We start from the raw sequence: 57671 nt of genomic DNA, 5'->3' as shown, positions 1-57671 counted from the left end.
TATTTTCATTTCCTGGTTCCCAATGCTTCTGTTGATTGGTGTCTGGATTTTCTTTATGCGCCAAATGCAAGGTGGCGGCGGCAAAGGGGCAATGTCATTCGGCAAAAGTAAAGCCCGCATGCTGACAGAAGATCAGATCAAAACAACATTTGCAGATGTTGCTGGGTGTGACGAAGCCAAAGAAGAAGTGGGCGAGATCGTTGAGTTCCTGCGTGAACCTGCTCGCTTCCAAAAACTTGGCGGTAAAATTCCTAAAGGCGTCCTGATGGTAGGTCCTCCAGGTACGGGTAAAACCTTACTTGCGAAAGCTATCGCAGGCGAAGCAAAAGTCCCATTCTTCACCATTTCGGGTTCCGACTTCGTCGAAATGTTTGTGGGTGTGGGTGCTTCGCGTGTTCGTGATATGTTCGAACAAGCGAAAAAAGCAGCGCCTTGTATCATCTTTATCGATGAAATCGATGCCGTGGGTCGCCAACGTGGTGCCGGTTTAGGTGGTGGTCACGATGAACGTGAGCAAACCTTGAACCAGATGCTAGTTGAGATGGACGGTTTCGAAGGCAACGAAGGGATTATTGTTATCGCGGCAACTAACCGTGCAGATGTTCTTGACCCTGCATTATTACGTCCAGGCCGTTTTGACCGTCAGGTCGTCGTTGGTTTACCAGACGTACGTGGCCGTGAACAAATCCTGAAAGTACATATGCGTCGTGTGCCTATCGACCCAAGCGTGGACACATTCATCCTTGCTCGTGCAACACCTGGTTTCTCGGGTGCTGAATTAGCAAACTTGGTTAACGAAGCTGCCCTGTTTGCCGCTCGCGCAAATATGCGTGTCGTCTCCATGGTTGAATTTGAAAAAGCGCGTGACAAAATTTGGATGGGTGCAGAGCGTCGTTCTCTGATGATGACCGAAGAGCAAAAAGAATCAACGGCTTACCACGAAGGTGGCCACATGATTATCGGTCACTTAATGCCAGAGCATGACCCTGTTCATAAAGTTACCATCGTTCCACGTGGTCAGGCATTGGGTGTGGCGTTCTTCTTACCTGAAGGTGATGAAGTTAGCCGTAGCCGCTTGAAACTCGAAGGGATGATTGCAACAGCGTATGCCGGTCGTATTGCTGAAGAACTGATTTATGGTCGTGAAAAAGTCACTACAGGTGCTTCTTCTGATATTCAGTTTGCAACCAATACAGCACGTAACATGGTTACGCAGTGGGGCTTCTCAGACCGTTTAGGCCCAATGCAATACTCGAAAGAAGAAGGTCCTGCATTCTTAGGTCGTTCTTCTGGTAATGGTTCTGGAATTTCTGATGAAACAGCGCGTATTGTCGATGAAGAAATCAAGAAAATCTTAGACCACTGTTACCAACTGGCTTACAAAACGCTGGAAGACAATATCGATATTCTGCATGCAACGAAAGATGCATTACTGAAATATGAAACCATCGATATGCCAATGATTGATGATTTAATGAATCGTCGTCCAGTACGTGAGCCAGCAGGTTGGGATGAAGACAAAAAAGTCAGCAATGTGACGGGAACATTTGGTAAAGGTCCATCAAATGTTGAGAAAACAGCTGAAAAACCTCAATCTGAAGAACCTCAGAACAGTGCTGAAGAGCCAAGTAATAATTCTGATGAATCAAATCCATCAGATAATAACGATAACAAGCCACAATAAGCTATCGTTAAAATAAATCATAAAGCCCCAGTTCGCTGGGGTTTTTTTCGTTAAGGAAAAATAAATATGCATATCAAAGCCAGAGGCCGCCTCCTTGACTTATCTACCCCACAAGTGATGGGGATTTTGAATGTCACTCCTGATTCATTTTCAGATGGTGGCACTCATAATCGTTATCATGATGCGTTAGAACATGTCGCTAATATGGTGCAAGAAGGCGCAACGATTATTGATATCGGTGGCGAATCAACGCGTCCCGGTGCCGCTGAGGTTTCAGTGAGTGAAGAGCTAGACCGTGTTGTGCCTGTTGTGGAAGCAATTGCTAAGCGGTTTGATGTGTGGATTTCTGTTGATACTTCAAAAGCGCAGGTAATGGCCGAAGCGGCGAAAGCCGGTATGCATATCATCAATGATATTCGTTCACTTCATGAACCCAACGCGTTAAGCGTGGCAGCGAAAACGGGCTTACCTGTGTGCATTATGCACATGCAAGGCCAGCCAAGAACCATGCAAGAAGCGCCAGATTATGAAAATGTGGTGTGCGAAGTTCAAGCCTATCTTGAAGGCGAAATTGCCCGCTGTGTGGCTGCGGGTATTGAGCGGCAGCAAATAATCCTTGATCCAGGCTTTGGATTTGGGAAGAACTTGTCGCATAATTACCAATTATTGGCAAACTTAGAACAATTTCATAATTTCGGACTACCGCTATTGGCAGGGATGTCACGTAAATCTATGATTGGACAATTATTGAATGTTCCACCGCAAGAACGTCTCGCGGGTAGCCTCTCTTGTGCAGTGATTGCAGCAATGCAAGGCGCTCATATTATTCGCGTCCATGATGTGAAAGAAACCGTACAAGCGATGCAAGTGGTGCAGATGACTCTGTCAGAAAAGGAAAAATAAGCGTATGAGCTCTCGTAAATATTTTGGTACTGATGGTATTCGTGGCAAAGTGGGTGACAGCCCAATTACTCCTGATTTTGTTTTAAAATTAGGTTGGGCTGCTGGGAAAGTGCTGGCTCGCCACGGTTCACGTAAGATTATCATTGGTAAAGATACGCGCATTTCTGGCTATATGTTGGAATCTTCCTTGGAAGCAGGCTTAGCAGCAGCAGGTTTATCTGCCTCTTTTACGGGCCCAATGCCAACCCCTGCGGTTGCTTATTTGACTCGTACCTTCCGTGCTGAAGCGGGCATCGTCATTTCGGCTTCCCATAACCCTTATTATGACAACGGCATCAAATTTTTCTCTATTGATGGCACAAAACTGCCAGATGAAGTGGAAGAAGCTATCGAAGCCGAAATGGAAAAGCCAATTACCTGCGTTGAATCCGCAGAGTTAGGCCGTGCAAACCGTATCGTGGATGCGGCAGGGCGTTATATCGAATTCTGTAAAGGCACATTCCCGAACGAACAAAGCCTTTCTAGCTTGAAAATTGTTATCGACTGCGCCAATGGTGCAACTTACCACATTGCCCCGAACGTATTTCGTGAGCTAGGTGCTGAAGTTATCACGATTGGTTGCGATCCTAACGGTATCAACATCAACGAAGAATGTGGCGCAACAGACGTTCGTCAGTTACAACAAAAAGTATTAGAAGAAAAAGCCCATGTTGGATTAGCGTTTGATGGTGACGGTGACCGTATCATCATGGTTGACCATCTTGGCGAAAAAGTCGATGGCGACCAAATTCTGTATATTATTGCCCGTGAAGCGCTGCGCCAAGGCCAATTAAAAGGCGGCGTTGTTGGTACGCTGATGAGTAATATGGGGTTAGAAATCGCCCTGAAACAGCTTGGGATCCCATTTGAACGTGCAAAAGTGGGTGACCGCTATGTACTGGAAAAATTACAGGAAAAAAGCTGGCGCATGGGGGCTGAAAATTCAGGCCACGTGATTTTGCTGGATAAAACGACCACAGGTGATGGGATTGTTGCAGGCTTACAAGTGCTGAGCGCAATGGTTCGTAACCACATGAGCCTTCACGACTTATGCAGCGGCATGAAATTACTGCCACAGGTGTTAGTCAATGTACGCTTTAAAGGTAAGCATGACCCTCTGCAAAGTGATGCTGTAGTTGCGGCCAATGAAGAAGTTGAAAAACAATTGGCAGGTAAAGGCCGCGTATTACTGAGAAAATCAGGAACTGAGCCATTAATTCGCGTCATGGTTGAAGGCGAAAATGAAGCTGATGTGACTGCGATGGCAAATCACATTGCTGATGCAGTAAAAGCAGCTGGTTAATTGCTGTTAAGTAAAAGTTGGGCAATATTTCGAATATTTGTTGTTTTTTTCTGCAAATAAACCAGTGAGGCTCAAAATAGACTTGCTTGTCGGCTCAGCTTTGGTTAGTATTCGCACCTGCTCAATCCTGTAAGGGATTCCCTTTATCGCAGTGAATGAGTGGGTGTGCAGTAATAGAGGTCATAGCAAATGCTATGCACCGCAACTGAATAGGTAACTCAAATGTACGTAGCTCTTTTAATTATCCTCTTGATAGCAGCTATCAGCCTGATTAGTCTGATTATGTTACAGCAAGGTAAAGGTGCTGACATGGGTGCATCATTCGGTGCGGGCGCTTCTGCAACACTGTTTGGTTCATCGGGTTCAGGTAACTTCATGACCCGTATGACTGGGATCTTGGCTGCGGTGTTTTTCATCATCAGTTTAATACTTGGCAATATGACTGCGAATAAGTATGGAACTGGTAGTGGTAGTAAGTGGGAAAACATTAGTGAACCTACTAAAGTCGAGCAACCAACAGACGTTCCGGCAGCACCAGCTACACCAACGAGCGATATTCCTCGTTAAGTGTTAGAGATTCCGAATGAAGGCAGTTATGCCATCATTAAGTAGTAAGCTCAGAAATGAGTGAGAAGTTAAAAATTTGAGGTTATTGATGTCGCATTGATAACCTCGCCTCAGTGCCGAGGTGGTGAAATTGGTATACACGCTACCTTGAGGTGGTAGTGCCTACAAAACGGGCGTACGGGTTCAAGTCCCGTCCTCGGCACCATTATTTTAGATTGCTTGTGATTTACAGGTTATCTGTGTAGAATATGTCACGTTTTCGAACGCGGGATGGAGCAGCTTGGTAGCTCGTCGGGCTCATAACCCGAAGGTCGTTGGTTCAAATCCAGCTCCCGCAACCATTTCTTATTTAGCATACCTTGTCAGTATCGAAGTCAATAGTAGTTATCCGATGATGCAGTTGTCACGTAGTTATCAGGTTTATTATCAAACCTAGCTCTCAAAATTTCTCATCGATTTCTCTAGACTTTACAGGTATAATAAGAACATGGTGAACCCGTGCACTACAGGGTCCAGTTACAAAAGCCCCGAATTTCGGGGTTTTTTGTTATTTGACAATCGAATTAACTGGGCTATATGCCCTTTTTTTATGTCTGGGGGTGGGCTTGTCCACATTAGAACAGAAATTAACAGAGATGATTTCAGCACCGGTGGAGGCGCTAGGCTTCGAATTCGTTGGCTTAGAGTTTATCCGTGGTCGCACATCGACACTGCGTGTCTTCATCGATAGTGAAGAAGGCATCACTGTTGATGATTGTGCTGATGTCAGCCATCAGGTAAGCGCAGTATTGGACGTCGAAGATCCAATCTCCGTGATTTATAACCTGGAAATATCGTCACCAGGGCTTGAACGTCCTTTATTCACCGTTGCTCACTATGAGCGCTTTATGGGTGAAGAGGTGGCTCTGACTTTACGTATAGCGATGCAGAACCGCCGTAGATGGCAAGGTATTATCAAGTCCGTAGACGGTGAAATGATTACGGTTACTGTAGATGGTAAGGATGAGGTGTTCGCCCTCGGCAACATCCAGAAAGCTAACTTGGTACCCCACTTTTAATAAAGTTCAATGAGGCAACTAGGATGAATAAAGAAATTCTGGCTGTTGTAGAAGCGGTTTCTAACGAAAAATCCCTCCCTCGTGAAAAAATCTTCGAGGCTCTGGAAACTGCATTAGCGACGGCAACCAAAAAGAAATACGAGCAAGAAATTGATGTCCGTGTTGAAATCGACCGCAAATCAGGTGATTTTGATACGTTCCGTCGTTGGTTAATTGTGGATGAAGTCACAATGCCAACGCGTGAAATCACATTAGAAGCAGCACAATTTGAAGATCCAGAACTGCAATTAGGCGGTTATGTTGAAGATCAAATTGAGTCTGTTGTGTTTGACCGTATTACGACGCAAACAGCAAAACAAGTTATCGTGCAAAAAGTACGTGAAGCAGAACGTGCGATGGTTGTTGACCAATTCCGTGAGCACCAAGGTGAAATTATCACTGCTCAAGTGAAGAAAGTTAACCGTGAAAACATCACGTTAGACTTAGGTAACAATGCGGAAGCGGTTATTCTGCGTGAAGATATGTTGCCACGCGAAAACTTCCGTCCAGGTGACCGCATTCGCGGAGTCCTGTATGATGTACGTCCTGAAGCTCGTGGTGCGCAACTTTTCGTTACGCGTTCTCGCCCTGAAATGCTGGTTGAATTATTCCGCATTGAAGTGCCAGAAATTGGCGAAGAAATTATTGAAATCAAAGCTGCTGCCCGTGACCCAGGTTCCCGTGCCAAAATCGCAGTAAAAACCAACGATAAGCGTATTGACCCTGTGGGTGCTTGTGTTGGTATGCGTGGTGCGCGAGTTCAAGCCGTTTCGAGCGAATTAGGCGGCGAGAGAATTGATATTGTGTTATGGGATGATAACCCAGCTCAATTCGTTATTAATGCAATGGCTCCGGCTGATGTTGCATCTATCGTGGTCGATGAAGACAATTGCACGATGGATGTTGCCGTTGAAAGCAGTAACTTAGCTCAAGCAATCGGGCGTAACGGACAAAACGTGCGTTTAGCTGCTCAGTTGCTGAAAATACACCGTGGTGATGACAAATGGGAACTGAATGTCATGACCGCAGAAGAGCTGCATGCAAAACATCAGGCAGAAGCGCACGCTTCTATTGAAACATTCACCAAGCATCTTGATATTGATGAAGAGTTCGCCACTACACTTGTAGAAGAAGGCTTCTCGACGTTAGAAGAACTGGCTTACGTGCCTATTAATGAACTTCTGGAAATTGACGGTCTTGATGAAGATACCGTTGAAGTTCTACGTGAAAGAGCGAAAGCGGCCCTCATCACCATTGAATTGGCTCAAAAAGAGAGCCTCGGTGATAATCAGCCAGCAGAAGAATTGTTGAATCTTGAAGGTATGGATCGTACTCTGGCCTATAATTTGGCAACTCGTGGTATCTGTACACTGGAAGATCTTGCTGAGCAGGGCATCGACGACCTGATTGATATCGAAGGTCTGGATAATGAGAAAGCAGGTACGCTCATTATGGCCGCACGTAATATTTGCTGGTTCGGTAACGATGCGTAAACACTGTAGCAGGAAGGAACGGCATGACAGAAACTGTAAAATCATTGGCAACGGAAATTCAAACCACCGCTGATCGCCTGGTACAGCAATTTGCTGAAGCAGGGATCACTAAAGGTGAGAATGACTCTGTTAGTCAGTCAGAAAAAGAAGCTTTACTGAACCACTTAAATCGCGAACAAGGCGGAGCAGCGGGTCAGCCAAGCAAATTGACACTACAGCGTAAAACTCGTAGTACGCTGAGCGTCCCCGTCACCGGTGGCAAAAGCAAATCGGTAAATGTTGAAGTCCGCAAAAAACGCACTTATGTGAACCGCGATGCTGAAGAAGCTAAAGCGGAAGAGCAGGCGCAGCGTGAAGCGGAAGAGCAGGCACAGCGCGAAGCTGAAGAACTGGCACAACGTGAAGCACAAGCTAAACGTTTAGCAGAAGATACTGCGAAACGTGAAGCGGATGAATTGGCAAAACGTGACGCCCAAGAGAAAGCAAAACGTGAAGCAGCAGATAAAGCGACGCGCGAAGTAGCGGAAAGAGAAAAAGTGAAACCAAGCGAAAATCCACAAAAAGCAGGCAAAGCACCAGAAAGCAATGCCGACAAACAACGCCGTGAAGCCGAAGCTGCGGAATTAAAACGCAAAGCGGAAGAAGAAACTCAGCGTAAAGTTGAAGCAGAAGCGCGCCGCGTTGCTGAAGAAGCCCGTAAAATGGCTGAAGAAAACGGCGAAAAATGGACTGCTGAAACGAAAACTGAAGAAGACAGCGATTATCATACAACGACTTCTACGCACGCTCGTGCCGCTGAAGATGAAAGTGATGAGAAAGAAGAAGGCCGTCGCTCACGTAACCGTACAGCAAAAGCACCTCGTCAGAAAAAAGGTAACAAACTGTCTGAAAAAGCTGACCGCGAAGAAGAGCGTGCAGCAGGTCGTTCAGGCCGTACAAAAGGTAAACAGCGTAAAGGTAGTTCTTTACAGCAAAGCTTTACTAAACCAGCCGCTGCCGTAAACCGCGATGTGGTTATCGGTGAAACCATTACTGTTGGCGAACTGGCTAACAAAATGGCGGTTAAAGGTTCTCAAGTCATCAAAACGATGATGAAGATGGGTGCAATGGCAACCATCAACCAAGTTATTGACCAAGAAACTGCACAACTAGTTGCAGAAGAAATGGGTCATAAAGTTATTCTGCGTCGTGAGAACGAGTTAGAAGAATCGGTAATGAATGACCGTGATACTGGCTCTGCGGCGCAAGAACCACGTGCACCTGTTGTTACCATTATGGGTCACGTCGACCACGGTAAAACCTCTTTACTTGACTACATTCGTTCAACGAAAGTAGCTTCAGGCGAAGCGGGTGGTATTACTCAGCACATCGGTGCTTACCACGTTCAAACTGACAAAGGTATGATTACCTTCCTAGACACCCCAGGTCACGCCGCGTTTACATCGATGCGTGCTCGTGGTGCTCAGGCAACGGATATCGTTGTTCTGGTTGTTGCAGCGGACGATGGCGTAATGCCACAAACTATCGAAGCTATCCAGCATGCGAAAGCAGCAGGTGTGCCGATTGTTGTTGCTGTGAACAAAATTGATAAACCAGAAGCGGATATTGACCGTGTTAGAAATGAACTGTCTCAGTACGGTGTTATTTCTGAAGAGTGGGGCGGTGATACGCAATTTATCGGTGTATCTGCGAAAGTGGGTTCTGGTATTGACGATTTACTTGATGCACTGTTACTGCAAGCTGAAGTTCTAGAACTGAAAGCGGTTTATACAGGCATGGCAAGCGGCGTAGTTGTTGAGTCTTACTTAGACAAAGGTCGTGGCCCAGTGGCAACTATCCTTGTTCAAGAAGGTACACTGAACAAAGGCGACATCGTACTGTGTGGATTTGAATATGGCCGTATTCGTGCAATGCGCAACGAACTCGGTAAAGAAGTTCAATCTGCCGGTCCATCAATGCCTGTTGAGATTTTAGGTCTGTCTAGTGTCCCTTCAGCGGGTGACGAAGCGACCGTTGTTCGTGACGAGAAAAAAGCCCGTGAAGTTGCCCTGTATCGTCAAGGTAAATTCCGTGATGTTAAATTAGCGCGTCAGCAGAAATCTAAACTGGAAAACATGTTCGCTAACATGGAAGAAGGTAAAGTATCTGAACTGAACATCGTACTGAAAACTGACGTTCAAGGTACCTGTGAAGCTATCACTGACTCTCTGATGAAACTGTCAACAGATGAAGTTAAAGTGAAAATCATCGGTTCTGGCGTTGGTGGTATCACCGAAACGGATGCAACACTGGCTGCGGCATCTAACGCGATTATCCTTGGCTTTAACGTCCGTGCAGATGCATCGGCTCGTCGTGTCATTGAAAGTGAAAGCGTTGATTTACGTTACTACTCGGTCATCTATAGCCTGATTGATGAAATCAAACAAGCGATGAGCGGTATGTTGGCACCTGAATACAAACAGCAAATCATTGGACTTGCAGAAGTTCGTGATGTGTTTAAATCACCGAAATTCGGTGCAGTTGCTGGTTGTATGGTTACTGAAGGTACCATCAAACGTAACAACCCAATCCGTGTCCTGCGTGATAACGTCGTTATCTACGAAGGTGAGTTAGAATCACTGCGTCGCTTTAAAGATGACGTCAGCGAAGTTCGTAACGGTATGGAATGTGGTATCGGCGTTAAGAACTATAACGACGTTCGCGTCGGCGATATGATCGAAGTCTTCGAAATCATTGAAGTTAAACGTTCTATCGACGGTTAATTTTGTGAGAGCCCACGAAGTATCGTGACTACAAAATAGTGTTAATAAGGGGGCGATTGCCCCCTTTATTGTCAGGAGACATAACGATGGCAAAAGAATTCAGTCGTTCTCAGCGCGTTGGGCAAGAGATGCAAAAAGAAATTGCGATCATCTTACAGCGTGAGATTAAAGACCCACGTATTGGCATGGCGACCGTTTCAGGCGTTGAGTTATCTCGCGACCTTGCATACGGCAAAGTCTTTGTGACCTTTTTCAATATCGCTAATGATAAAAGCGAAGAAGAAATGGTCGCAGATGGTATTAAAGCTTTAAATGAAGCTGCCGGTTTTATTCGCTCGTTAATTGGGAAAGCAATGCGTTTACGTATTATTCCTGAGTTAACGTTTGAATATGACAATTCCCTTGTTGATGGTATGCGGATGTCTAATTTAGTGTCAAACGTGATCCGTGATGATGAAAAACGTCGTGCGGATGTTAGTGACAAAGAGGAAAAATAATGGGGCGTCGTCGTAGCGGCCGTAATATTGACGGCGTAGTGCTGCTGGATAAACCCACGGATATTTCTTCAAATGATGCGCTGCAAAAAGTGCGGCGCTTTTTTAATGCTAACAAAGCTGGGCACACGGGGGCACTAGACCCGCTCGCGACAGGTATGCTGCCTGTTTGCCTTGGTGAAGCAACGAAATTTTCCCAATTTTTACTCGATTCAGATAAGCGTTATCGCGTGATTGCTCGTCTTGGGCAGCGCACTGACACGTCGGATTCACACGGCGAAATTATCAGTGAGCGTAACGTAGAGTTTACACAGCAGCAACTGGATGACGCCTTAGAATTTTTCCGTGGTGATACATTACAAGTTCCTTCAATGTATTCAGCGCTGAAACATCAAGGCCGTCCATTATATGAATATGCACGTAAAGGCATTACAGTCGAGCGTGATGCACGCCCAATTACCGTCTATGAATTACTGTTTATTCGTTTAGAAAATAACGAGTTAGAGCTGGAAATTCATTGTTCGAAAGGGACCTACATTCGCACTATTATTGATGATCTAGGCGAGATGTTAGGCTGTGGTGCGCATGTCACTTATTTGCGCCGGTTACAAGTGGCTAATTACCCTTACGAGCGCATGGTGACATTAGAACAATTGGCGGCATTGAGAGCAAAAGTGGATGCAGAAGAAGGGTCATTTGAATCTTTGCTGGATGCCTTATTGCTACCGATGGATACCGCAGTTGTTCATTTTCCCGCGGTGAATATCACAGAGGAAACAGCGGCTTATTTCAAACAGGGTCAACCTGTGCGAGCTGCGGTTCAAGACCTTGATGAAGGTTGTATGGTTCGTGTCACCTGCGGAGAAGAGCAACGGTTTATCGGTATTGCCCTAATCAGCGAAGATGGCCGCCTTGCACCGAAGCGTTTGGTCGTGGAAAATGAACAATCCGCATAGTGGCCCTTATTGCTTTGCTGCGTTAAGCAGCGTAGAATAGCGGCGCTTAATCTTGAGATGCTAAATTAGAGATTGGCTCTCACCACTTACATTAATTTTTTGGAGTTTATTATGTCTCTAAGTAATGAAGCGAAAGCTAAGATTGTTGCTGAGTTCGGTCGCGGTGAAAATGACACTGGTTCAAGCGAAGTTCAAATCGCTCTGCTGACTGCTCAAATCAACCATCTGCAAGGCCACTTTTCAGAGCACAAAAAAGATCACCACAGCCGTCGTGGTCTGCTGCGTATGGTTGCACAACGCCGTCGCTTACAAGCTTACTTGAAAGGTAAAGATATCGCACGCTACACAGCTCTGATCGAGCGTTTAGGCCTGCGTCGCTAGTCTTTGCTCTAAATAATTCGAGGTGCAGCTAGGCGACAAGTGAGTGAGATACTAGGAGCATGCATAAGTATGTGACTAGTACGAGTGAGTGTAGTCAACAACGCTGCAACTTGAAGTATGACGAGTATAGTCAGTTTCAGTGAAAAGGGGCCCTGGCCCCTTTTCTGCTAAAAGTTATTTTGAAAGTTGAAGTAATACTCGAATTGTACTTAACTTAAATGTTAAGCTATAAATCGTAATTAACTGTTTTAGTATGCCTCTTCGCTACATCCGATTCGCGCGGCTAATGAGAACGTTGATGACTGGAATATCAATCTTCTCATTAGTCGCGAGGCTGTAGGAAGAATAAGCCAATGCTACCCGAGATGCTCAGGTGGCCTTACAAAAAGGGTATTATTGTGTTAAATCCTATTGTTCGTAAATTCCAGTACGGTCAACATACCGTCTCGATTGAAACAGGCATGATTGCTCGTCAAGCATCAGCCGCAGTTATGGTTAACATGGATGACACCGCAGTATTTGTGACTGCCGTGGCACAGAAAAAAGTTAAAGAAGGCCAAGATTTTTTCCCTTTAACGGTTAACTATCAAGAGCGTACTTACGCTGCAGGCCGTATCCCAGGTAGCTTCTTCCGTCGTGAAGGCCGTCCTGGTGAAGGTGAAACGTTAATCGCTCGTTTGATTGACCGCCCACTGCGCCCTCTGTTCCCAGAAGGTTTCTTGAACGAAATCCAAATTATTGCAACCGTTGTGTCTGTTAACCCACAAGTTAACCCAGATATCGTTGCGATGATCGGTGCATCTGCGGTATTAGCACTGTCTGGTGTTCCATTCAATGGCCCAATTGGTGCTGCGCGTGTTGGTTTTATCGATGACCAATATGTTCTGAACCCAACAGCAGATGAACTGAAAAAAAGCCGCTTAGATTTAGTCGTAGCGGGTACTGATAACGCAGTATTAATGGTTGAGTCTGAAGCTGAACTGTTAAGCGAAGAGCAAATGTTAGGTGCGGTGGTATTTGGCCACGACCAACAACAAGTTGTTATTCAAAACATCAATGAATTAGTTAAAGAAGCTGGCAAAGAGAAATGGGATTGGCAGCCAGAGCCAGTTAACCAAGCTCTGCATGACCGCGTTGCTGCATTAGCAGAAAGCCGCATGGGTGATGCTTACCGTATCACTGAGAAACAAGAACGTTACGCGCAAGTTGATTTAATCAAAGATGAAGTTATCGCAACTTTAGTCGCTGAAGACGAAAGCATTGATGTATCTGAAGTATCAGATATTTTAGCGAACTTAGAAAAACAAGTGGTTCGTACCCGTGTTATCCGTGGTGAGCCGCGTATCGATGGCCGTGAGAAAGACATGGTTCGTGCACTGGACGTTCGTACGGGTGTTTTACCACGTACTCACGGTTCTGCACTGTTTACACGTGGTGAAACTCAGGCACTGGTTACCGCAACTCTGGGTACAGAGCGTGATGCACAGGTTATCGACCAATTAATGGGCGAATACACTGACCGCTTCCTGTTCCACTACAACTTCCCTCCATACTCTGTTGGTGAAACAGGCATGGTAGGTTCACCTAAACGTCGTGAAATCGGTCATGGCCGTTTAGCGAAACGTGGTGTGTTAGCAGTCATGCCAGATCACGCTGATTTCCCATACACTATCCGTGTTGTGTCTGAAATCACTGAATCTAATGGTTCATCATCAATGGCGTCTGTTTGTGGTGCGTCATTAGCACTGATGGATGCAGGTGTACCGATTAAAGCCGCTGTTGCAGGTATTGCAATGGGTCTGGTGAAAGAAGGTGACGATTTCGTTGTTCTGTCTGATATCTTAGGTGACGAAGACCACTTAGGTGATATGGACTTTAAAGTTGCTGGTAGCCGTGAAGGTATCAGTGCACTGCAAATGGACATCAAAATCGAAGGTATCACACGTGAAATCATGCAAGTTGCTTTGAACCAAGCAAAAGGTGCGCGTCTGCACATTCTTGGTACAATGGAACAAGCGATTAATGGCCCACGTGAAGAAATCTCTGAATTTGCACCACGCATTTATACAATCAAAATTAATGCAGACAAAATCAAAGATGTCATCGGTAAAGGTGGTTCAGTGATCCGTGCGTTAACGGAAGAAACTGGCACAACGATTGAAATCGAAGATGATGGTACTGTGAAGATTGCAGCAACTGATGGCCTGAAAGCGAAAGAAGCAATTCGTCGTATTGAAGACATCACCGCTGAAGTTGAAGTCGGTCGTATTTACCCAGGTAAAGTGACGCGTATCGTTGATTTCGGTGCATTTGTTGCAATCGGTGGCGGTAAAGAAGGTCTGGTACACATTTCTCAAATCGCGGATAAACGTGTAGAGAAAGTGACTGACTACCTGCAAATGGGTCAAGAAGTTCCTGTTAAGGTATTAGAAATCGACCGTCAAGGCCGTATTCGCCTGAGCATGAAGGAAGCGGTTGCACCAACTGAAGAACAGGGTGCGCAGCCACAGGACTCAGCAGAGTAAGCTGACCTAAAAAACAGCGCTCTACTTCGGTAGAGCGCTATCGGCCAATTAGGCTGAAACGATAATTTGTAAAGTGTGGTAATGTAAGGACGGAGTATGCTGAACAGTATCTGTCTTCGGGTGAGAGATTATCGCACGCTCCCGCGTGTGCTCTTGGCGCTTATCTTTTTTGTTATTATTGGATGTAGCAGCAAAGATTGGCGAAAGAACGAGGTGTTTGCCGTTCCACTTCAGCCTTCATTACAACAAGAAGTGATATTGGCGCGCATGGAACAAATCCTTGCGAGCCGATCTTTAACCGATGATGAGTACGCACAGCTTTTATATGAGCGCGGTGTGTTGTATGATAGTCTCGGTTTAAGGGCGCTGGCACGTAACGATTTTTCGACTGCGTTAGCCATACGTCCTGATATTCCTGAAGTTTTTAATTTTTTAGGGATATATTTTACGCAGGCAGGCAATTATGATGCTGCCTATGAAGCGTTTGATTCTGTTTTAGAGCTTGATCCAACTTACAATTTCGCGCGGATGAATCGTGGCATCGCATTATATTACGGTGAACGGTACAAACTAGCGCAGGATGATCTGCTGGCGTATTATCAGATAGATCCAAATGATCCTTTTCGTACTCTATGGCTTTATCTCGTCGAGAAAGACATAGACCCGCGTATGGCGCAAGATAATCTTGCAGCCCGCTACAACCAAGCGGAGAAAGGGCAATGGGGCTGGAATATCGTAGAATTCTATCTTGGCAATATCAATGAAGATACATTGATGGCGCGATTGAAAGAAACATTTACGGATAACACTTCGCTCGCTGAGCATCTCAGTGAAACTAACTTCTATTTAGGTAAACATTACCTAAGTCTGGGGGATAAGGATAGCGCAGTTGCGTTATTCAAACTGACGGTAGCTAACAACGCTCACAGCTTTGTTGAACACCGCTATGCATTGTTGGAATTGGCGCTGTTAGGCCAAGAACAAGACGACCTTTTAGAATCGGGCCAGCAATAGCTGACGAACATTTCATTGAAAAAATTTTAAGTCATCATCCTTCTGGGTGACGGCCTATTTGTTCGTTTAATAAACACAATTTGAGCCAGTTCACATTTTAAATGAAAATGACCGAAATGATTTTCCGATGGTTATGTAAACTGGCTGCCATTAAGTATGAGGCACCTTTACATGACTACTGAGACCGATATTTCTTTTGCTGAGTTAGGTTTATCAGCACCTATTTTGACTGCACTGAACGACCTGGGATACGAAAAACCTTCTCCAATCCAACAACAATGTATTCCATTGTTAATGGATGGCAACGATGTATTAGGTATGGCACAAACAGGTAGCGGTAAAACTGCTGCATTCAGTTTGCCATTACTGCAAAACATTGATGCAGATTTAAAAGCACCGCAAATTTTAGTGCTTGCACCAACACGTGAGTTAGCTGTGCAAGTTGCGGAAGCAATGAGCGATTTCTCTAAACATATGAATCGCGTAAATGTTGTTGCCCTGTATGGTGGTCAACGTTATGACGTGCAATTACGTGCATTACGCCAAGGTCCACAAATTGTTGTGGGTACACCGGGTCGTCTGCTTGACCACCTGAAACGTGGCACGTTAGATTTATCTAAATTGAAAGGCTTAGTCTTAGACGAAGCTGATGAAATGCTGCGTATGGGCTTCATTGAAGATGTTGAAAACATCATGAGCCAAATTCCAGCAGAGCACCAAACTGCACTGTTCTCTGCAACAATGCCTGAACCAATTCGCCGTATTACACGTCGTTTTATGAAAGATCCGAAAGAAATTCGTATTCAGGCAAGCATTACAACTCGTCCAGACATTGCTCAAAGCTATTGGACTGTGTCTGGCATGCGTAAAAATGAAGCGTTAGTTCGTTTCTTAGAAGCAGAAGACTTTGACGCAGCGATTATTTTCGTGCGCACTAAAAATGCAACTTTAGAAGTCGCTGAAGCGTTAGAACGCAATGGCTACAACAGTGCTGCACTGAACGGTGACATGAACCAAGCACTGCGTGAGCAAACGTTAGAGCGTTTAAAAGATGGCCGTTTGGATATCTTGATTGCGACTGATGTTGCAGCGCGTGGTTTGGACGTTGAGCGTATTAGCTTAGTCGTTAACTATGACATCCCAATGGATGCAGAGTCTTACGTTCACCGTATCGGTCGTACTGGTCGTGCAGGTCGTGCAGGTCGTGCATTACTGTTCGTTGAGAACCGTGAGCGTCGCCTGCTGCGTAACGTTGAGCGCACAATGAAGCTGACTATTCCTGAAGTTGAACTGCCAGATGCAGATCTGCTAAGCCAACGTCGTCAGGCGAAATTTGCTGAAAAAATTCAACAGCAATTAGAAAGCAGCGATTTAGATCAATACCGTTCACTGTTAGCGAAAATGTCCCCATCTGAAGATGTCGACATGGAAACATTAGCAGCGGCACTGTTAAAAATGGCACAAGGTGAGCGCGCGCTGATCCTGCCACCAGATGCACCGCGTCGTCCACGTCGTGAATTCAACGACCGTGATGACCGTCGTCGTGATGGTGACCGTCGTGATCGCAATAGCAACGGCAACGGTTTCGACCGTGCAGAACGTGGTGAGCGTGGCGGCCGTCGTGAGCGTCGTGACGTTGGCGATATGGAAATGTACCGTATCGAAGTTGGCCGCGATGATGGTGTGGAAGTTCGTCACATTGTTGGTGCGATTGCTAACGAAGCTGATATCAGCAGCCGTTACATTGGTAATATCAAATTGTACGGAACTCACTCAACAATTGAATTACCAAAAGGTATGCCAACTGATGTGTTAACACACTTAAGTCGCGCACGCATTTTGAATAAACCAACGCAAATGCAACTGGTCGGTGATGCACAGCCATTCGAACGCCGCGGTGGCGGTGAGCGTCGTGGTGGTCCACGTCGTGAAGGTGGTAGTGAAGGTGGTTTTGGTGCAGGTCGTCGTAATGACCGTGGCGGTGAGCGCGGTGGCGAGCGTCGTGGTGGTGGTGAACGCCGTGGCGGTGGTAACCGTGACCGTGGTAACTCTGCTCCACGTCAAGAAGGCAATACTGCAGCTCCACGTCGTCGTAGCAGCAGCCATAACGCATAATAGTTTGGTTTTATCGGGATTAATTCCCCACTAAAACACAAAACCCGCATTTCTTTGGAGTGCGGGTTTTTTTATTTAAGATTGTTTAATCCTTCTTTCAAGCAGCCTTCTCCTTGCTTCACTTACTGTCATTACACGATTATTATCTACGTCATTTTTAGCAGCCATAATTAGTTTTAATAAAGCATTTGATTGTCGCGCTTTCAAATTGTTATGCATAGTAGAGAATCGTTTCCCATATTGTGATTTTAAACCAACCCCAGCGCCTCTTTTAGCGGCTTTAGGTAGCGGCGGCTGACAGGAATATGTTCACCAGAGCTGAGTACTAACTCAGCTTGCCCGCTATCACCAAACAAAATTTCATTAAGTTGGGTCATATTCACCAAATATTGCCGGTGGCAACGCACCAGCGGGGTGCGCGTCTCTAATGTACGCAGTGTCAGTTCAGTAAAGCCTTCTTGTCCTTGTGTACTCATTACATAAACACCGCTCATACGCGATGTGACATACAAAACTTCATCGAGCTTCATCAAGTAAATACGGCTATGGCCTGTACACGGAATAAATTTCAGCGGCTCATTGTTGCCCAGAAGTTCAAGGTTCTGCTTTTGCTTACCTTGGCGTAAGCGGTTTAAGGTTTTTTCGAGACGTTCAGGTTCAAGGGGCTTTAACAGGTAATCAAACGCATATTCTTCAAACGCTTGGATAGCGAATTCATTAAAAGCGGTCAAAAATACAATATAAGGGCGGTCTTCGGGATCGAGCATGCGCACCATTTCTAAGCCTGTTAGGCGCGGCATTTGAATATCAAGAAAGACCACATCAGGCTTTTTTTTATGAATGATGCCTATTGCTTCGATGGCGTTCGCACATTCACCAATAATTTCAATATCATCATGTTCTTCGAGTAAGCAACGGACGTTTTCCCGCGCAAGGGGTTCATCATCAACAATTAATACATTCATAGGGTTACATTATCATTATTAGGGTGCCGCCAAATACGGCAGGCGGATTTTCATTCGGGTAAACTTTTCCGGCTCATGTTCTACGCTAATGCCATATTGTTCGCCATATTTTAAGCGCAAGCGTTTATCGACCAAGCCCATTCCAAGGCCATCACTTTGTTTTGCAGGTTTATATAACCCTGCGTTGTCCTCTATTTCGATATACACATGTTCACTGCCGATATAGCTACGTATTGTAATGTATCCCGTCTCTAATAACTGTGAGGTACCATGTTTAATCGCATTCTCAACAAGGGGTTGCAAGGTAAATGCGGGCAGTTCGACGTGCTTGACCTCTTCAGGGATTTCAATATGGATTTGCAAGCTATCTTGAAAACGAGCTTTTTCTATCTGCAAATAGGCATTGATATGTTCGATTTCCTCACCCAAAGTGGCACTTTGCTCTGGGCGCTTGAGGTTATTACGGAAAAAGGTCGAAATATACTGAACCAACTGCCCAGCTTGTTGGCTATCTTTGCGGATCACCGCTTGCAACGTATTGAGTACATTAAATAAAAAGTGAGGATTGACTTGGGCATGGAGTAGTTTCACTTCCGATTGCAGCAGCGATTGTTTATTGCGTTCGTATTGCCCCGCTAAGATTTGAGCAGAAAATAAGCTTGCGATACCTTCGCCTAATGTACGGTTAATCGAGCTAAATAAGCTGTTTTTAGCCTCATATAGCTTTATGGTGCCAATCACGCGGTCATTTTCGCCCCGTAAAGGGATGACGAGGGCAGAGCCGAGTTTACACGTTGAACAAAGAGAGCATTTGTATGGTGTTTCATTGCCATCGGCATAGACAACCTCATTATTATCAATGGCTTGCCTTGACTGGCTCGATGAAATTTGTGTACCAGGTCGGTGGTGATCAGCGCCGATACCAATAAAGGCGAGTATTTTTTCTCGATCGGTAATCGCAACAGCACCAATTTCGAGTTCTTGATAAATAATTTTGGCGACTTTCATGCTGTTATCTGCATTAAAGCCTTTGCGTAAAATGCCCTCAGTGGTTAAGGCGATTTTAAGGGCTTGTGCAGAAAACGCGGTGGTGTATTTTTCCACAATTGCACGTCGGTCGAGTAAAATACGAATAAACATCGCAGCACCAATAGTATTTGCGACTAACATCGGCGCGACAATGCTTCTTACCAGCTCAACCGCTTCATCGAAAGGGCGAGCAAGTAGCAGAATAATTAACATCTGAAGCAGTTCAGCCACGAAAGTGGCACAGCTAGCGGTAACAGGGTTAAAAATTTTATTAATTTCACCGCGCTTCATATAGTAACGATGAACTAACCCACCAATCAACCCTTCCACAATGGTCGAAACCATACAAGCAAATGCGCTCATTCCCCCTAATGAATAACGGTGAAGACCCCCAGTAAAGCCCACGGCTACTCCCACAGCAGGGCCACCCAGTAAACCACCTAAAACCGCACCAATAGCACGAGTATTGGCGATGGAGTCATTGATATGCAGGCCAAAATACGTCCCGATAATACAAAAGACAGAGAAAATCAGGTAACACATCACCTTATGAGGTAAACGGATAGTGACTTTTAATAAAGGAATGACAAGCGGAGTGCGGCTAAGAGCCCAAGCGATAACTAAGTAGACGCACATTTGTTGGAGTAGGAGTAATATTAAGTCGAATTCGTACATGCTCGTCTATGCTCGTCATATTTCACATTGTGGGGGTGTTGACTGCGTTCGGTTACTCGGGTCACATACTTATGTATGCTCCCCGAGATATCCTCTCTGGTCGCCTACCCACAATGTGAACTATTTAGAGCATGGCTCATCGTATTACCCATTGTGGTAAGTAGAGAATTCGGCGATTTCACTACAGACTTTTTAGTGCTGTGTATGGGTAGAGTTATTCACCCAGGCTATCTATTTTTAGTATTTATTTTCTTCGTAATTATACCGTAAGTCATTGGTTAAGTAATCGACATTTGAATTAGAGCAATTCATCATTATTTGACATAAGAAAAAAATCGATTCAATATTAGACAAAGGCCTGCCTTTTCGTGATCTTGCGCACGAATTTATTAACGCTATACCTCATTTTCTTGTCATACTCTAGGGATAATAGTTTCCCCCGTTATTATTTAAGGTTCGCATAAATAATGAAAAAAAGAACAATAGTACTGATTCTGCTGATGCTTATCTTAATTGCAGCAGCGGCGTTATTTCATTCCCATAATCAATATTTATTGTTACAGGGAGAAGTGGATGCGCCGGAAGTGATTGTCACTTCAAAAGCCAAAGGCCGTGTGATGGAGCGGCATGTGGAGCGTGGGGACGATGTTAAACAGGGGCAATTGTTGTTAACCCTTGAAAGCCCAGAGCTACAAGCGCAATACGAAGCCTCTAAAGCAGCAAGAGATCAAGCCAAAGCACAACTCGACCAATCCCTAAATGGCACCCGTGCAGAAACCATTCGTGACCTACAAGCATCGTTAGCGCAAGCCAATTCACAATACCAAAATGCATCCCGTGAGTATGCGCGCTTAAGCAATTTAAAAAGCAAAGGCTATGTGTCAGCAAATGAGCTGGATAATGCACGTCAAGCCAAAGAGGTAGCCTCCTCACAAGTACAAGGGGCAAAAGCCCGCTTAGATGAAGGGCAGCACGGCGACCGTATTGAGCAGCGTCATCAATATGAAGCGGCTTTACAGCAAGAAGAGCAAAAATTGGCTGAAATCCAAGTGCAAATCGATGATTTACAAGTTAAAGCTCCTGTTGATGGTGAAGTTGGTCCAATCCCCGCAGAAATTGGTGAGTTATTCAACGCGGGTAGCCCGCTGGTATCACTGATCCGCCTGCCACAAGCGTATTTTATTTATAACCTGCGCGAAGATATTTTAGTTGGGGTGAAAAAAGGCGATAAAGTTCAGCTCGATATTCCTGCTTTAGGGAACAAAATGGTTGAAGCAGAAATTCGCTATATCGCGCCAAAAGGTGATTATGCGACGAAGCGAGCGACGCGTGCAACAGGGGATTTTGACTTAAAAACCTTTGAAATTCGTTTGTATCCTGTTGAGCCAATCGATGGGTTAAGACCCGGTATGAGTGTGTTATGGCACTGGGATAAGTAAAGGTGTTGCCATGAAATTAAAGTTCGCTTGGCACGGCTTTGAACATGCTTTTAGCCGCGAAACCCAAATGGCTATTCGTAGCCCTGTTTTTCACTGGTTGAGCTGGTTGTTCCCGTTGATGTTGTTTACGTTAGTTAGCGCTAACTTTTCTGAGGGAACCTTGATGGATCTACCCGTTTCAGTGGTGGATGACAATCATAGCCCCGTATCACGGCAAATTATTCGTGACTTGAATGCGGGCCCTCACGCTGATGTAAAAACAGTGGATGATAACCTCAGTACCTCACTTAAAAGATTAGCAAGTTCAAAAGATTACGCGTTATTGTATATTCCGCATAATTTTGAAGAGGATGTGCTGCGTGGCCGTCAGCCTGAATTACGGATGTATTACAATGCATTATTTTACGCATCTGGAAGCTATGCCATTCAAGATTTTAGTGGGCTGGTGGCGGAACTCAATGCGAAATACCGCCAAGAAATGGCAAAATCGATGGGAAAAGCCTTGCCACCGTTAGCGCAAGTGACGCTTTCCTATGACAGCCTGTTCAACCCAAGCGGCAGTTATATTTATTATCAACAGTTTGCCGCCACAATTCATATGCTCCAGCTGTTTGTGGTCACGGCGACAATTTACACCATGTCACGTGGTACGACTTTACAGAGTGTCAAACCTTTTGCCACCGCTTTGTTAGGGAAAATGGCACCTTATACCTTATTTTTCAGTACATTATTAGCCATTGAGTTGGCTGCATTAGTCACGATTTTTGACGCTAAAGTCATAGGGAACCCGCTGTATATGATTGTGGTTGGTTTCTTCTATGTGATAGCGGCGCAAAGTGTTGGGCTATTGCTCTTTAGTTTTACCTCGAGCGCCATCATGGCCTACAGCTTAATCGGGATGCTTGTCAGTATTGCATTAGCGTTCTCAGGGATGGCAGTGCCTGAATTAGCGATGATTTTGCCTGCACAGATTATTTCGAATATCGAGCCACTAACCCATACGCTTAATGCGATGTTCGATATCTTCTTACGGGAAATATCGTTTGGGCGGATAGTCGAGGTTTGTTTATTTTTACTGATTTACCCTGTTGTTACCGCTTTTTTAGTGCGTAAGCGCTTAGTGAAACGATTGGAAACCCAAGGAGGCGCTGCATGATGACCGTGTATTTTGCGACCTTCCGTAAAGTGTTACTTGGGATGTTAGAAAAACCCATGTGGTTGCTTCTATTAGTATCATTGTGTGTGATGAGTTTGGTGTATGCGAGACCCGTATTATGGGACTTACCTGTCGCAGTGATTGATATGGACCACAGCACGGCGAGCCGCGAACTGATCCGCGATTTAGATGCAACACCTAAAGTGCAGTTGCACGGTTATGATAACCTTGCGCAAGCTCGCCAAGATATGATTGCACGAAAACTCTTTGCGATAATTATCATTCCAACGGATTTTCAACAGCATTTATTAAGCGGTAAAAATATTACCGTACCTGTGTATGGGGATGCGACAAACCGCTTAGCGAGTGGGCAAATTCAACAGGAACTTTCTAAGGCATACCAAACATTGCTCAATGCGTATAACACGCAGTTATTAACTAAAGCGGGTTATAGCCAAGAGCAAGCGAAGGTGATTATCACCCCTGTACGCAGTGAAACAGAGCCCTTATATAACCCTGGGGTGAGTTTTGCGGCAATTATCTTTCCCGGTTTGTTGGTGATGTTATTGCAGCACTCCTTGTTGATTGCTTGTGTACGAGTGAGTATTGCAATTCGCTCTACTCCGAAAGGTAAGCCACCGTTGGCGGTTTATTTAGGCGCGTTATCAGCATTGATCCCAATTTGGTTATTTTTATCTACCGTATTTTTTGCCCTGTGGCCTTGGGTGTTGGGCTATCGGCAAGAAGCACCGTTGTATTTGATTTGGATATTTACCTTCCCATTCTTATTAGCGGTGCTTGGTCTTGGCAAATTAGTGACTGAATGTCTGCGCAGTGTGGAAATGATTTATTTAACATTGGCGTTTATTACCACGCCAGTGTTTTATATGTCAGGTACCATTTGGCCGTTGCAAGCGATGCCTGATTGGGTACGAATGATTGCTTCTGCACTGCCATCTACGTGGGCAACGAATGCCATGGCGGGCCTTAACCAAATGGGCCTACCGTTTAGCGATGTATTAATGGATATCGTGATGATGTTGACGCTAGGCGTGATTTATACCGTCATCGGGGTCTTTATTGGTATGTTGCGCGATGGGGAACTGCGTCATTTAACGCATGCGTTTAACCGCTGGCGCCGGCACCACCGCTAGGTTTTTATTTATTCGAAAATAAGCCTGTCATAATGTGAGGCTCGATGGTTTGAGACACCATTTGAGCCTCTTTGTTTAATGTTTCCCTGTCATCGGGGGGAACCCCTGCTTTAAGCATGGCGGAAAAAACTTTGTAGGCATCATTCTTTGAGTCATAAGCACGTAATGTGCTGAAGTCATTCACCCAGCCAATGATGATAGTTTTATTTTTCTCGCTACAGCGGAAGAATAAGCGAAATTGCTGTAAGAATTTAGCTCGAAACCAATGTTTATGTTCTGTACCCAACGTATCTCCTTGGTAAAACATAGGGTCGAGTGGGTTAACGGCAATACGTTCTTCAATGACTTTATTTATTGCCGCCAATAATTTGGTTGGTGCTTTCTTTTTATAGCCTGCTGGATCGGCGGTTTTTAAGGATTGAACTGTGCTGACTAATGCTACTAGCTGCTCTAAAAAACAGGCGTGAAAAAAAATTTTCCATCCATTAATTTCTAACATTTCCCTGTTACCTCATGTTACTCGTCAGTCAGTGGCGCATCTAAATCAATATCTATATTAGCGGTCAGTTCATTGATCTTATTCCATAATGCTACAGGGGCAGGGTAGATATGTCGTGGGTTTTCTCTCATGTCTTTCTCAAGGAATGTCAAAAATTGAGAGACAACTGGGTCGTCTTGTGGCTCAGTTTGGCGAGACATAATGACATTACCATCCGCAAGTAGCGAATATTCAATGGTTTCACCGGGTTTTAAGTGTAGAGCATCACGTATAGCGGCGGGGATCGTTGTTTGGCTGCGTTCGGTCAGGCGGGATTTGGCACGCAGCGATACCGTAGCTGGGTTTAAATCAATCATTTTATTTGCCTCATCGCATTTCATTTTACAATGAGTGTAATGCAAATGCATTGCGAAATGCAAGTGCATTACTTTTTATGTGCGCGAATGTGATTTAACTAAGGCACCATCGACAAGCCCGCTATCTGCCGCCAATAGCCGTTACAGCTTTGGTTTTCAATACGCAATGGCATCATGCCATCTTCATTAGCCTTAAACCGAGCAAGTACATCAAGGGACTCAACACTTTCAGGGGAAATGCGTACAATATCCACTAAACCTTTCATCGATGCCAACTCATTCCCGAGGTTATAGCAGTCACCACTGAGCGTTTGGATACCATTTAAGGTAAACACTTGTTGTTGCTCTTGGGAAAGCACCTTGCGCCCTTGAGGGTAATTAATGCAGCAGGTTTCGCAATCGTCTTTTTGCTTGTTTTCTGAACGAGCAGTAAAGCAGCGGGCTGAATAGGCAAGGGGAAGATGGCCGTAACTCATGACTTCCACTTCGAATTTATGGCGAATACCGATTTCTTCACATTGATTGAGTAAGTTAATCAACCAATCACGGGAGAGCTCAACAGGCATGCACCAACGTGTCATGCCTTGGCGCAGTAAAATATTTAGTGCTTGGGCGTTGTAGCAATTGAGGCCGTGCCCAGCCACAAATGGCAGTTTTTTATCCACCAACATGTTGATGACGCCAAAATCGTGCGCTTCAAGTAAAAACTCGCCGTTATCTACCAATTTTGTGATTTCTTTTAGCTCTGAAGGCGCTTGTAACAGCGCAAGGGAGCTCAAGACGATTTGCTTACCACTTTTGGCTAATTGCTGGGCCAGCTCTATCCAATCATTGGGCTTCATTTCACGGCGCTTGCTGCATACCGTTTCGCCAAGATAGATAATATCGGCTTCACTTTGCATGGCGAGTTGATAAAAGTCGTTTAACATCTGTTTTGGCCAGTAATAAAGCACAGATCCTAAAGAGTACTGCATGATAGTTTTACCTTTTAATTATTGCCATTTGCGATGATAAGCACCCAACGTGGTTTGGCTTCCTTCAGAAAGCTTTCCAAGCGCTTTCATCCATTTAGAATCGGTGACAAATTTATCCGGGTTGGCTTTATAACGGTCAATGGCTTGGCGCCAAATGCGCGCTACTTCAGAAACATAAGCAGGGCTACGTTGGCGACCTTCAATTTTCACGGAGGCAATATTTGCTGCCATTAGCTCAGGTAATAATTCAATCGTATTGAGGCTGGTGGGCTCTTCGAGAACATGGTATTTCTGCTCGTCCACCAAATAGCGGCCTTTACACAATGTTGGGTAACCTGCATTTTCATCGGCTTTATAACGGTCGATAAGCACGTCATTGAGGCGTGATTCCATACCATCAGCCGTTTGTTGCCAACGCACAAAGCGGGCAGGGGAACAGGCTCCAACGGTATTTGGGGACTCTCCCGTCAGGTAAGAGGATAAATAACAGCGCCCTTCGGCCATAATACACAGGCTACCAAAAGCAAATACCTCGAGGGGGACAGGGCTATTTTTCGCCAGTTGCTTAACTTGATGAATTGAAAGTACGCGAGGCAGTACGACGCGGTGGACATCAAAGTTGCGCTGATAAAAGCGGATTGCTTCGGTATTGGTGGCAGAGGCTTGCACGGAAACATGTCTTTCAATATGCGGGTATTTAGTGGCAGCGTACTCTAGCATCGCGATATCGGCTATAATAAGGGCATCGGCACCAAGGTCAGCGGCAAGATCTACCGAATCTTGCCATCGCTGGTAGCCATCTGGGTGAGCAAATGTATTGATGGCGATATGCAATTTACGATTGCGGCTGTGAATATAACGTTCTGCTTCATGCAGTTTTTTTTGCGTAAAATTCAAACCTGCAAAGTGGCGTGCGTTAGTATCATTTTTTAGCCCGATATACACCGCATCAGCGCCATTATCCACAGCGGCTTTTAAAGCAGGTAAGTTTCCTGCTGGGCAGAGTAATTCCATTAACCTATCCCTGTATAAATTTTGACAGCCGCTATTTTAGTCAAGGGAACTGTTATAGATTTTGATTTAGAGCAGAGAAATTGTTAATGGATGTTTGTATTCGTTACGTAAATGGCAAAATGGGCAGATAAAAAATAAATATTGGCGAGATGGGTAAAAATTGATATAGGATCAGACCCGTGCCCCGATTTTTTGGCAAGATACTTATCATAACCCAAATAACGCATCAATAATATCAACCAATATCATTATTGATTGTTAGAATTTTTTTAAATTATGTGTATAGACAACATGTTACCCTAATTACTTCGAGCTGCTACTCTGATTAAGTAGTTACACGAAAATGGGCAGACAATGAATACGGGAGTCAGTATTGTGTTAGGTAAAATTCGTTCTCAACTCATCACAAAAGGCCCTTCACTTTTGAAATTACCTTTAAAGGTGACCCCATTTGCTGTTCAGCGTCAGGTGCTTGAACAACTGTTAAGTTGGCAGTTTCGTGAGTCAGTAAAAGAAGGGGAGCTTGATTTTCTCGAAGATAAGTGGCTTAAAGTGGAAGTCCGTGATTTAGCATTGGTGTGGTTTATCAGCCTACAAAATGGTCAGTTAGCAGTCAAGCAACAGGCAGATGCCGATGTCAGTGTTAGCGGCAATGCCAATGATTTGGTGTTGATTGCAGCACGGAAAGAAGACCCTGATACATTATTTTTCCAACGCCGTTTGGTGATTGAAGGGGATACCGAGTTAGGGTTATATGTGAAAAACTTGATGGATGCGTTTGAGCTCGAAAATATGCCAGCGCCCTTGCGTTTCGCATTATTGCAATTAGCTGAAGTGATTAAAACGGTACAAGATAGCGAGGACGCAGAGCATAAAGCCCCTGCGTTGACCTCATGCTAATTCGGGTAGAGATCCCTGTTGATGCCATGGGCATTGATAGGCTACTGCGAGAAACCTTCCCAACAGAAGCAGAAGCTAACCTTGTTCAACACCTACGTGAAGACGGTTTGCTGACATTGGGGGTTGTTGCCACCAATGATAATGGTGAAGTGATAGGCTATGTGGGCTTCACCCCCGTTGACCTAAATGGCGAAGACGTACAATGGGTTGGGTTAGCACCTTTAGCCGTTAATAAAGCCCACCAAGGGCAAGGCATTGCAGAGAAACTGGTTTATGAGGGGTTAGATAGCCTGAATGAATTTGGTTATGGTGCAGTGGTTGTGCTGGGTGATGAGCAATATTACTCGCGCTTTGGGTTTGTGCCTGCTTCTAAGCATGGCATTCGTTGCCAGTGGCCAGAACAACAAGCTCACTTTTTAATTTGTGGGTTAGAAAATGGTGGGATAGGCGAGCAACAAGGTGATGTGGTCTATTCTTCACATTTTGACAATTTAGCCTGAGCTAAATAAGCCGTCAAATCGCTAGGCTGGTCAATGACCAGCCTTTCTTTTGTCTTTTTACTCAGTTGCTTAACCTTATATTCCAGTTGGGATGCGACTGAACGCGAACCAATCAAACATGAAAATGCTAATGTTAGTGGCATTTTTCCTTTCAATGCTTTTGCTCCCGTTCCCGCTTTATGTTGTGCAAATCGGCGCTGTACATCCGTCGTGATCCCGCAATAAAGTGCGTTATTTTTCTCCCTCACTAGATAGAGATACCAGCTATTTTGCTTTAATTCGCTTTTTTCTGACGTGTTTTTTGTCATTATGTGCTGCTTTATCAGTTAAAAACAATGGGTTAAAGACGAATATATTCGTTAAAGAAGTTATTTATAACACATTAATATATAAATAAAAAACGTAATAAAGTTGTCACAAAGCAGCAACCTCAACATAGGTTATAATTCAATTTATTTGAATAAATATAGCAAAATATGCTAATTTTCATTCCAAGTTAAAGCGCATAATATGATCCATATCACAGGGGAACAGTAAAAACCCCGATTAAAAATCAAGTTTACAAAAAGGAATATACGATGAAAAAATCAACATTATTTGCTGCTGCTTTAGCTTTAGGTGCTGTATCATTTGGTTCAATGGCTGCTGATGAAGTTCAACATTCTAGCCAACCAGCTGCGGGTTATGTCTCAGTGACTGGTGCCGTTAGTGTAAATGACCTGACCGCACAATTGGCCAAAAAAGCTGATGAAGCTGGCGCAACTTCTTTCCGTGTGATTTCTGCAAGCGGTGAGAATTCAATGAGTGGTACTGCGGCTATCTATAAATAATCTTTACTCGTCATACTTCGAGCCGTAGCGTTGTTGGCCGCGTTCATTCGCACTAGTCACATACTTATGTATGCTCCTAGCGCCTCGTTCACTTGCCGCCTAGCTACAACTCGAATTATTTAGAGTAAATACTCGAATTTAGTTGGCATATAAGCCTAAAAATATTTAGCTTAATATTTCAGCTAGTTAGAGTATAGTAATAGCGAATTTACGCCTACGTTCAGAACTGTTTTAACGAGCTCACGGAGTTATCTCCAAGAGCTTGTTCTGAACGGGTTTATATGGAAACCGCTATGACGCCTGAACAAACCTTAAAACACATCCAACGCTATATTTCCCGCCAACATGTTTTTTCTCTATTCACTCACCATCTCAATGATATCTGGCCTGCCAGTTGTTATTATGCATTTGATGCGAAAAGTATGTCGTTGATCCTCATGACGGATCCCAACTCTACACATGGTCAATTGATGATGGCTAACACCCAAGTGGCGGGCACTATCTCTGCGCAAACCAAAGCGGTAAATGCGATACAAGGGGTTCAATTTATTGGTGAAATTGAAAAGCTTGGCGGAGAGGCTGAGCTGCAAGCGCGAAATGCCTATTGCCGACGATTTCCCGTGGCCCTCGCGGCGAAGCTACCTGTATGGCAGCTTCACTTAACGAAGGTTAAAATGGTGGACAACAAGTTGGGGTTTGGCACCAAATTGCATTGGGCCCGAGAAGCCTAGCGCAAATGGTGGATCACTTGATTTGCACTGCCGCGCCAAATTAAGCGTGGGTCGTGTAAATCTTGCTCAAACTTGCCGTCAACTAAGGTATTAACCAAGCTGACAACTTTTTGTTGTTCGAGCGTCAATTCAGCTAGCTTATAGCCAGTCCATACCCAGATGTCCTTATCCGGGCAGACCGCTTTCACTCGCTTTACTAACTTGAGCACCGCTGGCAAATTGGCTGGGTGCAGAGGGTCTCCGCCAGAGAGGGAGAGCCCTTGTCGGCGGATACGGGTATCTTGCAAATCTTGGATGATTTGGTCTTCCATTTCTTGAGTGAATGGCGCGCCAGAATCCACTCGCCACGTACTTTGGTTATAACAACCGCGGCACTGGTGGACACACCCCGCTACAAACAGTGTGCAACGGGTTCCTGGGCCATTAACCACATCAACAGGATAATACTGGTGATAATTCATACCATTAACCTATTTGGCCATTACCTAAGTGTTTGATACGGCGCTTCACTTCTTCTTGTTTACCTGCGTTAAATGGGCGTGCATCAGGGCTGCCTAAATAGCCACATACGCGGCGGATCACCGAAACACGGTTGGTGTCATGGTTGCCGCAAGCGGGGCAGGTAAACCCTTTGCTAGTACAGGAAAATTCACCAGAAAAACCACATTCATAACATTCATCTATTGGTGTGTTGGTTCCATAATAAGGAACGTGTTGATAGCTATAATCCCACACATCTTCCAGTGCCCTGACGTTATGTTGCAAGTTAGGGTACTCGCCGTAACAGATAAAACCGCCATTCGCGATTGCAGGATACGGCGCTTCAAAGTCAATTTTGTCGTATGGATTAACTTGTTTTTCAACATCTAAATGGAAACTGTTGGTGTAGTAGCCTTTATCTGTGACGCCATTAATGACACCGAATTCCGCGGTGTCGATGCGGCAAAATCGGTCGCATAAATTTTCACTTGGTGTGCTATATAAGCTGAAACCGTAGCCTGTTTGTGCTTTCCACTCGTCTGTGGCTTGGCGTAGACGATCAACAATAGCCACGGCTTTTTCACGCAGTTTTTCGCTGTCATACACGTGGGTTTCTGAGCCAAATAGCGCATTGATAGTTTCATGTAATCCAATGTAACCTAAGGAAATTGAGGCTCTGCCATTTTTGAATATCTCAGCGACATTATCGTCCGCTTTTAATCTTACACCACACGCACCTTCCATATACAGGATAGGGGCAACACGGGCTTTCACGGTTTCTAGGCGGGCAATTCGTGTCATTAAGGCTTTTTTCGCGATAGCAAGGCGCTCATCTAATAACGCCCAGAATGCATCTTCGCTGCCTTGCGCTTCAATGGCGATACGCGGCAAGTTCAGGCTGATGACGCCTAAATTGTTGCGACCATCATGAATTTGTTCGCCATTTTCTTCATAAATCCCTAAGAAGCTGCGGCAACCCATTGGGGTTTTAAATGAACCAGTGACATCAACCACACGGTCATAATTGAGGATATCGGGGTACATGCGCTTGCTGGCACATTCTAAGGCTAATTGCTTGATATCGTAATTTGGGTCGTTAAGTTTGTGGTTTAGCCCATCTTTGATAGCGAAAACCAGTTTAGGGAACACGGCGGTTTTGCGGTTTTTTCCAAGGCCTGCAATACGGTTTTTCAGAATTGATTGTTGAATTAAGCGCGCTTCTTTTGATGTGCCTAACCCAAAACCAAACGTAACAAACGGTGTTTGGCCATTGGCGGTATGCAGTGTATTCACTTCATACTCTAAAGATTGGAATGCATCATAACACTCTTTATCTGTGCGGCTTTGTGCGTAACCTTCTGCGTCAGCAATTCCCCATTCTTGGGCCACTTCTAAGTGTTTTTGGTAACTGATCGCCACATAAGGCGCTAAAATCTCATCAATGCGGTTGATGGTTGTGCCACCATAAATATGGCTAGCCACTTGAGCAATAATTTGCGCTGTTACCGCTGTTGCTGTTGAAATAGATTTAGGTGGCTCAATTTCCGCATTTCCCATCTTAAACCCGTTAGTTAACATACCTTTTAGGTCAATTAGCATACAGTTAAACATCGGGAAGAATGGCGCATAATCGAGGTCGTGATAGTGAATTTCACCTCTTTCATGAGCTAAAACGACATCACGAGGTAAAATATGCTGTTTGGCATAATGTTTTGCTACGATCCCAGCAAGTAAATCTCGCTGAGTTGGGATCACTTTACTGTCTTTATTGGCATTTTCATTTAACAGAGAGACATTACTTTGCTCAATTAATCCACGAATATCATGGGTAAGCTGGCTGCGTTTTTCACGCTCGCTGTCCCTATCATGGCGATATTCGATGTACGCACGGGCTAAATCTTTGTACGGCCCTGACATCAATTGGTTTTCAACAGCATCTTGGATTTCACCAATATCCACTTGGTTACGGTTGCAAAGCTGCTCTGTGACGATAGAAGCAACTTGAAGACAATAATCGTCATCCTTAACATTCACCGCTGCGGCTGCGCGCTTTACGGCTTCTTGTATTCTTGGAAGGTCAAAACTGACCTGACAACCATCTCTTTTAATGACAACCGTTCCCACTGTCTCTCTCCTTTTTAAGTTATCCACAGTGCTAACGGTATTATTCGTTATCTTTCTGCTGAGTATCTTATCTGTGGATAAAATGTGAATAAATACTACATATTGTGCCTATGCTGGTAATTAAAGCACAATATATAGGTTATTGCTTTTTTTTAGCTGACATTAATTTGATCCAAAACAAAGAAAATAATTAAGTGCCTGAATATCCAAAGGGGGAGCTGGAAATAAATAATTTAGAGAGCCAGAAAAAAGTTTACCTTAAGTTTCGATTAGATTAATGGAGATATAGGGTATTTGGGAGAGGAAAATGGGGGGAAGGAATAGGAGGTCTTGGGAAAAACGAACACCCCATTGATATCATGGGGTGTCTAGATTGAATTAAGCGTTATTTGCGTACAGCAATGGCTTCAATTTCAATTTTTACGTCTTTTGGCAGACGAGCAACCTCAACACAAGAGCGTGCTGGGAATGGTGCATTGTGTTGCTTGAAGAATTCTTCATAGGTCGCATTGACTGTCGCAAAGTCATTTAAGTCTTTAACGAATACAGTAGTTTTAACGATATCAGCTGCGGTTAAGCCTGCTTTTTCTAAGATTGCTTTGACGTTAGCCAGTGATTGGCGAGTCTGTGCAGCGATATCTTCTGGCACGTCACCGGTTTTTGGATCAACAGGGATTTGGCCTGAAGTGATAACCATGCTACCCAAATCAACGCCTTGAACGTATGGACCAATGGCAGCGGGTGCGTTTTCTGTATTGATTTCGTATGACATAACTACTCCGTTTCATCACGTAAGAGAAGCGACTCACCTGATATTTTCTAGGCAGAGCCACATTTTTATGGCTATTAGGCGCTATTAAAACACGGATTGCGCCCAGACAACACCGAAGTCTACGCTGAAATAACCTATTGATTATTGATCACGGCGTCTCTATCGAACTCTTTTTCGCAGAAACGGCAAGTCAGAGCGACTTCTTTGCCCACTTTCTTCACGCGAAAACTGCTTGAAACGGGTTCATTGTGGCTAATGCAGTTACTGTTTGGACATACCAGTACGTTATCGATATGCTCTGGTAATGTTAATTCTAATTTTTCAACGACTTGGTAATCTTCAATACGGTTTACGGTCGCTTCTGGCGCATACATCGCCAATTGGTTGGCTTGCTCAGGGGTTAAAAAGGTATTTTCAATTTTGATAATGTCTTTTTTGCCCAGATTACTAGACGGTAAATTTAACCCAATGGTGATGCGCTCATCAGTTTTGGTTAATTTAAATAATTTTAGTAACTTAAAGCCGATTTGAGCAGGAATATGGTCGATAACCGTACCGTGGCTGATGGCTTCAACTTGTAATTTATGGTCGTGTGTCATGATGGTGTCCTCCTCAGATAGCCAATTCTTTATTTAAAACCAGTGATAGCAACGCTTGGCGTGCATAAATTCCGTTACCTGCTTGCTGGAAGTAATATGCATAAGGGGTGCTATCGACATCGACTGTAATTTCATCAATACGTGGTAGTGGGTGCAAAACTTTTAGATTCGATTTTGCCGAGTGCAGGTCTTCAGCACGCAAGATGAATTGTGCTTTCACATTGGCATATTCAGATGGGTCGAGACGCTCTTTTTGAACGCGAGTCATATACAGAATATCCAGCTCTGGCATCACTTCATCAATATTATTGTGTAGGCTGTAAGTGGCACCTTTTTCTTCCAAAATATGCAAGATATGATTTGGCATAGATAGTGCTTCAGGTGCGATAAAGTAGAAGTGATTGCCTTCAAACTTAGATAAAGCCTGTGTTAGTGAGTGTACAGTTCTGCCATATTTGAGGTCACCGACCATGGCGACTTGCAGGTTTTCCAAGCGACCTTGGGTTTCTTGGATGGTGAATAAATCCAGTAACGTTTGTGTTGGGTGTTGGTTAGAGCCATCCCCAGCGTTGATGACAGGGATTTTACCCGCAAACTGGCTGGCTAAACGCGCCGCACCTTCTTGTGGGTGGCGCATTACAATGGCATCGACATATTGGCTAATCACGGAAATTGTATCCGCTAGCGTTTCGCCTTTTTTACCCAGTGACGTATTGGTGCTATCCGAGAACCCAACGACCGAAGCGCCTAAGCGGTGGATTGCTGTTTCGAATGATAAACGCGTTCTGGTTGAGGCTTCAAAGAAACAACTCGCAACGACTTTATGTTTTAGAAGTTCAGGTTGTGGCTGTTTTTTTAATGATGCAGCCACGTTGAGCACAAGCTCAAGGTCTGAGCGGTCTAAATCGTTAATCGAAATGATATCGCGAAGATATAAAGGATTCGGCATGGTTGTTCTCCTTTGTCAGCAAGACATGTTAGGTCTATAGGCCAAAAAAAAGCCCCTCAAATGAGGGGCTTTCTTATGAATACGGAGGGGAAAAACAAGCTGTCCAGACCGCTCGAAGGCAGTGCGTTGGAGGTGTTCTGTGTAAAAAATACAGCAGCAGCGTTCATGGTTTCTCCCGACAAATTGTGGCGCATTATACGCATGTCTCTCGCTGACGCAAGCGTTTGCATAAAGAAAAATGAAATTTTTTTCGTGTGTGTTTTTAGATTAAAAATTAGGCAAACAGATAAAAATTTAAAAATCAGTAAGATGGGAAAATTTTTTATGGTGGTTATCACAGGGGATTCTTTATGGGTAATCTATCGCTAAATTCCCTGCGAGATTAAACGTATGTTCGCCATAGTCACTGGCCTCATTGGGGGCAACTCTCACCAATGCAGCATCGAGATAATAGATTTTTTGATTTTGTGTCATGGTAATAGTCACGCCTTTATTGGGTAAAATTGCTTCTCCTTGCCAACTCAGTTTGACTGCATGTGTTTTGCTGGTGGTTTGGAATAAATGGTTAGAGTAGGTGTTTGCAGGCGCAGCAAATGATAACTTAGCATCAACTGCCGTTTTGCAGTCAATGGAAAGTGGGATTTTGTGTGTTACGGTTTCTTGCCCCATCCTTTTAGAGGAAACATCCCCGTGTGTAAAGTCTGAATAAATAGCGTTATCGGTGAGCTGGCATAATATCGGTGCGTTTGAAAACGTTCCATTAATATGAATAGGCATATTTTGTGTTGCTGCTTGAGAATAAGGGATAATACCAGCTAATAATATGGATGAGACATATATTATAAATTTAATAGTATGCATAAATGAAGTAGCTCAAATAGAATATGACTTATTTTTTGTCATCATACATTTTGAGCTGTGTGATATTGTTACTCAGCTCAAAATGTAGGTAGAGAGTATATTATTGGTAAGTAATTGCTAAGTTACCTGTAATATCAAAGGTGTGGTTACCGAAATCGTTAGGGCTGTTAGCCGTTAATCGAGCAATACTCGTATAGAAATAAATCGTGTTTCCACCTTTAGCAATTTTAATGCTATCGGATTGACCCGGTTTTACTTCAGTACTGTTGTATTTTAATTTCACACCAAATGCGTCACTCGAGGTTCTAAAGGCTTCGGGTAATTTAGGCGCATTAGTTGCAGCAAATGTTAATTTTGCATCAGCAGGGAATTCACAGGAGAAACTTAAATAACCTGAGCTTTTAAACGCAGTCTCATCACCTATTTTTTCTAGTGTATTGATTGCACCAAAGGTCGTTGTATTTTCTAATTTTGCATCATTACAAGGTTGGGTCACATTAGAAAATGTACCTTTGATGTTAATTGGCATATTTTGAACAGCGGATAGGGCTGGTAAAGAGACACAAACAAGTAATGCTAAACCACTTTTTTTTAGCAAGTTCATGAAGAAATTCCTTTTAATTAATATTAAGAAATAACATTCTAGTCAATATATTGTTTTTATTGAATAGAGGTAATGCAAATAAAAATTTAATTTTGGCGTAGTGATTAATATAAGGTTAAATTCTTTTTTTAAACCTCTATGGATTAATTGATTTTAATTTTTAGTATATATACCTAATGTTATTTTTTAATTGCACGTTTAATTACGTAAGTAATGTTATTATCTTTTATAGTTAATTTTTTGAGTTTTTTAAAATAAATTAAATGTGTTAAATTATTTAAGCTAAAAATGATATTAAAATACAAGACAAAACCTTATATGAATTTTTTTAGGGGATATTATTGGTCCTATGCGGATGTAGTTACTCCCTCAACCCAATAACTGGCGTTGAGGGAAATAAGCTTAGAAAATATTGACAGGTAACTCAGGTGCTAATGTTGCCACCATGACGGCTTTAATTGTGTGTAAACGGTTCTCTGCTTGGTCGAAAACAATGCTGTAAGGAGATTCAAACACTTCCTCGGTGACTTCTAAGCCGCCGTACATATTGAATTCTTTCGCCAATTGCGCACCGAGCGTGGTGTCTTCATTGTGAAATGCAGGTAAGCAATGTAGGAACTTCACATTCGGGTTGCCTGTTAACTTAATCACATCCATATTAACCTGATATGGTTTTAACAGATTAATTCTTTGTGCCCAAACTTCTTTGGCTTCACCCATCGACACCCATACATCTGTATAAATAAAGTCTGCACCTTTAACCCCTTCGGCAACATCTTCTGTGAGCGTGATTTTTGCCCCTGTGGTTTTGGCAATTTCTTGGCAGGTATCAATCAGCCCCTGTTCAGGCCAACAGCTTTTAGGTGCCACTAAACGCAGGTCTAACCCCGTTAGCGCAGCGGCCTCTAGCATTGAGTTACCCATGTTATTACGTGCATCGCCTAAATATGCAAATTTGATTTCAGAAAATGGGGTATTTGGTCGGTGCTCTTGGATGGTGAGTAGGTCGGCTAATAACTGTGTGGGATGGAATTCATTAGTTAGTCCATTCCAAACAGGCACTCCCGAGTGTGCGGCTAGTACGTCAACGGTGCTTTGCGCGAAACCCCGATATTGGATACCGTCATACATTCTGCCGAGGACCCTTGCCGTATCTTTCATGGTTTCTTTGTGACCAATTTGGCTGCCAGAAGGCCCTAAATAGGTGACTCTCGCGCCTTGGTCAAAGGCTCCGACTTCGAAAGCACAACGGGTCCGAGTGGAGTCTTTTTCAAAGATCAGGGCAAAATTTTTCCCTGCAAGAAGGGGTTGCTCTACACCTGCTTTTTTTTCTGATTTTAACCATGCAGAGAGCTTTAACAATGAATGAATTTCGCTAGAGGTGAAATCCAATAATCTTAGAAAATGCTTACTATAGAGGGGATTCATAAAATGCAGCCTTTTTTGATTGAATTAATATTCAATTTATATTCATAAAAATTCAAAATCAACCCCCAATGAAAAAGAATTATTCTGAAAAGTATGGTTTCACTGTTAACCCTATGGGAGAATGGCGCAGAGAATAGCGATAATGGAATAAGGGGTGTGGATATGGTTGATAAAGCGGAACTCGACGCGCAGTACGAAGAAACTCGTCTAATTATCGAAGAATTACTGGAAGATGGCAGCGATCCAGATGCACTGTATGCCATTGAGCATCACTTTTCTGCGGATAACTTTGCGTTATTAGAAAAAGCCGCAGTTGAAGCGTTCAAATTGGGTTATGAAGTAACGGATGCGGAAGAGCTCGAAATCGAAACGGGTGAAACGCTAATGTGCTGTGATGTGATCAGCGAAAGCGCATTAAATGCAGAGTTAATTGATGCACAAGTTGACCAATTAATGAAACTGGCTGAAAAAATGGGCGTCAACTACGATGGTTGGGGCACTTATTTTGAAGATCCAGATGCAGAAGATGATGATGAAGACGGTGACGATATCGAACCGGAAGATCGCGTTCATTAATTATTAGTCACATCATTCAAATACTTAAAAGGATAGCTAAACACTATCCTTTTTTGTTATGGCAGAACTACAATGCCTTCAACATGCGAATTTCGCAGTCACTATGGCCAGTGCTGCCAAGGGCTTCATCAATAAATTCAAAGCCTAATTTTTCATACAGCTTAATGGCTGCTTGTAGCTCTTTTGTGGTTTCTAAATAGCAACGGGTATAGCCTTGCGCTTTTGCAAACTCTAATGACATCAGGACGATTTGCTTCGCTAAGTCTTTGCCACGTAAGACAGAAGACAAGTACATTTTTTGTAGCTCAGCTGTCTTGTCATCACCGCCTGCCAGCTGTGACACGCCGCCGCCCCCAACAATTTCCCCATCCATTTCTACCACCCAATACGCGCTGCGTGGCTGGCTATAAACTTCAAATAAGGTGTCTAAAATAGGGTCAGCTACTGCGAAGCCTTTGTCTGCTGTTAAGCCATGTTCTGCAGAAACTTCGCGGATCACCGCTGCGATCCCTGCATTGTCTTTTTGTTCGATAAGACGAACGTTGTAGTTTTGTGTTGTCATGTGAAACTCTTGATTATTATTGTGTACAACTCAGTGTAGAGAGAACCTGAAGGGCACTTCAATCTGAGAACTGCGAACGCAGTTATTTGATAATACGCGAATTAACAGGCAAGAAAAAGCCCTTATCCGCGAACGAATAAGGGCTGCCAAATTGATTGATTAATCAATTATTATAAAGAGGCGATAGTCACTTTCTGTGCTTCAATTTTCGTTTTCGCTTCAATATTTGCAGTGAGACGCTCACGCTCTTTTTCAACAACCGCAGCAGGGGCACGGCTGACGAAACCGTCATTGGCCAACTTGCTTTCGATGGTGTCGATTTCTTTCGTCACTTTTTCTAGTTCTTTATCTAAACGCGCTAATTCTGCGTCTTTATCGACTAAGCCTGCCATTGGGATCAGCAGCTCAGCACCGTTAACCAGTTTGGTCACAGACACTGGCGCTTCTTCGCCATCCGCTAAAACACGGATTGTTGCAAGGCGAGCCATGGATTTGATAAAGTTTTGGTTCTCTTCAACGCGACGCTGTGCATCCGCAGAGGCGCCACGCAGCATCACATCAAGCGGTTTACCTGGCGAGATATTCATTTCAGCACGAATATTACGCACTGCAATGATCGCTTCTTTGATCCACTCAAGGTCATTGAGTGCCAGCTCATCCACTTTCGCTGCATCAAATTCCGGGAACGCTTGTAGCATGATGGTATCGGCTTCAATGCCTTTAACCACTTTCACGCGCTGCCAGATAGTTTCAGTGATAAACGGAATGATAGGGTGCGCAAGGCGCAGCAAGCCTTCAAGCACTTCAATCAGTGTGAAACGTGCCGCACGAACTTGAGCTTCATTACCTTTATGAACCGCAGGTTTAGACAGCTCTAAGTACCAGTCACAGAATTCATTCCATGTGAAATCGTAAAGAATATTCGCTGCGATATCATAACGATAGGTATCTAGCGCTTCACGGTAGGCTTTAACCGTTTGGTTAAACTCAGCCATGATCCAGCGATCGGCTAATGAGAAACTCATTTCGCCCCCGTTTTGGCCGCAATCTTGGTTTTCTGTATTCATCAGCACGAAACGGCTTGCGTTCCAGAGCTTATTACAGAAGTTGCGGTAGCCAGATAAACGCTTCATATCCCAGTTGATGTCACGACCAGTTGAAGCCAGTGCTGCTAAGGTGAAACGCAGGGCGTCAGTACCGTGAGCTTCAATACCTTCTGGGTATTCTTTGCGAGTACGTTTAGCAATTTTTTCAGCCAGTTGTGGCTGCATCATGTTACCCGTACGTTTTTCCAGCAGGTCTTCCAGTGAAATCCCGTCAATCATATCCAGTGGGTCAATTACGTTCCCCTTGGATTTCGACATTTTTTGGCCTTCTTCATCACGAATAAGACCTGTCATGTAGACAGTTTTAAATGGCACTTGCGGCTCGCCGTTTTCATCTTTGATGAAATGCATGGTCATCATGATCATACGGGCAATCCAGAAGAAAATAATATCGAATCCACTGACCAATACATCCGTTGGATGGAAAGTTTTCAGTGCATCGGTATTTTCTGGCCAACCAAGTGTTGAGAATGTCCAAAGACCGGACGAGAACCAAGTGTCCAGTACGTCGTCGTCTTGGCGCAGTGCAACATCTGCGGCTAAATTGTTTTCACGGCGAACTTCGTCTTCATCACGACCGACGTAGACATTGCCTTTTTCGTCATACCACGCAGGAATGCGGTGACCCCACCACAATTGGCGAGAAATACACCAGTCTTGAATGTCGCGCATCCAAGAGAAATACATATTTTCATATTGGCGTGGAACGAACTGGATACGGCCATCTTCAACCGCTTTGATAGCGTCTTTCGCCAAAGGTGCAGTACGCACGTACCATTGGTCGGTCAGCATTGGTTCGATAACTACGCCACCACGGTCACCGTAAGGTACGGTTAAATCGTGAGGTTTGACTTCAACCAATAAACCCAGTGAATCGAATTCAGCGATGATGGCTTTACGCGCAGCAAAGCGCTCCATTCCACGATAATTTTCAGGAATTTCACAGCTATATGCGGTAGAAGGGTGGCCGTTAGTATCGAAAACTTCCGCTTCGTTACGGACGTTACCGTCTAAGTCCATCATGTTAATCATAGTTAACTGATGGCGTTTACCCACTTCATAGTCGTTAAAGTCATGAGCAGGCGTGATTTTTACACAACCTGTGCCTTTTTCCATATCCGCGTGTTCGTCACCGACGATAGGAATACGGCGATTGATTATTGGCAGAATGATTTCTTTACCAATCAAATCTTTATAACGTGGATCTTCTGGGTTAACCGCAACACCTGTATCCCCTAACATGGTTTCAGGGCGAGTGGTTGCAACCACTAAATAATCTTTGCCTTCAGCCGTTTTTGCGCCATCAGCCAGTGGGTAGCGCAGGTGCCACATGGAACCTTTGATTTCGCGGTTTTCAACTTCAAGGTCAGAAATTGCGGTATGCAGTTTTGGATCCCAGTTAACGAGGCGTTTGCCACGGTAAATCAGGTTTTCTTTGTACATGCGTACGAAAGCTTCTTTAACCGCTTTGGACAAGCCTTCGTCCATCGTGAAACGTTCACGATCCCAATCAACAGAGTCACCTAACCGGCGCATTTGTTGGGAAATAGTGCCGCCTGATTCTGCTTTCCACTGCCAAATTTTATCGATGAAAGGCTCACGGCCGTAATCGTAACGGGTTTTGCCTTCTTCCGCGGCGATTTTACGCTCAACTACCATCTGGGTTGCGATACCCGCATGGTCAGTACCCGTTTGCCATAAGGTATTTTTACCTTGCATACGTTGGTAACGGATCATGGTGTCCATGATAGTTTGCTGGAAAGCGTGCCCCATGTGTAGGCTACCAGTGACGTTCGGTGGTGGAATGACGACACAGAAACTGTCTTGGGTGGTATCCCCATTAGGTTTAAAATAACCGCTTTTCTCCCAATGAGCATACAGGTTCTGCTCAATCTCTGCGGGGTTATAGGTTTTATCGAGCGAAGGCTCGTTCATTGGGCTATCAGGTTTCTTTTCCATCGTCTTTATATTCAGTAAGTTGGCGGCGTCGCCATAGTCAAATTGAAGCCGACGCTTCGGTATGTTTTATACCGTTCACGCGCCAACTGTTTTAAAGTTTCATCAATAGGTACAAAGTCTATCACTTCATGGAAAGCAGTTGCAAAATCTGCGAACTGCGATTGCAAATTAATCAAAATATCACGCGGCGTATTGCCTCGTTTTGCAGGCCAACAAATTTCAATAGGTGCACCATAACGAGGGCCTTCACCCGCCAAATTATGAGGCACAAACTGATGAGGGTCACGTTGCCACAAGGCTTCATCCATTTTCTCGGCTTGCTGCTGTGTTTCACAAGCAATCAAAACCCGCTTTCCATGACGCCACATTTGCGCCGCAAGCTCACAAGCTAACCATTCGTGGGCTTCAAGTTCAGATGATGGTGAAGGGTGTTCAAGTTGATAGAATGTACCTTTTTTCATAATACCCATTATACCCGTCATACTTAAATTTGTAGGGGTGTTGGTTTCGCGCTTTCACCTTAGTTACATACTTTTGTATACTCCTAAGGCCTCAAGCACTTGCCGCCTACCTACAAATTCAATTATTTAGGGTATAGCTAAAAATGCCATACATAAATTTGTAGGGGTGTTGGCTTCGCGCTTTCACCTTAGTCACATACTTTTGTATGCTCCTAAGGCCTCAAGCACTTGCCGCCTACCTACAAATTCAATTATTTAGGGTATAGCTAAAAATGCCATACATAAATTTGTAGGGGTGTTGGCAACGCTTTATTCAGCGGTCAGCGCAAGATTATATCTACGCTGAATTATATACTTTTTTATAGCTGCCTCAAAATGGCTTTATACATGTAGCGAAAACCCAAAAAACAATATCCCGAATCGCTATTGCTCATCGGGATATTTTTACTAACGAGGTACTGCTAAGTCACTAAATGGGATTATTCGTCACCATTTAAGCCAGCACGGTTCAGTAAGAACTGCGCTAACATAGAAACAGGGCGACCTGTTGCCCCTTTTGCTGCACCTGAACGCCATGCTGTTCCTGCGATATCAAGGTGCGCCCAGTTGTATTTGGTCGCAAAACGAGACAGGAAGCAGCCTGCAGTGATAGCCCCAGCAGGACGACCACCGGTATTGGCTAAATCCGCAAAGTTCGGCGTGATTTGGTCAAAATACTCATCCGCTAACGGTAAGCGCCATGCACGGTCACCCGCTTGCTCAGATGCATTTAACAGCTCATGGGCTAGCGGATTGTGGTTCGACATCAAGCCTGTGTAGTGGCTACCTAATGCAATCACACATGCACCCGTTAAGGTTGCGATATCGATAACTAATTCAGGGTCGAAACGCTCAACGTAGGTCAGCGCATCACACAGCACTAAACGGCCTTCTGCGTCAGTATTTAATACTTCAACAGTTTGGCCTGACATGGTCGTAAGAATATCACCAGGGCGATAAGCACGGCCACCCGGCATGTTTTCACAGCCAGCTAGAACCCCAATCACGTTGATAGGTAATTGTAACTCAGTGATAAAGCGCATCACACCGTAAACAGACGCAGCGCCGCACATATCGTATTTCATTTCATCCATGCCATCGGCAGGTTTGATGGAAATACCACCTGAGTCAAAGGTTAGCCCTTTACCTAGCAGAACGATTGGCTTGCTGTCTGGGTCTGGGTTGCCTTTATATTCCATGATGGACATCAGCGATTCGTTTTGTGAACCTTGACCCACCGCCAGATAGGCATTCATACCCAGCTCTTTCATTTGCTCTTCACCAATCACACGAGTGGTCAGTTTGCTATCTGAAAGGTCTGCTAATTGGCGCGCTTGAGACGCTAAATAACCCGCATTACAGATGTTTGGCGGCATATTGCTCAAGTCTTTAGCGGCTTTAACACCCGAGGCGATAGCCAGACCGTGAGAGATTGCACGCTCACCGCTGGTCAGTTCACGGCGTGTTGGTACATTAAACACCAATTTACGCAGTGGACGGCGATGTTCTGTTTTATTACTTTTCAGTTGATCAAACACATACAGCGATTCTTTTGCTGTTTCGACGGCTTGACGGACTTTCCAGTAGTTATTGCGGCCTTTTACATGTAATTCAGTTAGGAAGCACACTGCTTCCATTGAGCCTGTTTCATTCAGAGTACTGATTGTTTTCTGAATAATTTGTTTAAATTGACGCTCGTCTAATTCGCGTTCTTTACCGCAACCAATAAGTAGAATGCGTTCAGACAGAACGTTAGGCACATGATGGAGTAGCAGGGATTGACCTACTTTACCTTCAAGTTCGCCACGGCGCAGCAGGGCGCTGATATAACCGTCACTGATTTTGTCCAACTGTTCAGCAATTGGGGACAGACGGCGTGGTTCAAAGACACCGACAACGATACATGCGCTGCGTTGTTTCTCCGGGCTACCACTTTTTACACTAAACTCCATGCGTTCTCCTGAATCTTAAAGACAAAGGCCGATGCTCCCGCTAAAATTAGCGTTTCGCATGATCTACCTCATAGAGAATAAACTCTTTATGTTAAACTAACCATCTATACGCGAAATAACTCACGTTGTATGCTGTTTATCGCGAAACAACGTGAAGTATGGCAAGTATATCTGGTTTCACGAATATTAAGCATGTTCTGATATTTCAATCAGTATAGAGAATGCTTTTATATCATTCTAGCCATACAATAAACCAGAGTATATGTTAGTAAATGGCAGACATTTAACGAACTTAGCCATTTTCTTCCCAAAAGACAAGTTTTCACAGGCGTAATAAGCGTGATCATTATTAGATATTTGGTACGGGAAACCCTGAAAAGTCAGTTAGCCATACTTTTTGTATTGATGCTAATCTTTTTTAGCCAGAAGTCGATAGACATTCTGGGCGCAGCTGTTCAGGGCAATATTCCCTCAAACTTAGTACTTCCTTTGTTGGGGTTAGGTGTGCCTGAAATGGCGCAGCTTATCTTGCCTTTAAGCCTATTCCTTGGGCTATTGATGACATACAGTAAACTTTACACTGAAAGCGAAATTACGGTGATGCATGCCTGTGGTTTGGGCAAAAGTGTGTTAGTCAAAGCCGCGTTAGTCCTTGCCGCAATCACAGCGATGGTCGCGATTGCCAATATTACATGGATGCTGCCGTGGTCATCGCAATATCAAGAACAAGTGCTGGCAGATGCGAAAGCAAATCCAGGCCTTGCGGCGATGGTGGAAGGGCAGTTTAAAACCACCAAGGATGGCAACTATGTGCTGTATATTGGTGATGTTAAGGGCAGCAATTTCAAAAATGTTTTCCTTGCCCAATTGCGCGCAGCGAATGAACAACGTCCTTCTGTTGTCGTCGCAGATAGTGGCTACATGAAAGAAGACCCAGATGGTCGTCAAGTGGTTGTTCTTAATGAAGGAACACGCTACGAAGGAACCGCATTATTGCGTGATTTCCGCATTACAGATTTTGTGAATTACCAAGCGATTGTGGATCATCAATCGGGTGAAACGCGTAGTGACCGTGTTGAGCAAAAAAACATGCTACAACTGTGGGATGAAAATACCCCAGAGGTGAATGCAGAGTTCCACTGGCGTTTAACGATTGTGTTCTCTGTGGTGGTCATGGCCTTGATGGTAGTGCCATTAAGTGAAGTGAACCCGCGTCAAGGGCGTGTGCTCAGTATGTTACCTGCAATGTTGCTGTATCTCATTTTCTTCTTACTGCAAAGTACGTTGCGTAATAGTGCTGATAAAGGCGATCTTGACCCGCGTTATACCATGTGGGCGGTGAACTTAGGTTACTTGGTCTTGGCGGTGATCCTCAACGCGTGGAACACTGTCCCAATGCGCCGTATGCGTCTTAAACTGAGTAAAGGGGCTGCTTGATGTTTGGAGTTTTAGATAGATATATCGGGCGAACCATCCTAAATTCCATTTTGGTGACGCTATTTTTATTGGTTTCGCTGTCTGGGATCATTAAATTTGTCGAGCAGCTTCGCAAAGTGGGTGATGGTGATTACACCGCGCTCAGTGCAGGCGTTTTCACCTTACTAACCGTGCCAAAAGATATCGATATTTTCTTTCCGATGGCGGCCTTATTAGGTGCCTTAATGGGGCTTGGTGCACTGGCTTCGCGCAGTGAACTGGTGGTGATGCAAGCCTCTGGTTTTACGCGTTTGCAAATCGCTCTGTCCGTGATGAAAACAGCTATCCCTCTGGTGATAGTCGCGATGTTTATCGGTGAGTGGGTTGCGCCTGCGGGTGAACAGTGGGCTCGAAACTACCGTGCAGAAAAAATTGTTGGTAATTCATTAGTGGTGACTGACGAAGGGATGTGGGCAAAAGATGGCCGTGATTTCATTCACATTCAGCGTATCAATAACTCAACATCTATCCAAGACGTTTCTATATATCGCTTTGATGAACAACAAAAATTAAAATCAGTAATGTTTGCTTCAAGTGGTGAATACGATACAGCGAATCAGCAGTGGGTATTATCACAAGTGGACGAGTCGATTTTAAGCAGCGAGAAAAAAATTACAGGTTCACAACGGCTTACTGTTGATTGGAAAACCAACTTGACCCCCGAAAAACTGGGGATTGTCTCTCTGAATGCGGATTCGCTATCAATTCGTGGGCTGTATCAATACGTCTCATACTTAAAAGAGAGCGGCCAAGTGGCGGCGGTGTATGAGCTGAGTTTATGGAAAAAAATCTTAGCTCCGCTATCCGCAGCGGTTATGATGTTAATGGCTGTTTCCTTTATTTTCGGGCCATTACGTACAGTACCCATGGGGGTGCGAGTGGTATCGGGGATTGTCGGTGGTTTCTTATTTTACGTGCTAAACCAAGGGTTTGGTAACTGGAGCCTTGTCTATTCAGTTCCACCGATTATTGCTGCGATATTACCGAGTTTACTGTTCTTAATTGTCAGTATTGTCTTGTTAGTCAAACGAAAATAATCATTTTATTGTTGATATAGGGCTGTGATCCTTCAGGTTTCACAGCCCTTTTTTTATTGCCATTTACTTAAAAAATAATTACCCAAATTGCTGACGATTTCGAGTAATTTAGTTTGTGGCCGAAATAAGAGGTATTGCTGCTTATCTCCATCTGATGAGCCAATATATTCCCCTTTAACGCCAATAATGTTCGAGCCGCTTTTATTGGCTAACTGCTGCGCATAAGAAAACATGCCGCCATTGGCAGTATAGGATTGCTGAATAGTGTAGGCATTTTCCCGCTCCTTTTTTGCAAATTCATTCCAGACTTGCTGGCGCGCATCACTAACCAGTTGCTTATATTCCTTTGTGTTTTCCAACTTAATTTTATTTGTTTTTAACGGGTTATAATCTAGCTGGCTTAGGTCTATCTCGATATTGTCGGGCTTTTTAGGGGCAGGGAAAGCTCTTTGGTGATTGTAGATCTTTCTTAGCTGCTGAACTAATTCAGAGACTTTTCCTTGCTTAGTGGTGCTGGGGCGAAGTACGTGGGGTAATAAAAAAGAAGCGATTTTCATCTTAAATCCTGTCTTTATGGTCGAAGAGGTTTTAAGAATATCGTTTAGATTGGACGAGGTATTACACAAAGCGCTGAAAGGAAAAACAGCCTGAACGAGTCAGGCTGTTGAGGTTGTTGACAAAGCAGGATAAAAGCTTGGTTTTTCCTGCTTCGTGTTATCAGCCGAAAATCATGAATTGATTTTCCTCGTCTATTTTCAAAACCTATCCAACCTGCAGCCAAACCTAATCGGTTTGCCTGCAGTTTGAACAGCCTGAACGGGTCAGGCTGTTGTTGCAATTAACGTAAGCACACGGGTAAACCCGCGTTTCAGAGTAGGGGCATAGCTCGCCATTGCCTGTAAAGCGTCGGCGGTACCCTTTCAATGTTTCCCATACGCATGGTTAGATGAGAGCGATGCGACTAAATCATTAACTCCAACCGTTAACTTACTAAATTTGCTGCCATCTTTGCGTGTCATCACTACAAAAACGCCGATGTTCTGCTGTGGGATCATCGCCATATAGGTATTAAACCCACCACCACCACCGGTTTTTTGGTAAATGCCGGGAATGCCATTTTTCGGTTTCATATAAACCCAACCAAGGCCTAACCCGTCAGCATGGCCAGCGACATCCATTCCTTTCACCTCTAACAGTTTTTCGCGAGGGAAATAAATACCTTGTTCCCGTGCAGCAGTCGCTTTACGCAAGTTAGTATCAGTTGATAAAAATTGTTGCATCCATTTTTGCATATCCGCTGGCGTTGAATACACACCGCCACTACCAGCGGCAGCAAGGGTATTATGGCAAGGGCTTGGTTTCGTGCCTTCCATTAAACGGGCACACTGTGCATTACTTGGTGTGTAAGTGGTATCCGTCATCTTCGCAGGTGAGGTCACATAGTGGCTAAATAATTGCGGATATGGCTGCCCTGTCGCTTTTACCATCGCATCCGCCAGTAAATCGTAAGCAAGATTTGAATAGGAGGCTTCAGTTCCTGGAGTCGCATCCAACTTGCCTGTTTTTAGCCATGTCCAGCGGTTATCTTGTGTCGGCCAAATAAACACAGGTCGACCCCATTTTCCACCGGGTTGTTCACGGGGTAAACCACTGGTGTGGCTAGCAAGATGATACAAACGGATTGGTTGCCCACTGGCGTTATCAGGTACGGTAACACCTTGATAAGCATACTGTTGTAATGGATCAGTAATCAGTAGTTTTTTGTCTTGCTCAAGCTTAATTAATATTTCGCTTGTCATTAATTTGGTCACTGATGCGATACGAATTAATGAATTAGGGCCAGGTTTTTTTCCATTACCCGGTGCGGTTTCCCCATAATAACGGGATAACGTTTGGTTATTATCGATCACGATAATCGCCATACCTCGTGCATTACTTTCATTAAAAATACGATTTGCATATAAATCGACAATCTTAGCGACGCGCTCGTAAGTCCTTCTATCTCCCTCAAAAACCTGCCAATCTGAGGATTCAACATCATTACCTTGTAAAAACTTAGGTGTTTTTTCTGTCTTGGTTGAACATGCCATTAAAGCAAGGGACAACGCGGATACAGACAGAATTTTTAGAAATGATTTCTTCATGTTTGGAGCCAGCCGATATGATTGTTTGCAAGTGGCTTTTCAGCCAATCTTATTTTTTCTTAGCGAAAATTCGCATTATTGCACCAATTAAGATGCCAATAACGACCCCTGTCGCTATCCATCCAACAAAACCCATGATAAAGCCTTTCAACATTGCATTAGATTGCGGTTAAACTAACAAAAATAATAGTCTATCGCTAGCCACCCAAGCATAGATACGATAAAAATAATTAGCAAAAAACTAACATACTCATTAATCAATATATAAACAAAAGAAGCTTTCCTACCCGAGCCCAATATTATTGTTCAATATGCTTTATTTTTAATCGAACAATCACCTCCAGCGCGAATAAGTGTTGCCAGTGGACACAAGGCAAGTATAATGGCAGCGTTTTCCAAGAAACACATCACTTCAGTGCCGGAGTGGCGGAATTGGTAGACGCAGTTGATTCAAAATCAACCGCCTTCGGGTGTGCCGGTTCGAGTCCGGCCTTCGGCACCATAAGAACATCAATGGACGTCAACAGACGTCTTTTTTTGTATCTGAAATCCAGTGTTTGCACGGTTTCCTCGGTATTTTCAGTCAATGCATGTCAACCTAACTCAACCCACATCAACCTCCGAGTGAGTATACATCTGAGTATATACACCGCTTCGATAATGTATGTATACTCATTATATCTCTAATTACCGATGCTAAAGCAATGAAGGTGCAGCCTGTGGCGTAGGTACATAGTTGGTTATGTCACTCGAAATCATCGACTGTAATCTGAGATATCTCGTTTATATACTCACTCTGGGGTGTAGAGGATAAAGAATATGGCATTAACCGATACAAAAATTCGTGCAGCTAAACCTGACGAGAAAGCTTATACACTGACAGATAGTGATGGCTTGTTTCTTTATATTCACCCCAATGGCTCTAAATATTGGCGCTTCCGTTTCCGCTTTGGCGGTAAACAACATTTGATGGCTTTTGGTGTATACCCTGAAATTTCTTTAGCAGATGCAAGAGAAAGAAGGGACGCAGCTAGAAAGCAAGTTGCTTTAGGTATCGACCCACGCGAACTCAAGAAAGAATTAAAGGAAGAGCAGCAAAAGGAATTTAACACTTTCGAGAAGATTGCTCGCGATTGGCACGCGACGAATAAGAAATGGTCTGAAGGACATAGCCATCGAGTACTCAAAAGCCTTGAGGACAATATCTTTGCGGCTATTGGCAAACGTAATATTGCCGAACTGAAAACTCGCGATCTCCTCGAACCCATTAAGGCCGTAGAGATGTCTGGACGTCTTGAGGTTGCTGCGCGTTTACAACAACGTGTTACAGCCATAATGCGTTATGCCGTACAAAGCGGTTTAATCGACTATAACCCAGCACAAGATATGGCTGGCGCAGTTGCGACAGGCAAACGAGTTCATAGAGCGGCATTAGAGCTTAAACGCCTACCTGAGTTCTTACAACGCATTGATGATTATAAGGGAAGACCTTTAACTAAACTTGCAGTCAAACTTACCTTGTTAGTCTTCATTCGTTCCAGTGAATTGCGCTTTGCTCGTTGGGATGAAATCGATTTTGATAATGCCATGTGGACGATCCCTGCTGAACGCGAAGAGATAGAAGGGGTTAAACACTCACATCGCGGATCAAAAATGCGTACTACTCATTTAGTGCCTTTAAGCCGACAAGCTATTGAGATCTTAAAACAGATCTATCAATTCAGCGGCAACCACGAACTGATCTTTATCGGCGATCATAACTCAAGGAAACCAATGAGTGAAAACACGGTAAACAATGCATTACGTGTGATGGGTTATGACACTAAGACGGAAGTCTGTGGACATGGCTTCAGAACGATGGCGTGTAGCTCGTTGATTGAGTCAGGGCTATGGTCGAAGGATGCAGTAGAAAGGCAGATGAGCCACCAAGAACGTAACTCAGTTAGAGCTGCTTATATTCATAAAGCAGAGCATATTGAGGAAAGACGCTTGATGGTGCAATGGTGGGCAGATTATCTGGATGCGAATAGGGAAGGGCATGTGGGAGCGTTTGGGTTTGGAAAGTAAATTGAGTATACGGATATATTAATATGAAGAAAAAGAATCGAAACGTTACGAGCAATATAAAAATCAGATGTTGGATACGCTCATATGTAGGTATAAAAGATGTTTCTATTCAATTTGAAAGAGCTATTATTATAGTATAATAGTTAAAATAGAAAGTTAGAACTGTTTCTGGATAGTCTGAAATTTACATTAAAATTTTAATCTATTCAGATAGATAGAGTGATTTTTTATTCTGAGAATTATAATTAATAATAGTAAGTCTTCATGGGCGAAGGTAGGTTACTATTTTCACTAGTAGTTATCTTGAAAAAGATAGCTGTAGTATAGTGTACTATCATGAATAGTTTTACCTTTTGCCTGATTGTTATGTTTTAATAGGAAAATTATGAGTAAGGCACCTTTAGTTATAGATCTGTTTTGCGGATGTGGGGGATTTGGGCTCGGCGCGAAGCAAGCTGGTTTTGACATCATTGCTGCAATTGATATTGATTCAACTTTGCAGTCAGCTTATGCTTTGAATTTTCCTAACACAAATGTGATTAATGGTGATTTATCATTAATGAATGAAGATAGTTGGTCCTCGATTATTCAATCACGGAAGATTGATGGTGTTATAGGTGGTCCTCCCTGCCAAGGTTATAGCAGAATGGGACATTCTGATGTAAGTGATCCTCGCCGTTCATTGTTGCGCCACTTTTTTAGAACTGTAAATATAATAAACCCTAATTTTTTTGTTATGGAAAATGTTGAGGGATTGATGGATGAAAAAAATATATACGAACTAAAATCAGCTCTTAAAGTATTAGATAAAAAATATAAAATATTTGAGCCAATTATCATTGATGCTTCAAATTTTGGTGCTGCAACAAAACGAAAACGAGTTATTGTAATTGGTTTTATCCCTGATGAATTTAATAATAGTTTTGATTTAAATCAATTCAAAAATAAAATTTACCGGAAAAATAATGTAAGAGATGCGATAAGTGATCTGCCTTCTCCATTAGTACAATCAAAAAATAATGATAAAAGCAACTTTGGGTGGCAGAAATATAGAAACTATAACAGTAATACTCTCTCTGCATATGCAAAAGAAATGCGGCAATTACCTCCGAAAGGAATGGGCTGGAGTGAGTCAATAGCACAGTTGCTTGATGGAAATATAAGTGGCTTTTTTAATACAGAGCATTCACCTAAAGTAAAAGAGCGATATTTATCTATTTTACCCGGAGCAGTTGATCCAATCAGTAAATCTAAATGCTTATCTTGGGATGGTTTGTGTCCCACCTTGAGGGCTGGAACTGGTAGTGATAAAGGAAGTCATCAAGCTGTCCGACCACTTCATCCTGAAGAAGGCAGAGTTATCACTGTAAGAGAGGCTGCGCGTCTTCAGGGATTTCCTGATTGGTTTGTATTTCATTATACTAAATGGCATAGTTTTCGAATGATAGGAAATAGTGTATCTCCTATAATGGCTAAACACATAATGGAAGTTATTCGAGATAGTATAAAGCAAGCAGGTAATGATTCTATCAAGGCAGGATAATTGAATGAATAATATAATTATAGACCGTTTATCAATTGATACTGGTGTTAGCTCAACATTTCTAGAAGAAGCTTTAACGAAGGATATTACAACATTAGAAGCAATTTTTGATCTAGTTGATAATTCAATTGATGCAGCAAGAGATTTATTAATTGAACAAAAATGTTCAAGGGGAGATGATAATTTACCATCATCTTATTCAGGATTTTATATATGTATTAGGATAGATGAAGACTCTCTTCGTGTGTTGGATAATTGTTCCGGTATTGATAGAGATACACTTTCTACTAGAACGTTATATACTAACAAGCCCTCTGAACATGAATATGGAATTGGCTTATATGGGATAGGCCTAAAACGCTCTATGTTAAAAATGGGAACTGAGTTTTCATTTTATGTCGATAATGGTATAGAAGGATTTAAATCTCACTTTAATAATAAAGCAATTGGTGGCGGTAAAGACTCCCCAGTATATGCTGATGTGGTACCCACAAAATTAAGAAAAAAATCTTTATTTAATGTGTCAAATATAAAAAGTGAAATTAAAAATGATTTCCATAATTCAAAGTGGTTTGATAATGCAATTAAAGAATTTTCTAATAGATATTCTATTTATATAAAAAAAGGATTGAAAATAGTTTTACATCATGTAAAAAATAAAGTTAGAAAAAATATAGAGGGTGTATCTCCAAGTTTAAAATTGGATGGAAAGTTTCTTCCTACAAAAAAATGTCTTTATATACAGGGTGTTGATGTAATCATAGAAAGTGGTATTCATAGTGAGTATATTTTCCCCGGTGAAGAAGGGCATAGCATAGCTAATAATAAAAAGTTGACGGATTCATTTGGTATTTATTTTTCTTGTAATGACCGAGTCATTGTAGCTGCTAGCACCGAAAAAGTTCACGGTTGGGCAACTAAGTGGCATTCTGAATATAATGGTTATGTCTGTTGGGTTAAATTTATATCAAAAAATGCAGGGTTACTCCCATGGAATACTGCTAAATCAGCATTACGAACTGACAGTGCATTATTTCTTGAAGTAAGAGAACAATTGCAGCCAATAGCAGATCAATATAGATCTGCTATTAAGCAGCGTTACTTATCTAAAAGCAAAAATAATTTTCAGAATGTAGAAGAAGCTGACAATAAAATAGATAATAAAAGCACTAAAAATGAGAAAGTAGAAAAATCAGAAGAAAAGATACCCTCAAAAAATATTTCAAGTAAGAAAGATAAGATTAAAGCTAGGCCTAATGTAGATTTGCCAAGAAATCGAGATATTTTAGTCGATTGGGGCGTTACTGATATTATTATTCCAGAAAAAAGAAATAAAGAATATCATATATTCTACGAACTGTGCCAATTAAAATCTAAAGATGAGCCAATAACATGTGTTGTTATGTTGAGAGTTTTTTTAGAGACAACTACAAAAGAAGTCATGAAATGTATAAATTCAAAACCACAAAATAGTTTAGCAAAAAATTCTGCATATATCGCTAGTGTATTAAATGAAAGGAAATATATAACAGAAGCAGTTAAATTATTAATTGAGAGATATGGGCGTACTAATGAAGATAGCCTTCTATCAATTAATAATATACAGTCTTTGGTCCACTCTGTTGACTTTAATACAGAAAAAACCCTTGTTAATAGATATTGGGATGATTTAAAACCTTTTCTTGAAGGGTGCTGGAAGCTAATAAACGATTATGATATTAAATGATTTGTTATAAAACTAAATGACTGAGTATCCCACAATATTGTGGGATATATCTTAGAATTGAGTGTATTTAATGTTTTGGATAATTTAAAAGCTATAATAAACTATATTTCACTGGTTCAGGGAATATTAAGCCTAGATCTCTTGGATTAATTTTAAACAATGGTCCTTTTTCCGATACTCTACCATTTTTTGCTGAACGTTTAATTAAATGGTCCATCAGTATTACTCAATGTTGGTAGAAGTTTTTTTATTAATTCATTATTGTCCATCGAATAGTTACCGATTTGATAGGTATCTTTAAGATAAAAATATCTAAAAGATAGGAAGTTTGGTTAGATGTTCCTTTGTAACATTCCCCGCAGGGACACCATATCTAACTCTCCCGAACTCTACCCAACTCAACAAAAATCCTTTATAATCAATAAAACCCCTTTATTTAAGCATTCTAAAGTCAACCGACTTCTACCCAGTTGAACCTAAATCAACTTAGGATTGGGGGCTTAAATAGGGGCTCATTCTGTTCAATATAAAATGAGGCCCCCAATGCCACTTAATGCACGTCAAGTAGACACAGCCAAGCCTAGAGAAAAAGCCTATAAAATGGCTGATGGAGGCGGATTATACCTACAAATCAATATTAATGGTTCAAAATACTGGAGAATGAAATACCGATTTGCTGGTAAAGAGAAAAAACTATCATTTGGAACATATCCTGATGTTTCATTAGCTGATGCCAGATCTAAACGAGATGAAGCTAGAAAAGCTTTAGCCAGTAATAAAGATCCTGGAGAAATTAAAAAGGCTGAACAGCTGGCTAAAAAGTTATCGATAACCAATACTTTTGAAGCTATTGCCACAGAGTGGTATAACGCAAAAGTTTCTAATTGGTCTAAAAATTATGCTGACTATGTTAATCGTGCATTCAAAAATAATGTTTTTCCATATATAGGTTCTAGACCAATAAATGAAATCAAACCACTAGAACTTTTATCTGTCCTCCAACGAATCGAAAAACGGGGTGCTTCAGAACTTGCCAACAAAGTAAGGCAGCGCTGTGGTGAAGTATTTTGATATGCCATAGTGACTGGTCGAGCGGAATACAATCCAGCACCAGATCTTGCAAGTGCCTTACAAGGATATGAAAAACAACATTATCCTTTCTTAATAGCAACTGAATTACCTGATTTTTTACAAAAATTATCAAATTACACTGGCAGCTCTATAACTCTCTTAGCTACTCGGTTGCTTATGCTGACTGGACTAAGAACAGTTGAATTACGTATGGCTGAATGGACAGAAATTGATTTTAACAACCGTATATGGGAAATACCTAAAAACAGAATGAAAATGCGACGTTCACATCTTGTTCCTCTCGCCAGTCAATCTTTAGATGCTCTACATCAACTTAAACAAATCACAGGAAATTACCAATTTGTCTTTGCTGGTAGAAATGATGTTAATAAACCAATGAGTGAAGCCAGTATTAACATGGTATTAAAACGAATTGGGTATAATGGTAAGGCGACAGGGCATGGATTTCGCCACACGATGAGTACGATCTTGCATGAAAAAGGATTTAATAGCGCATGGATTGAAACTCAATTGGCACACGTTGATAAAAACTCTATTCGAGGAACCTATAACCATGCGCAATATTTAGAAGGAAGACGTGAAATGATGCAGTGGTATGCGGATTATATTGATTCTTTGGAAAGCCAAAATAAAGTGATTTCGAAATAGCTTATGCCTAAAAACGTAATCATGATCACAGTTTTATTATAATGCATTTTAGTTTGTAACCCATATTCCACCAAAAGCAAGAGCCTCTGTCCTGATTGAACTGACCCTAGTTTATTGGACAGGGGCTTTTTTCGTTTTAATCCGCGCAAAATGAAATCATGATAGAAAGCATAACATGTTATCGGGACTGTAAGGCAACTCATTATCCTGCTCTAAAACGTCATTAATCATTTTTAAAGCTGATTGTCTGTTTTCAGCTGATGAGGACTTTATATCAATATCATCTTCTAAAGGGAAATAGATCCCTTTATCAAAATATCGCCATTAATTAAATCACAATACATCAATAATAGGACACGAATATGCGTATAACAGCGACGGCTTCCCCATGCCTAAAATCAGGGGTAATTTCTGTTTTTATTACGAACTTAGGAAAATATAACGAAGGTGAACTGGTTGGTGAGTGGCTTGAGCTTCCAGCAACCTCAAAAGAGATCGAACACTGTTTAATGCGGATTGGCATTGATGGTATTCAGTATGAAGAGTATTTCTTGACGGACTATGAATTCTCAATTTATGGCCTTTCGTCGTACATTTCAGAATACAGCCTTTTAGGTGAGTTGAACGAATTAGCCACGCAATTAGCCATATTATCGCCTGATGAAATTGACCTTTATCAGGCGGCAATTGAAATCGGTTCTTCAGCGAGTTCAATCCATGATTTAATTTATTTAGCGGATAATTTAGATTCTTTCCAGCAATTAGCTGGAGTCAATAATGAATATGATTTAGGTTATTACTGGATAGAAGAAAGTGGTTGTTATGATTTAGCACAACTGGGTCATTTATCCCATTACTTTGACTATGAACGCTATGGACGTGATGTTTGTCTTGAACAAGGAGGAATTTTTCACAGTGGAGGATATGTTTATCATACGAGTGGGTAGATAGGACAACAAAATGAGAGTCAAACCGCTTTCATCCCTTAAGGCGGGAAATAAAGAATGCTGTGGTCCCCCAATGACATCCATAAGCTAGAACGTTAATCAAACTAAACTCTACTTCAAGCCATCTTTACGGATATACGTAGAGATGGCTATTATGGTATTCTTTTTTTATTTAATTCAAACTATTAAATGAATACTTATCTTCCTAGGGTGACAAGCGCAAACCAAGATGAACTTAAGCGCTTATTCATGGCTATGCCATCAGTGATTACCGAACTCGAAAATTAATAAAGCAGTTAGGGTTAGTGGTTGTGCAAAAAAACAATATCGAGTCACATCAAAAGGTAAAGTGTATTTGTGTGATTACCAAGGGAAACTGACGGTATAATTACCAAGCGTTTTGTGGTCAAAGTATATATAAAGCTTGATGGGGAAATTAATATATCAATACCAACGATAGATGGTGTTGGGGAGTTTTTTGATAGATCGCAAATTGACAAACTGTGGAATAATTACTGTGCATCTCCTACGCTCAGTAAGTAAAAAAAAAAGCCACCCCTGCACGAAGTGGCAAAAATGAACTGAAAAAGTTAACCAATTATTAGGTTGGCAATGCTGGAAACATTGTTACAACGTTAGTTGTTATATCACTAATTTAACTTAAGATAAATAGGTGGAAAATATTCAACCCATATAACAGCTGTAATGTACTAAATATAATTATCTATCAGATAATTAATTGGTTGTTTGTTGATTTACCTGGCCGTACATTTCATCTTGCATGCATTTTGCGTGAACTGGCCCTCTCTCTGTACCGCATACTTTTAGTGCTTCATTGTGTTTCTCACACAAGGCTACATTGGTAGTATTAGAGCAGTCTAATAATCTAGGTCCTCTTGCTGCTGATCCTTGATTGATGTTTTGCATATTAGCTCTGTTTTGATTAAATGGGCGTTCACTAGGC

50 protein-coding genes, 3 tRNA genes and 1 pseudogene (2 of these 54 only partly in view) are annotated in these 57671 nt (G+C 42.9%); 32 read left to right on the top strand and 22 right to left on the bottom strand.

From position 1 onward, the window contains the following. The 15 genes from ftsH to J6836_RS15515 all read left to right on the top strand — a co-directional run. Window positions 1–1684: the 3' portion of an ATP-dependent zinc metalloprotease FtsH gene (ftsH, locus tag J6836_RS15585; protein WP_219249533.1), read on the top strand. Its footprint begins 302 nt before the window's first position; only the last 1684 of its 1986 coding nucleotides appear in the window; the start codon falls outside the window, past its left edge; it ends in the stop codon at window positions 1682–1684. 66 nt (window positions 1685–1750) lie between these two features. Further along, window positions 1751–2587 (top strand): dihydropteroate synthase, encoded by an 837-nt coding sequence (gene folP / locus J6836_RS15580; RefSeq protein WP_219244881.1) that lies wholly within the window; start codon window positions 1751–1753, stop codon window positions 2585–2587. A 4-nt stretch (window positions 2588–2591) separates the two neighbouring features. Next, window positions 2592–3929, top strand: coding sequence for a phosphoglucosamine mutase (glmM, locus tag J6836_RS15575; RefSeq protein ID WP_219244880.1), 1338 nt, complete (start codon window positions 2592–2594; stop codon window positions 3927–3929). A 222-nt stretch (window positions 3930–4151) separates the two neighbouring features. Further along, a complete protein-coding gene (secG, locus tag J6836_RS15570) occupies window positions 4152–4496 on the top strand; it encodes a preprotein translocase subunit SecG (RefSeq protein ID WP_047755886.1) in 345 nt (114 codons plus the stop codon). A gap of 115 nt (window positions 4497–4611) precedes the next feature. Beyond that, window positions 4612–4701, top strand: a tRNA-Leu gene (locus J6836_RS15565). Between the two features lie 59 nt (window positions 4702–4760). Further along, window positions 4761–4837, top strand: a tRNA-Met gene (locus J6836_RS15560). Window positions 4838–5101: 264 nt separating this feature from the next. Continuing rightward, window positions 5102–5554 carry a ribosome maturation factor RimP gene (gene rimP, locus J6836_RS15555; protein WP_219244879.1) on the top strand — a complete coding sequence of 151 codons (453 nt, stop codon included), beginning with the start codon at window positions 5102–5104 and terminating at the stop codon, window positions 5552–5554. A 23-nt stretch (window positions 5555–5577) separates the two neighbouring features. Beyond that, a complete protein-coding gene (nusA, locus tag J6836_RS15550) occupies window positions 5578–7086 on the top strand; it encodes a transcription termination factor NusA (protein ID WP_219244878.1) in 1509 nt (502 codons plus the stop codon). A 23-nt stretch (window positions 7087–7109) separates the two neighbouring features. Then, on the top strand, window positions 7110–9848 hold the full coding sequence (gene infB / locus J6836_RS15545; protein WP_219244877.1) for a translation initiation factor IF-2: 2739 nt from the start codon (window positions 7110–7112) through the stop codon (window positions 9846–9848). Window positions 9849–9934: 86 nt separating this feature from the next. Then, window positions 9935–10345 (top strand): 30S ribosome-binding factor RbfA, encoded by a 411-nt coding sequence (rbfA, locus tag J6836_RS15540; protein WP_219244876.1) that lies wholly within the window; start codon window positions 9935–9937, stop codon window positions 10343–10345. Beyond that, the gene (gene truB, locus J6836_RS15535; protein WP_219244875.1) at window positions 10345–11298 is read left to right on the top strand and encodes a tRNA pseudouridine(55) synthase TruB; all 954 of its coding nucleotides are present in this window, start codon (window positions 10345–10347) and stop codon (window positions 11296–11298) included. The genes rbfA and truB overlap by 1 nt, the downstream gene beginning before the upstream one ends. A 111-nt stretch (window positions 11299–11409) precedes the next feature. Next, window positions 11410–11679, top strand: coding sequence for a 30S ribosomal protein S15 (gene rpsO / locus J6836_RS15530; RefSeq protein WP_219244874.1), 270 nt, complete (start codon window positions 11410–11412; stop codon window positions 11677–11679). A 398-nt stretch (window positions 11680–12077) separates the two neighbouring features. Then, window positions 12078–14204 carry a polyribonucleotide nucleotidyltransferase gene (gene pnp / locus J6836_RS15525; protein ID WP_219244873.1) on the top strand — a complete coding sequence of 709 codons (2127 nt, stop codon included), beginning with the start codon at window positions 12078–12080 and terminating at the stop codon, window positions 14202–14204. Between the two features lie 96 nt (window positions 14205–14300). Further along, window positions 14301–15218: a lipoprotein NlpI gene (gene nlpI, locus J6836_RS15520; RefSeq protein WP_255586243.1), complete on the top strand. Its 918-nt coding sequence runs from the start codon at window positions 14301–14303 to the stop codon at window positions 15216–15218. A gap of 171 nt (window positions 15219–15389) precedes the next feature. Further along, window positions 15390–17333: a DEAD/DEAH family ATP-dependent RNA helicase gene (locus J6836_RS15515; protein ID WP_219244872.1), complete on the top strand. Its 1944-nt coding sequence runs from the start codon at window positions 15390–15392 to the stop codon at window positions 17331–17333. A 248-nt stretch (window positions 17334–17581) separates the two neighbouring features. Here the strand turns inward: J6836_RS15515 and btsR are convergent, their stop codons facing one another. Next, on the bottom strand, window positions 17582–18298 hold the full coding sequence (gene btsR / locus J6836_RS15510) for a two-component system response regulator BtsR (protein WP_219244871.1): 717 nt from the start codon (window positions 18296–18298) through the stop codon (window positions 17582–17584). 18 nt (window positions 18299–18316) lie between these two features. After that, window positions 18317–20002 carry a sensor histidine kinase gene (locus tag J6836_RS15505; RefSeq protein ID WP_219244870.1) on the bottom strand — a complete coding sequence of 562 codons (1686 nt, stop codon included), beginning with the start codon at window positions 20000–20002 and terminating at the stop codon, window positions 18317–18319. A gap of 467 nt (window positions 20003–20469) precedes the next feature. Between J6836_RS15505 and J6836_RS15500 the strand changes: the two genes are divergently transcribed. From J6836_RS15500 to J6836_RS15490, 3 genes are read left to right on the top strand one after another with little or no spacing between them, the layout of a single operon-like run. Next, window positions 20470–21441 carry an HlyD family secretion protein gene (locus J6836_RS15500; RefSeq protein ID WP_219244869.1) on the top strand — a complete coding sequence of 324 codons (972 nt, stop codon included), beginning with the start codon at window positions 20470–20472 and terminating at the stop codon, window positions 21439–21441. A gap of 10 nt (window positions 21442–21451) precedes the next feature. Beyond that, on the top strand, window positions 21452–22597 hold the full coding sequence (locus J6836_RS15495; RefSeq protein ID WP_219244868.1) for an ABC transporter permease: 1146 nt from the start codon (window positions 21452–21454) through the stop codon (window positions 22595–22597). Next, window positions 22597–23751 carry an ABC transporter permease gene (locus J6836_RS15490; protein ID WP_219249531.1) on the top strand — a complete coding sequence of 385 codons (1155 nt, stop codon included), beginning with the start codon at window positions 22597–22599 and terminating at the stop codon, window positions 23749–23751. Before J6836_RS15495 ends, J6836_RS15490 begins: the two co-directional genes overlap by 1 nt. A 4-nt stretch (window positions 23752–23755) precedes the next feature. On the opposite strand, the gene J6836_RS15485 is transcribed toward J6836_RS15490, so the two are convergent. The 4 genes from J6836_RS15485 to ubiU all read right to left on the bottom strand — a co-directional run bounded on the left by J6836_RS15485 (window position 23756) and on the right by ubiU (window position 26594). After that, complete coding sequence (locus J6836_RS15485; RefSeq protein WP_219244867.1) at window positions 23756–24250, bottom strand: type II toxin-antitoxin system YhaV family toxin; 495 nt, start codon at window positions 24248–24250, stop codon at window positions 23756–23758. Between the two features lie 17 nt (window positions 24251–24267). Continuing rightward, complete coding sequence (locus J6836_RS15480; protein ID WP_219244866.1) at window positions 24268–24606, bottom strand: type II toxin-antitoxin system PrlF family antitoxin; 339 nt, start codon at window positions 24604–24606, stop codon at window positions 24268–24270. A gap of 98 nt (window positions 24607–24704) precedes the next feature. Next, window positions 24705–25580 carry a U32 family peptidase gene (locus J6836_RS15475; protein ID WP_219244865.1) on the bottom strand — a complete coding sequence of 292 codons (876 nt, stop codon included), beginning with the start codon at window positions 25578–25580 and terminating at the stop codon, window positions 24705–24707. An 18-nt stretch (window positions 25581–25598) separates the two neighbouring features. Beyond that, window positions 25599–26594 (bottom strand): ubiquinone anaerobic biosynthesis protein UbiU, encoded by a 996-nt coding sequence (ubiU, locus tag J6836_RS15470; RefSeq protein WP_219244864.1) that lies wholly within the window; start codon window positions 26592–26594, stop codon window positions 25599–25601. A gap of 375 nt (window positions 26595–26969) precedes the next feature. Here ubiU and ubiT point away from each other — a divergent pair, with 375 nt between their 5' ends. Both ubiT and J6836_RS15460 read left to right on the top strand, forming a co-directional pair. After that, the gene (ubiT, locus tag J6836_RS15465) at window positions 26970–27494 is read left to right on the top strand and encodes a ubiquinone anaerobic biosynthesis accessory factor UbiT (protein ID WP_219249530.1); all 525 of its coding nucleotides are present in this window, start codon (window positions 26970–26972) and stop codon (window positions 27492–27494) included. Continuing rightward, on the top strand, window positions 27488–27994 hold the full coding sequence (locus J6836_RS15460; RefSeq protein ID WP_219244863.1) for a GNAT family N-acetyltransferase: 507 nt from the start codon (window positions 27488–27490) through the stop codon (window positions 27992–27994). The genes ubiT and J6836_RS15460 overlap by 7 nt, the downstream gene beginning before the upstream one ends. Here J6836_RS15460 and J6836_RS15455 read toward each other — a convergent pair. Beyond that, the gene (locus tag J6836_RS15455) at window positions 27964–28302 is read right to left on the bottom strand and encodes a GIY-YIG nuclease family protein (protein WP_219244862.1); all 339 of its coding nucleotides are present in this window, start codon (window positions 28300–28302) and stop codon (window positions 27964–27966) included. The genes J6836_RS15460 and J6836_RS15455 overlap by 31 nt on opposite strands. A 270-nt stretch (window positions 28303–28572) precedes the next feature. Between J6836_RS15455 and bhsA the strand changes: the two genes are divergently transcribed. After that, the gene (gene bhsA / locus J6836_RS15450) at window positions 28573–28824 is read left to right on the top strand and encodes a multiple stress resistance protein BhsA (RefSeq protein WP_219244861.1); all 252 of its coding nucleotides are present in this window, start codon (window positions 28573–28575) and stop codon (window positions 28822–28824) included. Window positions 28825–29117: 293 nt separating this feature from the next. Then, window positions 29118–29555: a YhbP family protein gene (locus tag J6836_RS15445; RefSeq protein ID WP_219244860.1), complete on the top strand. Its 438-nt coding sequence runs from the start codon at window positions 29118–29120 to the stop codon at window positions 29553–29555. Here J6836_RS15445 and nrdG read toward each other — a convergent pair. From nrdG to pyrB, 5 genes are all read right to left on the bottom strand, one after another. Then, on the bottom strand, window positions 29552–30016 hold the full coding sequence (gene nrdG, locus J6836_RS15440; protein ID WP_219244859.1) for an anaerobic ribonucleoside-triphosphate reductase-activating protein: 465 nt from the start codon (window positions 30014–30016) through the stop codon (window positions 29552–29554). The genes J6836_RS15445 and nrdG overlap by 4 nt on opposite strands. Window positions 30017–30020: 4 nt before the next feature. Next, window positions 30021–32159, bottom strand: a complete 2139-nt coding sequence (gene nrdD / locus J6836_RS15435) for an anaerobic ribonucleoside-triphosphate reductase (RefSeq protein ID WP_219244858.1) — start codon at window positions 32157–32159, stop codon at window positions 30021–30023. Window positions 32160–32544: 385 nt separating this feature from the next. Continuing rightward, on the bottom strand, window positions 32545–32931 hold the full coding sequence (gene ridA / locus J6836_RS15430; RefSeq protein WP_219244857.1) for a 2-iminobutanoate/2-iminopropanoate deaminase: 387 nt from the start codon (window positions 32929–32931) through the stop codon (window positions 32545–32547). A gap of 134 nt (window positions 32932–33065) precedes the next feature. After that, window positions 33066–33530, bottom strand: a complete 465-nt coding sequence (pyrI, locus tag J6836_RS15425) for an aspartate carbamoyltransferase regulatory subunit (protein WP_206083263.1) — start codon at window positions 33528–33530, stop codon at window positions 33066–33068. Between the two features lie 13 nt (window positions 33531–33543). Continuing rightward, the gene (gene pyrB / locus J6836_RS15420) at window positions 33544–34479 is read right to left on the bottom strand and encodes an aspartate carbamoyltransferase (protein ID WP_219244856.1); all 936 of its coding nucleotides are present in this window, start codon (window positions 34477–34479) and stop codon (window positions 33544–33546) included. A gap of 75 nt (window positions 34480–34554) precedes the next feature. Between pyrB and J6836_RS23205 the strand changes: the two genes are divergently transcribed. Next, window positions 34555–34848 carry a hypothetical protein gene (locus tag J6836_RS23205; protein ID WP_219244855.1) on the top strand — a complete coding sequence of 98 codons (294 nt, stop codon included), beginning with the start codon at window positions 34555–34557 and terminating at the stop codon, window positions 34846–34848. Here J6836_RS23205 and J6836_RS15410 read toward each other — a convergent pair. From J6836_RS15410 to argF, 3 genes are all read right to left on the bottom strand, one after another. Further along, the gene (locus J6836_RS15410) at window positions 34828–35256 is read right to left on the bottom strand and encodes a hypothetical protein (RefSeq protein ID WP_219244854.1); all 429 of its coding nucleotides are present in this window, start codon (window positions 35254–35256) and stop codon (window positions 34828–34830) included. The two genes, J6836_RS23205 and J6836_RS15410, sit on opposite strands and share 21 nt — an antisense overlap. 184 nt (window positions 35257–35440) lie before the next feature. Beyond that, window positions 35441–35944, bottom strand: coding sequence for a hypothetical protein (locus J6836_RS15405; protein ID WP_219244853.1), 504 nt, complete (start codon window positions 35942–35944; stop codon window positions 35441–35443). Between the two features lie 402 nt (window positions 35945–36346). Next, window positions 36347–37372, bottom strand: a complete 1026-nt coding sequence (gene argF, locus J6836_RS15400; protein ID WP_219244852.1) for an ornithine carbamoyltransferase — start codon at window positions 37370–37372, stop codon at window positions 36347–36349. Between the two features lie 162 nt (window positions 37373–37534). Here argF and rraB point away from each other — a divergent pair, with 162 nt between their 5' ends. Then, window positions 37535–37948 carry a ribonuclease E inhibitor RraB gene (gene rraB / locus J6836_RS15395; RefSeq protein WP_219244851.1) on the top strand — a complete coding sequence of 138 codons (414 nt, stop codon included), beginning with the start codon at window positions 37535–37537 and terminating at the stop codon, window positions 37946–37948. Between the two features lie 67 nt (window positions 37949–38015). Here the strand turns inward: rraB and J6836_RS15390 are convergent, their stop codons facing one another. From J6836_RS15390 to pepA, 4 genes are all read right to left on the bottom strand, one after another. Further along, window positions 38016–38510: a GNAT family N-acetyltransferase gene (locus J6836_RS15390; RefSeq protein ID WP_219244850.1), complete on the bottom strand. Its 495-nt coding sequence runs from the start codon at window positions 38508–38510 to the stop codon at window positions 38016–38018. Window positions 38511–38680: 170 nt separating this feature from the next. Then, window positions 38681–41551: a valine--tRNA ligase gene (locus J6836_RS15385; RefSeq protein ID WP_219249529.1), complete on the bottom strand. Its 2871-nt coding sequence runs from the start codon at window positions 41549–41551 to the stop codon at window positions 38681–38683. 35 nt (window positions 41552–41586) lie between these two features. Continuing rightward, entirely contained in the window at window positions 41587–42036 is a 450-nt protein-coding gene (locus J6836_RS15380) for a DNA polymerase III subunit chi (protein WP_219244849.1), read from the bottom strand. A 479-nt stretch (window positions 42037–42515) separates the two neighbouring features. Continuing rightward, window positions 42516–44027: a leucyl aminopeptidase gene (pepA, locus tag J6836_RS15375; protein ID WP_219244848.1), complete on the bottom strand. Its 1512-nt coding sequence runs from the start codon at window positions 44025–44027 to the stop codon at window positions 42516–42518. A gap of 339 nt (window positions 44028–44366) precedes the next feature. Here pepA and lptF point away from each other — a divergent pair, with 339 nt between their 5' ends. Together lptF and lptG are read left to right on the top strand one after the other, a co-directional pair. Next, window positions 44367–45464 carry an LPS export ABC transporter permease LptF gene (lptF, locus tag J6836_RS15370; protein WP_219244847.1) on the top strand — a complete coding sequence of 366 codons (1098 nt, stop codon included), beginning with the start codon at window positions 44367–44369 and terminating at the stop codon, window positions 45462–45464. Then, entirely contained in the window at window positions 45464–46540 is a 1077-nt protein-coding gene (lptG, locus tag J6836_RS15365; RefSeq protein ID WP_219244846.1) for an LPS export ABC transporter permease LptG, read from the top strand. Before lptF ends, lptG begins: the two co-directional genes overlap by 1 nt. A gap of 53 nt (window positions 46541–46593) precedes the next feature. Here the strand turns inward: lptG and J6836_RS15360 are convergent, their stop codons facing one another. Next, entirely contained in the window at window positions 46594–47097 is a 504-nt protein-coding gene (locus J6836_RS15360; RefSeq protein WP_219244845.1) for a hypothetical protein, read from the bottom strand. Window positions 47098–47460: 363 nt separating this feature from the next. Then, window positions 47461–48684, bottom strand: a complete 1224-nt coding sequence (gene ampH / locus J6836_RS15355) for a D-alanyl-D-alanine-carboxypeptidase/endopeptidase AmpH (protein WP_219244844.1) — start codon at window positions 48682–48684, stop codon at window positions 47461–47463. A 417-nt stretch (window positions 48685–49101) separates the two neighbouring features. On the opposite strand from ampH, the gene J6836_RS15350 reads away from it, so the two are divergent. The 6 genes and pseudogenes from J6836_RS15350 to J6836_RS15325 all read left to right on the top strand — a co-directional run bounded on the left by J6836_RS15350 (window position 49102) and on the right by J6836_RS15325 (window position 56707). After that, window positions 49102–49186 (top strand) — tRNA-Leu (locus J6836_RS15350). Between the two features lie 317 nt (window positions 49187–49503). After that, window positions 49504–50751, top strand: a complete 1248-nt coding sequence (locus J6836_RS15345) for a tyrosine-type recombinase/integrase (RefSeq protein WP_219244843.1) — start codon at window positions 49504–49506, stop codon at window positions 50749–50751. Window positions 50752–51136: 385 nt separating this feature from the next. Beyond that, entirely contained in the window at window positions 51137–52294 is a 1158-nt protein-coding gene (locus J6836_RS15340; RefSeq protein ID WP_219244842.1) for a DNA cytosine methyltransferase, read from the top strand. A 4-nt stretch (window positions 52295–52298) separates the two neighbouring features. Then, window positions 52299–54020, top strand: a complete 1722-nt coding sequence (locus J6836_RS15335) for an ATP-binding protein (protein WP_219244841.1) — start codon at window positions 52299–52301, stop codon at window positions 54018–54020. A 543-nt stretch (window positions 54021–54563) separates the two neighbouring features. Further along, window positions 54564–55760 (top strand): annotated as a pseudogene (locus tag J6836_RS15330) (tyrosine-type recombinase/integrase). A 362-nt stretch (window positions 55761–56122) separates the two neighbouring features. Further along, the gene (locus tag J6836_RS15325; RefSeq protein ID WP_219244840.1) at window positions 56123–56707 is read left to right on the top strand and encodes an antirestriction protein ArdA; all 585 of its coding nucleotides are present in this window, start codon (window positions 56123–56125) and stop codon (window positions 56705–56707) included. 735 nt (window positions 56708–57442) lie between these two features. On the opposite strand, the gene J6836_RS15320 is transcribed toward J6836_RS15325, so the two are convergent. Continuing rightward, window positions 57443–57671, bottom strand: partial view of a hypothetical protein gene (locus J6836_RS15320; RefSeq protein ID WP_219244839.1) — the 3' portion only. The gene runs 98 nt beyond the window's last position; 229 of the gene's 327 nt are visible here — the last part of the coding sequence; the start codon falls outside the window, past its right edge; the stop codon is at window positions 57443–57445.

The sequence above is a fragment of the Providencia sp. R33 genome (assembly GCF_019343475.1).
Taxonomy (GTDB): Bacteria; Pseudomonadota; Gammaproteobacteria; order Enterobacterales; family Enterobacteriaceae; genus Providencia.
The sequence above is the reverse complement of the archived record's forward strand: the minus strand, read 5'-3'. Positions and strand labels throughout refer to the sequence as shown.

Excerpts from the sequence above, each read along its gene's own strand:
- folP (WP_219244881.1), top strand. The coding sequence starts at position 1,751 with ATGCATATCAAAGCCAGAGGCCGCCTCCTTGACTTATCTACCCCACAA.
- glmM (WP_219244880.1), top strand. The coding sequence starts at position 2,592 with ATGAGCTCTCGTAAATATTTTGGTACTGATGGTATTCGTGGCAAAGTG.
- secG (WP_047755886.1), top strand. The coding sequence starts at position 4,152 with ATGTACGTAGCTCTTTTAATTATCCTCTTGATAGCAGCTATCAGCCTG.
- nusA (WP_219244878.1), top strand. The coding sequence starts at position 5,578 with ATGAATAAAGAAATTCTGGCTGTTGTAGAAGCGGTTTCTAACGAAAAA.
- infB (WP_219244877.1), top strand. The coding sequence starts at position 7,110 with ATGACAGAAACTGTAAAATCATTGGCAACGGAAATTCAAACCACCGCT.
- rbfA (WP_219244876.1), top strand. The coding sequence starts at position 9,935 with ATGGCAAAAGAATTCAGTCGTTCTCAGCGCGTTGGGCAAGAGATGCAA.
- truB (WP_219244875.1), top strand. The coding sequence starts at position 10,345 with ATGGGGCGTCGTCGTAGCGGCCGTAATATTGACGGCGTAGTGCTGCTG.
- rpsO (WP_219244874.1), top strand. The coding sequence starts at position 11,410 with ATGTCTCTAAGTAATGAAGCGAAAGCTAAGATTGTTGCTGAGTTCGGT.
- nlpI (WP_255586243.1), top strand. The coding sequence starts at position 14,301 with ATGCTGAACAGTATCTGTCTTCGGGTGAGAGATTATCGCACGCTCCCG.
- J6836_RS15515 (WP_219244872.1), top strand. The coding sequence starts at position 15,390 with ATGACTACTGAGACCGATATTTCTTTTGCTGAGTTAGGTTTATCAGCA.
- btsR (WP_219244871.1), bottom strand. The coding sequence starts at position 18,298 with ATGAATGTATTAATTGTTGATGATGAACCCCTTGCGCGGGAAAACGTC.
- J6836_RS15505 (WP_219244870.1), bottom strand. The coding sequence starts at position 20,002 with ATGTACGAATTCGACTTAATATTACTCCTACTCCAACAAATGTGCGTC.
- J6836_RS15500 (WP_219244869.1), top strand. The coding sequence starts at position 20,470 with ATGAAAAAAAGAACAATAGTACTGATTCTGCTGATGCTTATCTTAATT.
- J6836_RS15495 (WP_219244868.1), top strand. The coding sequence starts at position 21,452 with ATGAAATTAAAGTTCGCTTGGCACGGCTTTGAACATGCTTTTAGCCGC.
- J6836_RS15490 (WP_219249531.1), top strand. The coding sequence starts at position 22,597 with ATGACCGTGTATTTTGCGACCTTCCGTAAAGTGTTACTTGGGATGTTA.
- J6836_RS15485 (WP_219244867.1), bottom strand. The coding sequence starts at position 24,250 with ATGTTAGAAATTAATGGATGGAAAATTTTTTTTCACGCCTGTTTTTTA.
- J6836_RS15480 (WP_219244866.1), bottom strand. The coding sequence starts at position 24,606 with ATGATTGATTTAAACCCAGCTACGGTATCGCTGCGTGCCAAATCCCGC.
- J6836_RS15475 (WP_219244865.1), bottom strand. The coding sequence starts at position 25,580 with ATGCAGTACTCTTTAGGATCTGTGCTTTATTACTGGCCAAAACAGATG.
- ubiU (WP_219244864.1), bottom strand. The coding sequence starts at position 26,594 with ATGGAATTACTCTGCCCAGCAGGAAACTTACCTGCTTTAAAAGCCGCT.
- J6836_RS15460 (WP_219244863.1), top strand. The coding sequence starts at position 27,488 with ATGCTAATTCGGGTAGAGATCCCTGTTGATGCCATGGGCATTGATAGG.
- J6836_RS15455 (WP_219244862.1), bottom strand. The coding sequence starts at position 28,302 with ATGACAAAAAACACGTCAGAAAAAAGCGAATTAAAGCAAAATAGCTGG.
- bhsA (WP_219244861.1), top strand. The coding sequence starts at position 28,573 with ATGAAAAAATCAACATTATTTGCTGCTGCTTTAGCTTTAGGTGCTGTA.
- J6836_RS15445 (WP_219244860.1), top strand. The coding sequence starts at position 29,118 with ATGACGCCTGAACAAACCTTAAAACACATCCAACGCTATATTTCCCGC.
- nrdG (WP_219244859.1), bottom strand. The coding sequence starts at position 30,016 with ATGAATTATCACCAGTATTATCCTGTTGATGTGGTTAATGGCCCAGGA.
- ridA (WP_219244857.1), bottom strand. The coding sequence starts at position 32,931 with ATGTCATACGAAATCAATACAGAAAACGCACCCGCTGCCATTGGTCCA.
- pyrI (WP_206083263.1), bottom strand. The coding sequence starts at position 33,530 with ATGACACACGACCATAAATTACAAGTTGAAGCCATCAGCCACGGTACG.
- pyrB (WP_219244856.1), bottom strand. The coding sequence starts at position 34,479 with ATGCCGAATCCTTTATATCTTCGCGATATCATTTCGATTAACGATTTA.
- J6836_RS23205 (WP_219244855.1), top strand. The coding sequence starts at position 34,555 with ATGAATACGGAGGGGAAAAACAAGCTGTCCAGACCGCTCGAAGGCAGT.
- J6836_RS15410 (WP_219244854.1), bottom strand. The coding sequence starts at position 35,256 with ATGCCTATTCATATTAATGGAACGTTTTCAAACGCACCGATATTATGC.
- J6836_RS15405 (WP_219244853.1), bottom strand. The coding sequence starts at position 35,944 with ATGAACTTGCTAAAAAAAAGTGGTTTAGCATTACTTGTTTGTGTCTCT.
- argF (WP_219244852.1), bottom strand. The coding sequence starts at position 37,372 with ATGAATCCCCTCTATAGTAAGCATTTTCTAAGATTATTGGATTTCACC.
- rraB (WP_219244851.1), top strand. The coding sequence starts at position 37,535 with ATGGTTGATAAAGCGGAACTCGACGCGCAGTACGAAGAAACTCGTCTA.
- J6836_RS15390 (WP_219244850.1), bottom strand. The coding sequence starts at position 38,510 with ATGACAACACAAAACTACAACGTTCGTCTTATCGAACAAAAAGACAAT.
- J6836_RS15385 (WP_219249529.1), bottom strand. The coding sequence starts at position 41,551 with ATGAACGAGCCTTCGCTCGATAAAACCTATAACCCCGCAGAGATTGAG.
- J6836_RS15380 (WP_219244849.1), bottom strand. The coding sequence starts at position 42,036 with ATGAAAAAAGGTACATTCTATCAACTTGAACACCCTTCACCATCATCT.
- pepA (WP_219244848.1), bottom strand. The coding sequence starts at position 44,027 with ATGGAGTTTAGTGTAAAAAGTGGTAGCCCGGAGAAACAACGCAGCGCA.
- lptG (WP_219244846.1), top strand. The coding sequence starts at position 45,464 with ATGTTTGGAGTTTTAGATAGATATATCGGGCGAACCATCCTAAATTCC.
- J6836_RS15360 (WP_219244845.1), bottom strand. The coding sequence starts at position 47,097 with ATGAAAATCGCTTCTTTTTTATTACCCCACGTACTTCGCCCCAGCACC.
- ampH (WP_219244844.1), bottom strand. The coding sequence starts at position 48,684 with ATGAAGAAATCATTTCTAAAAATTCTGTCTGTATCCGCGTTGTCCCTT.
- J6836_RS15345 (WP_219244843.1), top strand. The coding sequence starts at position 49,504 with ATGGCATTAACCGATACAAAAATTCGTGCAGCTAAACCTGACGAGAAA.
- J6836_RS15340 (WP_219244842.1), top strand. The coding sequence starts at position 51,137 with ATGAGTAAGGCACCTTTAGTTATAGATCTGTTTTGCGGATGTGGGGGA.
- J6836_RS15335 (WP_219244841.1), top strand. The coding sequence starts at position 52,299 with ATGAATAATATAATTATAGACCGTTTATCAATTGATACTGGTGTTAGC.
- J6836_RS15325 (WP_219244840.1), top strand. The coding sequence starts at position 56,123 with ATGCGTATAACAGCGACGGCTTCCCCATGCCTAAAATCAGGGGTAATT.